General features: G+C 59.5%; 56 protein-coding genes and 1 pseudogene (2 of these 57 cut by a window edge). 41 read left to right on the top strand and 16 right to left on the bottom strand.

Annotation, left to right across the window (positions count from 1 at the left end):
* The 17 genes from CFA77_RS07600 to CFA77_RS07520 all read left to right on the top strand — a co-directional run.
* Positions 1–662, top strand: partial view of a copper resistance protein B gene (locus CFA77_RS07600; protein ID WP_034813580.1) — the 3' portion only. Its footprint begins 142 nt before the window's first position; the window shows 662 of its 804 coding nt (coding positions 143–804); its start codon lies beyond the left edge, outside the window; it ends in the stop codon at positions 660–662.
* Between the two features lie 9 nt (positions 663–671).
* Positions 672–1766 (top strand): DUF2231 domain-containing protein, encoded by a 1095-nt coding sequence (locus CFA77_RS07595; protein ID WP_034827457.1) that lies wholly within the window; start codon positions 672–674, stop codon positions 1764–1766.
* A gap of 135 nt (positions 1767–1901) precedes the next feature.
* Positions 1902–2156, top strand: a complete 255-nt coding sequence (locus tag CFA77_RS07590; protein ID WP_034798659.1) for a hypothetical protein — start codon at positions 1902–1904, stop codon at positions 2154–2156.
* Positions 2157–2209: 53 nt separating this feature from the next.
* The gene (locus tag CFA77_RS07585) at positions 2210–4435 is read left to right on the top strand and encodes a copper-translocating P-type ATPase (protein ID WP_256434968.1); all 2226 of its coding nucleotides are present in this window, start codon (positions 2210–2212) and stop codon (positions 4433–4435) included.
* Between the two features lie 17 nt (positions 4436–4452).
* The gene (locus tag CFA77_RS07580; protein ID WP_034827461.1) at positions 4453–4953 is read left to right on the top strand and encodes a DUF411 domain-containing protein; all 501 of its coding nucleotides are present in this window, start codon (positions 4453–4455) and stop codon (positions 4951–4953) included.
* Positions 4950–6293 carry an APC family permease gene (locus CFA77_RS07575; protein WP_155138029.1) on the top strand — a complete coding sequence of 448 codons (1344 nt, stop codon included), beginning with the start codon at positions 4950–4952 and terminating at the stop codon, positions 6291–6293. The genes CFA77_RS07580 and CFA77_RS07575 overlap by 4 nt, the downstream gene beginning before the upstream one ends.
* On the top strand, positions 6290–6739 hold the full coding sequence (locus CFA77_RS07570) for an ion channel (protein ID WP_155138027.1): 450 nt from the start codon (positions 6290–6292) through the stop codon (positions 6737–6739). The genes CFA77_RS07575 and CFA77_RS07570 overlap by 4 nt, the downstream gene beginning before the upstream one ends.
* Positions 6740–6802: 63 nt before the next feature.
* On the top strand, positions 6803–7372 hold the full coding sequence (locus tag CFA77_RS07565; RefSeq protein ID WP_081815021.1) for a DUF305 domain-containing protein: 570 nt from the start codon (positions 6803–6805) through the stop codon (positions 7370–7372).
* 54 nt (positions 7373–7426) lie between these two features.
* Complete coding sequence (locus CFA77_RS07560) at positions 7427–8782, top strand: rhodanese-like domain-containing protein (RefSeq protein ID WP_034827466.1); 1356 nt, start codon at positions 7427–7429, stop codon at positions 8780–8782.
* A 106-nt stretch (positions 8783–8888) separates the two neighbouring features.
* Positions 8889–9164, top strand: coding sequence for a metal-sensitive transcriptional regulator (locus CFA77_RS07555; RefSeq protein ID WP_034798806.1), 276 nt, complete (start codon positions 8889–8891; stop codon positions 9162–9164).
* A 53-nt stretch (positions 9165–9217) separates the two neighbouring features.
* Complete coding sequence (locus tag CFA77_RS07550) at positions 9218–9637, top strand: hypothetical protein (RefSeq protein WP_034827468.1); 420 nt, start codon at positions 9218–9220, stop codon at positions 9635–9637.
* Between the two features lie 90 nt (positions 9638–9727).
* The gene (locus CFA77_RS07545) at positions 9728–10924 is read left to right on the top strand and encodes a TolC family protein (protein ID WP_242517517.1); all 1197 of its coding nucleotides are present in this window, start codon (positions 9728–9730) and stop codon (positions 10922–10924) included.
* The gene (locus CFA77_RS07540) at positions 10921–12783 is read left to right on the top strand and encodes an efflux RND transporter periplasmic adaptor subunit (protein ID WP_242517516.1); all 1863 of its coding nucleotides are present in this window, start codon (positions 10921–10923) and stop codon (positions 12781–12783) included. The genes CFA77_RS07545 and CFA77_RS07540 overlap by 4 nt, the downstream gene beginning before the upstream one ends.
* Positions 12776–15991, top strand: a complete 3216-nt coding sequence (locus CFA77_RS07535; RefSeq protein WP_206992933.1) for an efflux RND transporter permease subunit — start codon at positions 12776–12778, stop codon at positions 15989–15991. The genes CFA77_RS07540 and CFA77_RS07535 overlap by 8 nt, the downstream gene beginning before the upstream one ends.
* Positions 15988–16203, top strand: a complete 216-nt coding sequence (locus CFA77_RS07530; protein WP_206992932.1) for a hypothetical protein — start codon at positions 15988–15990, stop codon at positions 16201–16203. Before CFA77_RS07535 ends, CFA77_RS07530 begins: the two co-directional genes overlap by 4 nt.
* A gap of 94 nt (positions 16204–16297) precedes the next feature.
* Positions 16298–16798 (top strand): copper-binding protein, encoded by a 501-nt coding sequence (locus CFA77_RS07525; protein ID WP_206992931.1) that lies wholly within the window; start codon positions 16298–16300, stop codon positions 16796–16798.
* Positions 16799–16897: 99 nt separating this feature from the next.
* On the top strand, positions 16898–17341 hold the full coding sequence (locus tag CFA77_RS07520; RefSeq protein WP_206992930.1) for a copper-binding protein: 444 nt from the start codon (positions 16898–16900) through the stop codon (positions 17339–17341).
* A 64-nt stretch (positions 17342–17405) separates the two neighbouring features.
* Here CFA77_RS07520 and CFA77_RS07515 read toward each other — a convergent pair whose 3' ends face one another.
* From CFA77_RS07515 to CFA77_RS07495, 5 genes are all read right to left on the bottom strand, one after another.
* On the bottom strand, positions 17406–17744 hold the full coding sequence (locus CFA77_RS07515) for a YnfA family protein (RefSeq protein WP_206992929.1): 339 nt from the start codon (positions 17742–17744) through the stop codon (positions 17406–17408).
* A gap of 60 nt (positions 17745–17804) precedes the next feature.
* Entirely contained in the window at positions 17805–19256 is a 1452-nt protein-coding gene (gene merA / locus CFA77_RS07510) for a mercury(II) reductase (RefSeq protein WP_206992928.1), read from the bottom strand.
* Positions 19213–19515 carry an FAD-dependent oxidoreductase gene (locus CFA77_RS17115; RefSeq protein WP_256434990.1) on the bottom strand — a complete coding sequence of 101 codons (303 nt, stop codon included), beginning with the start codon at positions 19513–19515 and terminating at the stop codon, positions 19213–19215. The genes merA and CFA77_RS17115 overlap by 44 nt, the downstream gene beginning before the upstream one ends.
* Positions 19516–19690: 175 nt before the next feature.
* The gene (locus CFA77_RS07500) at positions 19691–20014 is read right to left on the bottom strand and encodes a heavy-metal-associated domain-containing protein (protein ID WP_013301497.1); all 324 of its coding nucleotides are present in this window, start codon (positions 20012–20014) and stop codon (positions 19691–19693) included.
* A gap of 14 nt (positions 20015–20028) precedes the next feature.
* Positions 20029–20403: a mercuric transporter MerT family protein gene (locus CFA77_RS07495; protein ID WP_041535673.1), complete on the bottom strand. Its 375-nt coding sequence runs from the start codon at positions 20401–20403 to the stop codon at positions 20029–20031.
* Between the two features lie 80 nt (positions 20404–20483).
* Here CFA77_RS07495 and CFA77_RS07490 point away from each other — a divergent pair, with 80 nt between their 5' ends.
* Positions 20484–20900, top strand: coding sequence for a helix-turn-helix domain-containing protein (locus tag CFA77_RS07490; RefSeq protein WP_034798637.1), 417 nt, complete (start codon positions 20484–20486; stop codon positions 20898–20900).
* A 9-nt stretch (positions 20901–20909) separates the two neighbouring features.
* Here CFA77_RS07490 and CFA77_RS17280 read toward each other — a convergent pair.
* The 7 genes and pseudogenes from CFA77_RS17280 to CFA77_RS07455 all read right to left on the bottom strand — a co-directional run.
* A pseudogene (locus CFA77_RS17280) lies at positions 20910–21316 on the bottom strand (cation transporter); the annotation flags it as partial.
* 72 nt (positions 21317–21388) lie between these two features.
* Positions 21389–21637 (bottom strand): hypothetical protein, encoded by a 249-nt coding sequence (locus CFA77_RS07480; RefSeq protein ID WP_206992926.1) that lies wholly within the window; start codon positions 21635–21637, stop codon positions 21389–21391.
* The gene (locus CFA77_RS07475) at positions 21621–24734 is read right to left on the bottom strand and encodes an efflux RND transporter permease subunit (protein ID WP_206992925.1); all 3114 of its coding nucleotides are present in this window, start codon (positions 24732–24734) and stop codon (positions 21621–21623) included. The genes CFA77_RS07480 and CFA77_RS07475 overlap by 17 nt, the downstream gene beginning before the upstream one ends.
* 12 nt (positions 24735–24746) lie before the next feature.
* Positions 24747–26051 (bottom strand): efflux RND transporter periplasmic adaptor subunit, encoded by a 1305-nt coding sequence (locus CFA77_RS07470; RefSeq protein ID WP_018149441.1) that lies wholly within the window; start codon positions 26049–26051, stop codon positions 24747–24749.
* Positions 26048–27343, bottom strand: coding sequence for a TolC family protein (locus tag CFA77_RS07465; protein WP_018149442.1), 1296 nt, complete (start codon positions 27341–27343; stop codon positions 26048–26050). Before CFA77_RS07465 ends, CFA77_RS07470 begins: the two co-directional genes overlap by 4 nt.
* Before the next feature lie 506 nt (positions 27344–27849).
* Positions 27850–28314 carry a helix-turn-helix domain-containing protein gene (locus CFA77_RS07460; protein WP_084333203.1) on the bottom strand — a complete coding sequence of 155 codons (465 nt, stop codon included), beginning with the start codon at positions 28312–28314 and terminating at the stop codon, positions 27850–27852.
* 194 nt (positions 28315–28508) lie between these two features.
* Positions 28509–28715 (bottom strand): hypothetical protein, encoded by a 207-nt coding sequence (locus CFA77_RS07455; protein ID WP_206992924.1) that lies wholly within the window; start codon positions 28713–28715, stop codon positions 28509–28511.
* Between the two features lie 143 nt (positions 28716–28858).
* On the opposite strand from CFA77_RS07455, the gene CFA77_RS07450 reads away from it, so the two are divergent.
* From CFA77_RS07450 to CFA77_RS07395, 12 genes are all read left to right on the top strand, one after another.
* On the top strand, positions 28859–29458 hold the full coding sequence (locus CFA77_RS07450) for a cation transporter (RefSeq protein ID WP_013301506.1): 600 nt from the start codon (positions 28859–28861) through the stop codon (positions 29456–29458).
* Positions 29459–29643: 185 nt separating this feature from the next.
* Positions 29644–30471 carry a DNA -binding domain-containing protein gene (locus CFA77_RS07445; protein WP_084419950.1) on the top strand — a complete coding sequence of 276 codons (828 nt, stop codon included), beginning with the start codon at positions 29644–29646 and terminating at the stop codon, positions 30469–30471.
* 52 nt (positions 30472–30523) lie between these two features.
* On the top strand, positions 30524–31348 hold the full coding sequence (locus CFA77_RS07440; protein WP_013301508.1) for a DNA -binding domain-containing protein: 825 nt from the start codon (positions 30524–30526) through the stop codon (positions 31346–31348).
* Positions 31349–31875: 527 nt separating this feature from the next.
* Positions 31876–32439, top strand: coding sequence for an antirestriction protein ArdA (locus tag CFA77_RS07435; protein WP_206992923.1), 564 nt, complete (start codon positions 31876–31878; stop codon positions 32437–32439).
* 5 nt (positions 32440–32444) lie between these two features.
* Positions 32445–32639, top strand: coding sequence for a hypothetical protein (locus tag CFA77_RS07430; protein WP_013301510.1), 195 nt, complete (start codon positions 32445–32447; stop codon positions 32637–32639).
* Positions 32636–33109, top strand: coding sequence for a hypothetical protein (locus tag CFA77_RS07425; RefSeq protein WP_206992922.1), 474 nt, complete (start codon positions 32636–32638; stop codon positions 33107–33109). The genes CFA77_RS07430 and CFA77_RS07425 overlap by 4 nt, the downstream gene beginning before the upstream one ends.
* Entirely contained in the window at positions 33106–35127 is a 2022-nt protein-coding gene (locus tag CFA77_RS07420; RefSeq protein ID WP_206992921.1) for a ParB/RepB/Spo0J family partition protein, read from the top strand. The genes CFA77_RS07425 and CFA77_RS07420 overlap by 4 nt, the downstream gene beginning before the upstream one ends.
* A gap of 456 nt (positions 35128–35583) precedes the next feature.
* Positions 35584–35907: a DUF736 domain-containing protein gene (locus CFA77_RS07415; RefSeq protein ID WP_013301513.1), complete on the top strand. Its 324-nt coding sequence runs from the start codon at positions 35584–35586 to the stop codon at positions 35905–35907.
* Positions 35908–36147: 240 nt separating this feature from the next.
* Positions 36148–36402, top strand: a complete 255-nt coding sequence (locus CFA77_RS07410) for an AlpA family transcriptional regulator (protein WP_013301514.1) — start codon at positions 36148–36150, stop codon at positions 36400–36402.
* Complete coding sequence (locus tag CFA77_RS07405) at positions 36392–37087, top strand: S26 family signal peptidase (RefSeq protein WP_206992920.1); 696 nt, start codon at positions 36392–36394, stop codon at positions 37085–37087. The genes CFA77_RS07410 and CFA77_RS07405 overlap by 11 nt, the downstream gene beginning before the upstream one ends.
* Positions 37084–39021 (top strand): DUF3363 domain-containing protein, encoded by a 1938-nt coding sequence (locus tag CFA77_RS07400; protein WP_206992919.1) that lies wholly within the window; start codon positions 37084–37086, stop codon positions 39019–39021. Before CFA77_RS07405 ends, CFA77_RS07400 begins: the two co-directional genes overlap by 4 nt.
* Positions 39022–39098: 77 nt before the next feature.
* On the top strand, positions 39099–39434 hold the full coding sequence (locus CFA77_RS07395; RefSeq protein WP_206992918.1) for a hypothetical protein: 336 nt from the start codon (positions 39099–39101) through the stop codon (positions 39432–39434).
* A 53-nt stretch (positions 39435–39487) separates the two neighbouring features.
* Here CFA77_RS07395 and CFA77_RS07390 read toward each other — a convergent pair whose 3' ends face one another.
* Together CFA77_RS07390 and CFA77_RS07385 are read right to left on the bottom strand one after the other, a co-directional pair.
* Positions 39488–40921, bottom strand: a complete 1434-nt coding sequence (locus CFA77_RS07390; protein ID WP_206992917.1) for a hypothetical protein — start codon at positions 40919–40921, stop codon at positions 39488–39490.
* Positions 40918–42684, bottom strand: a complete 1767-nt coding sequence (locus tag CFA77_RS07385) for an SIR2 family protein (RefSeq protein ID WP_206992916.1) — start codon at positions 42682–42684, stop codon at positions 40918–40920. The genes CFA77_RS07390 and CFA77_RS07385 overlap by 4 nt, the downstream gene beginning before the upstream one ends.
* A gap of 281 nt (positions 42685–42965) precedes the next feature.
* Between CFA77_RS07385 and traG the strand changes: the two genes are divergently transcribed.
* Complete coding sequence (traG, locus tag CFA77_RS07380) at positions 42966–44888, top strand: IncP-type conjugal transfer protein TraG (RefSeq protein WP_206993190.1); 1923 nt, start codon at positions 42966–42968, stop codon at positions 44886–44888.
* Positions 44889–44891: 3 nt separating this feature from the next.
* Positions 44892–45269 carry a hypothetical protein gene (locus tag CFA77_RS07375; RefSeq protein WP_206992915.1) on the top strand — a complete coding sequence of 126 codons (378 nt, stop codon included), beginning with the start codon at positions 44892–44894 and terminating at the stop codon, positions 45267–45269.
* Positions 45270–45568: 299 nt separating this feature from the next.
* On the opposite strand, the gene CFA77_RS07370 is transcribed toward CFA77_RS07375, so the two are convergent.
* Entirely contained in the window at positions 45569–46435 is an 867-nt protein-coding gene (locus CFA77_RS07370) for a hypothetical protein (protein ID WP_206992914.1), read from the bottom strand.
* 2 nt (positions 46436–46437) lie between these two features.
* Complete coding sequence (locus tag CFA77_RS07365; RefSeq protein WP_206992913.1) at positions 46438–47502, bottom strand: DUF3800 domain-containing protein; 1065 nt, start codon at positions 47500–47502, stop codon at positions 46438–46440.
* Between the two features lie 294 nt (positions 47503–47796).
* Between CFA77_RS07365 and trbB the strand changes: the two genes are divergently transcribed.
* The 9 genes in view from trbB to CFA77_RS07320 are tightly spaced (at most 13 nt apart) and all read left to right on the top strand, a layout consistent with a single transcriptional unit that may run on beyond the window.
* Complete coding sequence (gene trbB / locus CFA77_RS07360; RefSeq protein ID WP_206992912.1) at positions 47797–48777, top strand: P-type conjugative transfer ATPase TrbB; 981 nt, start codon at positions 47797–47799, stop codon at positions 48775–48777.
* A 13-nt stretch (positions 48778–48790) separates the two neighbouring features.
* Entirely contained in the window at positions 48791–49123 is a 333-nt protein-coding gene (locus CFA77_RS07355) for a TrbC/VirB2 family protein (RefSeq protein WP_034828881.1), read from the top strand.
* Entirely contained in the window at positions 49123–49377 is a 255-nt protein-coding gene (locus tag CFA77_RS07350; protein WP_206992911.1) for a VirB3 family type IV secretion system protein, read from the top strand. The genes CFA77_RS07355 and CFA77_RS07350 overlap by 1 nt, the downstream gene beginning before the upstream one ends.
* The gene (trbE, locus tag CFA77_RS07345) at positions 49371–51809 is read left to right on the top strand and encodes a conjugal transfer protein TrbE (RefSeq protein ID WP_206992910.1); all 2439 of its coding nucleotides are present in this window, start codon (positions 49371–49373) and stop codon (positions 51807–51809) included. The genes CFA77_RS07350 and trbE overlap by 7 nt, the downstream gene beginning before the upstream one ends.
* An 11-nt stretch (positions 51810–51820) precedes the next feature.
* Positions 51821–52534, top strand: a complete 714-nt coding sequence (gene trbJ / locus CFA77_RS07340; protein ID WP_034828886.1) for a P-type conjugative transfer protein TrbJ — start codon at positions 51821–51823, stop codon at positions 52532–52534.
* A gap of 6 nt (positions 52535–52540) precedes the next feature.
* On the top strand, positions 52541–53860 hold the full coding sequence (trbL, locus tag CFA77_RS07335) for a P-type conjugative transfer protein TrbL (protein WP_206992909.1): 1320 nt from the start codon (positions 52541–52543) through the stop codon (positions 53858–53860).
* A gap of 5 nt (positions 53861–53865) precedes the next feature.
* Entirely contained in the window at positions 53866–54564 is a 699-nt protein-coding gene (gene trbF, locus CFA77_RS07330; protein WP_206992908.1) for a conjugal transfer protein TrbF, read from the top strand.
* The gene (gene trbG, locus CFA77_RS07325; protein ID WP_206992907.1) at positions 54561–55568 is read left to right on the top strand and encodes a P-type conjugative transfer protein TrbG; all 1008 of its coding nucleotides are present in this window, start codon (positions 54561–54563) and stop codon (positions 55566–55568) included. Before trbF ends, trbG begins: the two co-directional genes overlap by 4 nt.
* Positions 55565–56695, top strand: the 5' portion of a protein-coding gene (locus CFA77_RS07320) for a TrbI/VirB10 family protein (protein WP_206992906.1). It continues 129 nt past the right edge of the window; the window shows 1131 of its 1260 coding nt (coding positions 1–1131); the start codon lies at positions 55565–55567; the stop codon falls past the right edge of the window. Before trbG ends, CFA77_RS07320 begins: the two co-directional genes overlap by 4 nt.

Genomic DNA, 56695 nt, shown 5'->3' with positions numbered 1-56695 from the left:
CTCGCCGGGACGTTCTTGCGGAAGGCGGAGACCAGAAGAGCTTCTACATCCTCTTCAACCAGCTCGAGGCTCAGATGTCTGACGAGGGCGACAGTTTGTACTGGAACGGACAGGCTTGGTATGGGGGCGATATCAACAAGCTCTGGTTCAAGAGCGAGGGCCGCGCCTCTCTGAATGGAGAGGGCGTGGATGATGCCGAGATCCAGGCGCTCTATTCCCGCGCGGTTGCGCCTTTCTGGAATGTTCAGGCGGGCGTTCGCTACGACATCGAACCGGATAGTCTCGCGCATGGGGTCGTCGCACTGAATGGTCTGGCGCCCTACTGGTTCGAAGTCGACGCTTCCGCCTTTCTCAGTGAAAAAGGCGATGTAACGGCCCGCATCGAGGCTGAATATGAGTTGCTCCTGACCCAGCGGTTGATCTTGCAGCCTCGGATCGAAGCAAATCTTTCCGCGCAGGACATACCGGAAAGGGAAACGGGCGCGGGACTTAGCACACTCGATGCCGGCTTGCGGCTTCGTTATGAAATCAGGAGGGAGTTTGCGCCTTATGTCGGCGTCGAATGGCAAAGCGCCTTCGGTGAGACACGCGACATGATCAAAGCCGCAGGCGGTGAAGGCGACGATATCGTCTTTCTCGTGGGCCTGCGGACCTGGTATTAGGAGAACAAAATGGGCGGTTTCATAGAACCCAATATTCACCCCGTGCTGGTGCATTTTACCTATGCCCTCGGCACATCTGCAGCCTTGGCATATGTGGCTGGCCTCCTCGTACCTGCAGGCCGCTGGCGCGACAGCCTTCGACCGGCCGCCGACTGGATGCTGGCATTGGCTGCCTTGGCGGTTCTGGCCACCATCGCGGCCGGGTTTCAGGCCTATTACAGCGTTGCTCACGATGCGCCGTCCCATGAAGCGATGACAACCCATCGCAACTGGGCTGTTCCCACGGGCCTCGCATTACTGGCCCTCGCCGGTTGGCGCTGGCTGAGAAGGGCCTCGTCGCCCGGCCCGGTATTTGCGATCAGTGCCCTGGCGGTGGCAGGTCTTTTGACGGTTACAGCGTGGTGGGGAGGCACAATTGTCTACAAGTACGGACTTGGCGTGCAGACCCTTCCTGAAGCCAGCGGGCCAGGCCACGATCATGATCATGGCGGCGGAGCCGGTCATGGCGACCAAGGCACCGTAAATTCAACAGACGATCATCAAGACGCTCACGGAGCGCCTCCATCCGACACGATGGATGGATCATCGGCGAGCGGCGATGGACATGATCACGACCATACCGACGGTGCAGCTGATCGAGAAATGTCAGGCACGGTCCCCGCCGGACACGACAACTCCGACGGCCATCACGACACCAAACCGGTCTCGACTGATGAACAGGCGATCCTGGATATCATGGCCGCGATCGAAACCGGTTGGGAGACCGGCGATGGCGAACTGTTCCGACAGAACTTTCTCGACTGGTCAGGCGCCCGGTACTTTGAGTCAGGCGGCGAGAATACTGGCCTGCTCGACCTTGTCGAAAATCATGTCGAGCCCGAAAAAGATACCATTCCGGATCTCGAACTCGACTTCTCGAATATAGACGTGCAATTCGAGGGAAGTGACTTTGCATGGGCTGTCGCGGACACAGCGATCAGTGGAACGTTCAGCTCCAATGGCGAACGCCTGGAGCGTATCGGGAAACAAACGGTGCTGTTCCGCAAGGTCGCCGGCACCTGGCAGGTCATTCACACGCACTCGTCCTCCCGTGCGCCGCGATAAGGAGGAAATCCAAACTGCCGCTTGCCGGCCAAGTTGAAAAGCAACCGGCAAGCGGCGATGATATTGAATATACCCCCCAGGGGTATTATACTATGACTGTCCTACTTGCTCGTGCCTGGACCGCTGGAGGTCAGAATGAAAATTATCCCCGTCGGACACTCGCTGTCTCTGTTCCTGCTCGTCAGTTATTTGCTGTGCGTCGGCTGGGGGAGTGTGACGCCGTCCAGCCTTCACATGCATCCAGCATGGCAGGATCTACTGCCCGGATTTGAGTTTGGAACGCTGACTGGTTTCCTGATCGGCCTTGTCGAGAGCTATCTCTATGGCTGGTACATCGCCCTTCTGTTCGTTCCCTTGTTCAACTTCTTCAACCGAAACAGCAGCGCATAAAAGTGATGCATACCCTCATCCTGTGAAGCACTCCTGCTGAAAGAGTCAGAGCCATGACCAACGACACTTCTCACGCCCATTCCGGACATGCGTGCCATCACAACGATCAGGCCGCTCCAGAGAAGCCCGATGATGCCTATGACAAGGTTCCGATCGGCTATGCCGGCACCGTCTGGACCTGTCCCATGCATCCGCAGGTACGCGAAACTGCCAATACAGGCTGCCCGATCTGCGGCATGGCGCTCGAACCGGAAACGGTGACGGCCGAGCAGGATACCAGCGAACTGGATGACATGACGCGGCGCTTCTGGGTCGCCCTTGTCTTCTCGGCGCCACTGCTCGCCTTTGTCATGGGCGAAATGATTCCCGGCAGCCCGCTCAGGCACTGGATTGATCCGACATGGAGTGTCTGGCTTCAGGCCCTGATCGCGACTCCCGTTGTCGTTTGGGCCGGCTGGCCTTTCTTCGTGCGCGGCTGGCAATCCGTGAAGCGACGCAACCTCAACATGTTCACCCTGATCGCGATGGGCGTCGGCGTGGCCTATATTTATTCCCTGGTCGCAACATTCGTGCCTGGCATATTTCCCGATTCATTCCGTGGGCATGGCGGCGCGGTAGCAGTCTACTACGAGGCGGCCGCCGTCATCGTTACGCTGGTTTTACTTGGCCAGGTGCTCGAACTGCGCGCGCGCAACGCCACCTCAGGAGCCATTCGTGCACTGCTGGAGCTTGCCCCTGCTACTGCGCGCAGGATTGCTGACGATGGCAGCGAACAGGCTGTCGATCTCGCGGATGTAAAGTCTGGCGACAAGCTGCGGGTCCGGCCAGGTGAGAAGATCCCGGTCGATGGCGAGGTCGTCGACGGCCATGGGTCGGTTGACGAGTCCATGGTCACCGGCGAACCCCTGCCCGTCGAAAAAGCCGCTGGCGCCCGTGTGACCGGCGGCACGGTCAACGGAACCGGGTCGCTCGTTATGAAGGCGACACATGTGGGCGAAGACACGCTCTTGTCCCAGATTGTCCGAATGGTTGCCGCCGCTCAGCGGTCCCGAGCTCCAATCCAGCGGCTCGCTGATCTCGTCGCTGCCTGGTTCGTTCCGGCTGTTATTGGAATTGCAATCCTGACCTTTGTCGTGTGGGCCGTGTTCGGACCCGACCCGGCGATGGCTTTTGCGATCGTGAATGCCGTTGCCGTCCTGATCATCGCATGTCCCTGTGCGCTAGGTCTGGCAACCCCGATGTCGATCATGGTCGGCACGGGCAAGGGCGCGTCCAACGGCATCCTGATCAAGAATGCTGAAGCGTTGGAGACGCTTGAGAAGGTCGATACGATCGTGGTCGACAAGACCGGGACGTTGACGCTCGGACGCCCCGAACTGGTACGCGTCCAGCCAGGCGAAGGCTTCGACGAAGCCTCGTTGCTTAGTCTCGTAGCGGCGGTGGAACGTTTGAGCGAGCACCCACTTGCCGACGCGATCGTGCGTGGCGCAAAAGGCAAGGGCGCGCCTCACAAGGATGCGCACGGATTTGAATCCGTCACTGGCGAAGGTGCGCAGGCAAGCGTCGACGGCCAAACCGTCGCCATCGGCAACAGAAAGATGATGCAGCGGATCGGGGGCTGGTCTGACGACCTCGGGACACGCGCTGACCAGTACCGCACCGAAGGCCAGACGGTTATGTTCGCCGCCGTCGACGGAAAACCGGCAGGCCTTGTCTCTGTGGCGGACCCGATCAAGGAGACGACACCGGAAGCCATCAGACGTCTTCATGCCGAAGGGTTGAAGATTGTGATGTTGACAGGTGACAATGAGACGACAGCACGCGCGGTCGCCGACAAGGTCGGCATCGATGAGGTTCACGCCGACGTCTCGCCTGAAGACAAGCATCGGATCGTGTCCGAACTCCAGAAGAACGGTGCCCGCGTGGCCATGTGCGGTGACGGCATAAATGATGCGCCCGCGCTCGCTCAGGCGGATGTCGGAATCGCCATGGGAACCGGAACCGATGTGGCCATGGAGAGTGCCGGTGTAACGCTTGTGAAAGGCGATCTGATCGGGGTCGCAAAGGCCCGGGAGCTCAGCCACGCCACGATGCGCAACATCCGCCAGAACCTGTTCTTCGCGTTCTTCTACAATACGCTTGGCGTGCCGGTTGCCGCTGGCATTCTGTATCCCTTCTTCGGCTTGTTACTGAGCCCGATGATCGCGGCGGCCGCCATGAGTTTCAGCTCCGTATCTGTTATCGGCAACGCCTTGCGGCTGAGAACCCTTAAACTCTAATTTTCCGGAGCACAGACATGTCCAGACCACTTGCTATGAGCGCGCTCGGTGCGCTGATGATTGCAGCCCTGATAGCGGGCGTGATGCTCTTCTCCGCGTCACCCGCAGCCAACGCGCAAACAGTCACTGTACACAAGACGCCATGGTGCGGTTGCTGCGCCGCCTGGGTGGACCACCTGCATGACGAGGGTTTCTACGTCATCGTGAAAGAGGAAGAGGACCTGACACCCATTCGGTCACGGCTTGGTGTTCGGGATGAACTGATGAGTTGCCATACCGCAGAAGTCGACGGATATGTCGTTGAAGGTCACGTTCCCGCTCGGGAAATACGACGCTTGCTCGAAGAAAAGCCTGACGTCAACGGCGTCTCGGTGCCCGGCATGCCGCAAGGCTCTCCCGGCATGGAAACACCGAACGCGCCAGATCGGTATGATGTCATCATCTTCTCTGGAGAGGATGCCAGGACATATGCCTCCTATCGGGGAACGCAATTGGTCTCCGAACAGGCAAGACCATGAGTGAGGATGACTACAAGCAAGGGTCACTGACGCTGGCGGGCACCGTCGCCATGGGGACGGGCGTGATGATCGGTGCCGGCATCTTTGCCCTGACCGGTCAGGTCGCTGAATTTGCCGGCGACCTGTTTCCGCTCGCCTTCCTCACGGCAGCCATCATCAGCGGCTTCAGCGCCTATTCCTATATCAAGGTCTCCAACAAGTATCCTAGCGCCGGCGGCATCGCGATGATACTCCGCCGCGCTTACGGCCCGTCTACCGTGACCGGAAGCGCCGCCCTGCTGATGGCGTTCTCGATGATCATCAATGAAAGCCTGGTCGCCCGCACGTTCGGTACGTACACGCTGCAGCTGTTTGGCGTCGAGGGCGGCATATTCGTCCCCTTGCTGGCAATCGGACTGATTATCCTGGCTTTCGTGATAAATATTGCCGGTAATCAGGTGATCGGCGGCGTATCGAAGGTCACGGCTATTCTCAAGATTGGTGGCATACTGATTTTCGCGCTTATTGCGATCTGGGCTGCCGGATTCAGCTTCCAGCCAGCAGCAGATGGTTTCGCTGACAGCACATCTGCCGGTGGATTCCTGGCCGGCGTCGCGCTCGCCATCCTGGCCTATAAGGGATTCACCACCATCACGAACAGTGGCGACGAGGTGAAGGAACCGACCCGCAATGTCGGGCGGGCCATCATGATCTCGCTTGCGATCTGCACTTTCATCTATCTCCTTGTCTGTTTCGCTGTCGGATCAACCCTCACTGTCTCGGAGATTGTTGCGGCGAAGGACTATGCTCTCGCCGAAGCGGCCCGGCCAGCACTTGGAAACTATGGATTGTGGTTCACAGTAACGATTGCGATCATCGCGACAGCTTCAGGCCTGCTTGCCAGCTTGTTTGCCGTCTCCCGCATGCTCGCCATGCTGACCGACATGAACCTGATTCCGCATAGACATTTCGGCATGCCCGGAACGGTACAGCGTCATACGCTCGTCTATACGGTTGTGGCTGCCGGATTGCTCGCGGCTTTCTTCGATCTCAGTCGCATCGCTTCGCTTGGCGCAATCTTCTATCTGGTCATGGATATCATCATCCATTGGGGCGTCTTCCGGCATTTGAGACGGGATGTCGGCGCCGCACCCGCAATCCTTATCTGTGCGATGGCACTCGATGCCGTCGTCCTGATCGCCTTCATCGCCCTGAAGTGGCAAGCCGATCCAGTCATCATCATGATCGCGGCTTTCGGCATGGCTGCAGTCTTTTTATTCGAGCATTTCTTCCTGAAACGTCTTCGCGACAATCCTCCCGGAGAGGAGTCCGGAAACGACCAGCACAAAGCCCACTCATGATCATCGCAACCTTGATCGGACTGCTCACTTTTGTGCTGGCAAGCACGGTGCATTATCTCGCACTGGCGCATCTGCACCGACGCCTGAACCATGAAGCGCGTTCAGGTCTCCCGATCGTTGTTTCGGGTATCGTAGGTGCAGGCCTGGCGCACCTCGCTGAGGCAGCGCTCTATGCAACCAGCTTTACGCTACTGGATGCCTTTGACTTGGGTGGTTTCAAGGGCGGCGAAGCGGACGGGTTCATGGACATATTCTATTTCTCCCTCGTCAACTACACATCGCTTGGGCTGGGCGATATCTATCCAACCGGACATTCGCGGTTCCTGGCGGGACTGGAATCACTCAATGGTTTCCTGCTGATTTCGTGCTCGGCATCCTTCATTTTCCTCCTGATGCGAAACCAAATGGATGGTCCAACTTCGGGCGGAATTCAAAAATCGGATTAACTCGGAACCTGTTCACACACTTCTCCGTTAGTCGTGGAAATACCCCACCACTGTATAAGGAGGATGTTGAAAGTGGATATGAAGAACAGTTATTGGCGGTTTGGCGCAATGATCATCACATCGATGATCGTGATGTTTGGGCTGATGTACCTCAACACCTATGCGTGGGAGCATGTTCGCTGGAGCGAAACGCGCTTCTACATGGCCTTCATCATGGGCGCCGCGATGGCCGTCGTGATGCTGAGCTTCATGCTCAACATGTACAAGGACAGCCGGATCAATTTCGGCATTTTCATTGGCGCTGCGGTCGTGTTCGTCCTGGCCCTCTGGCTGGTGCGCAGCCAGAGCACTGTCGACGACCGGTCCTACATGAAAGCGATGATCCCCCACCACTCCATTGCCATCATGACAAGTGAACGCGCCGGCATCGAGGATGTCCGTGTGCGCGAGCTTGCCGACGAGATCATCACGGCGCAGCGCCGCGAGATCAAGGAAATGGAATGGCTGATTTCCGACATCGCGGAGAATGGCCCGGCATCGACGGAAAGGGAGGCGGCGAGCCGCCCCGTTCCCCCCTTTGAAGGCACGCTCAATCCAGACGACGCTGCCGGGGCAGCCATCGCGGAGGACTAACGCGCCTTCCACGTCCAGTCAGACCCATTCGATCCCGAAAAGGAGCGAAACAGAATGAGACTTGAAAAGATCAAGACACAGGGCCTTGCCCACCTTTCCTACTTCCTGAGCGCCGATGGCGAAGCTGCGGTCATCGATCCGCGGCGTGACATCGACATCTATCTGGACCTCGCCCGTGAGGAAGGCTCTGTCATCAAGCACGTCTTCGAAACCCACCGGAACGAGGACCTGCTCTCAGGCGCCCCTGTCCTGAAGGAAGAGACTGGCGCAAAGGTCTGGCACGGGCCGAACCCTGAAAAGCCGATCCAGTATGCAGCCGAGACGCGGGAAGGCGACACGTTCGAGATTGGCGGCGCGCTCCTGAAGGTGCTTGAAACGCCCGGGCACACCGACGACAGCCTGTCCTACGTGCTTTATGACAAGAGCTTTGAGGAAGGCCCGGTTGGCGTGTTCACGGGCGATGCCCTGTTCATTGGCGATGTCGGGCGCACGGACTTCTATCCCGACCGCAAACGCGAAGTCGCCGGCCTGCTCTATGACAGCCTGGAGAAACTGATGAGGCTCGGCGACCAGTGCCTCGTCTATCCCGCGCATGGCGCCGGTTCGGTTTGTGGCTCGGGCATGGCCGACCGGGAGTTTTCCTCCATCGGCCATGAAAAGCTCAACAATCCGAGCCTGCAGATCGATGACCGGGAGGCTTTCATCGACGCCAAGGTAGCCGAGAACCACTACATCCCGCCATACTTCCGGCGCATGGAAGAGGGCAATATGGAAGGCACCGAAGCTGCGCCGCCGGCGCCCCTGCCCGCTTCCCCGGCCAGGTTGCTCGATCCGGGCGATGCGGTCTGCCTCGATGTCCGTGGCATATTCGACTTTGCCGGCGGACACCGCACGGGCTCGCTCTGCATCCCGGATGACATGCTTGCCGCCTTCGCGGGCTGGTTGCTGCCAGGCGACAAACCGGTGCTGCTGGTAGCGCGCGATGACGACCAGGCGGTCGATGCGGCCACCACGCTTCAGCGGATCGGCTTCGACAATGTGAGCGGATTTGTCAGCGGCGCCATGCCCGTGGCGGTCCAGAACGGCCCGCTCGACACACTCGACTTCGTCGATACCGAAACCGTCGCCGCGCGCGTAGACAACCCGCCGGCTGGCTGGACCCTGCTCGATGTCCGGGCCATCGACGAATATGAGAGCGGCCATATCAAGGACAGCAAGCACGCTTATGTCGGCAAGCTGCCTGATGCGGCCAGTGACCTCGACCCGGACAAGCCCGTCACCGTCATGTGCGGAAGCGGCGCCCGGGCCACCATTGCCGCCTCGCAGCTCATGCGGAAGGGGTTCTCCGAGGTCGATGTCTATATCGGCTCGATGAAGGCGTGGACCGCAGCTGGAAATGCCATTGAGTGATGACTGTCAGTCCATCTTGGGCTGAACCTTTCGTTTCTGACGCATGAAGAGACTGGAAATTGCTTCACGAGGTCCCCATATGGATACCCTGTATGGGGTATTTGCCATGAAGACTGAAACCAAAGAGGCCGCGACCCGAAGGCTTGCCCGCATCGAGGGACAAGTGCGCGGCATCACGAAGATGGTGTCCGACGATCGGTATTGTATTGATGTCATTCGTCAGGTGCAGGCTGTGAAGGCCGCGCTTGTCGGCCTCGAGGCCGTTATCCTGGATGACCATATCGCAACGTGTGTGGATCATGCCCTGACCGGAAGCAATGTCGATGACCGGCGTGAAAAGGTCGAGGAACTTGTTGCTGTGCTTGGTGGCCGCAAGAAGTAGCGGCCTCACAGTTTGTTGAAATGAAAGTTTTAATCTTTTCACGTATTTGAACAATGATGCAGTTTGTGACCCGCCTCCTGACACTGTTTGCCGCTGCCTTCATGGCGGCTCATCCGGTCATGGCGTGTCCATTGATGGTCGGGACCTCCGAAACCGCGCCGACTGAAATGAGCAGCAATCACCCCTGTAATGACATGGCGATGGAAGCCATGGCCGACACCGGGCATACAGATCAGGCATCATCGTCTGATTGCCCCGCGGGATACGACTGTGCACCCATGCTTATCCAGGCGCACAGTGACGCCAATCCAGTTGCACCTGTTGCGAATGTAGACGCAGAATTTGCTGCGGTTCTCGCTAACCCACCAAAGGCATTCCTGCCAGAGCGCGAAACGCTAAAGACCGGGCCTCCACCTCGGCTGGATATCGTCCAGCACACGCCAATATCGCTAAAGCAGCGCTTCCTGAATTGAGAGCGATGACCTGCGGCCGCCACAGCAGCCCGTCGTCATCGCTTCTCACAATTCAGAAGAGCCCGTTTTATCATGCCCCACATTTCAAGAATGCTGCTGGTCGCAGCGTTTGCCGCTGTGCCCCTGGCGGCGGTTGCCAACGCTCAGAGCTTTGCCGAGCTTGAAGCCCGTCTCGAGGCCCATCCAAGCCTCTCCGCTCTCGGTTACGATGCCGAGGCCGACCGGGAGCGTGCAGTCGCCTCAACCGCACTCCCGGACCCGGTCGTATCCCTCGGGATCAACAACATTCCGATTTTCGATCCCTCATTCGACAGTTACTTGCCGACCAATAAAGCCGTTGGTATCCGGCAACAATTTCCGAGCTTCGCGGGCCGTGAAGCCCGCGCCGGTGAAGCCCGGGCGATGTCAGCACAGACCGAGGCGGTTCGCGATGCCCGTTATGCGGCCTTGCGCGCCGAACTCATCGCTTTTCTCGCTGACAAGACTAGACTGACCAGGCAGAGATCCCTCGCCGAAGCGCGAAACGCCAAATATGACGAGCTTGTCGACATTGTCGAGGCCGAGATCGACGCGGGCCGCCCGGCCGTCTATCGCCTTGCCGAAATTGAAAGCGAACGGGCAGAAGTTTCCCGGACGCTTGTTGATCTTGATCGGCAGGAAGCCGAGACCGATGCGCGCCTGATCGAACTCGTCGGACTGGTCCCTTCGAGCGGCCTCCCTCCCCTGACTGAAAGAGACTGGTCCGGCGCAGCGCTTGAGTTCCACACCGTACGCATTGCCGACGCGGCCGTCCGCGTTACCGATTACGGTATCGACGAGGCCCGCGCGGCCTGGAAGCCAGAATGGGGGGCCCAGCTCACCTATCAACAGCGCGATGAAGGCGCGATGTTCGCGGGGGATGACTGGGTCTCCGGTATGGTGACTTTTACGGTTCCGCTCTGGGCCGAAAGGAAGCAGGCACCGAACTTGCGCGCCGCAAAGGCTGAGCGGGCCGGCGCCGAGCAACGCTACCAGGCTGCCGCGCGGAATGCGGCGGCCCAGTATGCGTCCCGGGACGCCATTATACGCGCGGCCGATGCCAGTATCGACGTGCTGCAGGTCAAGATTGCTGCCGTCGAAGACGAAGTCGAGGCCCAGCTGATTGCTTATGAATCCGGTGTTGGCGGTTATGCGCCGATCATCGACGGCGAGATCGCCATTCTCAAACTCCGGGCGGAAATCGAAGCTGAAACGGCCCGCAAGGCCGCTGCGATCGCACGCCTGAATGCCCTCCTGGTGACACAATGAAAAAGACATTCCTGATAATGGGCACCGCATCTGCCGCCCTCTTGCTCGCCGCATGCGGCGCACCGGGCGGATCACCGGGCGGCCAGGGTGAAAAACCGAACGCCTCGAGCGAGACGCAACGATACACCTGCCCCATGCACCCGCACTATATTTCGACCGATCCGGACGGCACCTGCCCGATCTGTGGCATGGACCTGGTGCCTGCCGACAAGACCCAGGAACCGACGAGCTCAACAGGGGAAATCCTGTACTACAAGCATCCCATGGGTAAGCCGGACACCTCGCCCGTTCCGAAAAAGGATTCCATGGGCATGGATTACATCCCGGTTTATGCCGATGACACCGGATCGGGCGTGGCCGTCTCGCCGGAAATGATCCAGACCATGGGGATCCGGACAGCACCTGCCGAGACCAGGGATTTCAGCCGTGTACTGAGAGCCTTCGGCACGGTCGAGACCAATGAACGGCTCGAAAATGTTACAGTCTCGCGGCTAGAAGGCTGGATTGAGAATCTGGCGGTCAATGCCGAGGGCGACACCGTCCGCCCCGGCAGTCTCCTCTACCGGATCTACAGCCCGGACCTGATCGCCGCGCAGAAAGATTATCTGAACTCGTTCAGGATCGGCAACGAAGCGCGCATCGCGTCGGTTCGCCAGCGCCTGCGCTCCCTTGGCATGCAGAATGCGGCCATCGACCGGCTGACCGAAACCCGCCAGGTCATTGAACGTGTTCCGGTTTACGCAGAAGCCGGCGGCACGGTTGCCGAGCTCCAGGTCCGCAATGGCGACTATGTCAAACCCGGCACGCCTATATTACGCCTGCAATCCTATGCCGATGTCTGGGTCATTGCCTCGGTGCCGGAGAGCGATTTGCCTCTGGTGGAAACAGGCATGCAGGCCGAACTCGATTTTCCGAGCGCGCCCGATGCCCCCGGCAAAGGCGAGGTCGACTATATCTATCCGACAATCGACCCGAAAACCCGTACAGCCGACGTCCGGATCGAAGTGGACAATGCGTCGGGCTATCTTCGCCCGGGCGCCTATGCGGACATAAGGCTGAATATCGGCGGCCGACCGCGTCTTTCGGTTCCAAGTGAAGCCATTCTGCTTGGTAGCGAGGGCGCCCGTGTCGTCATCGCCGAAGGCAATGGCCGCTTCTCCGGACGCGCCGTGCAAACCGGGATTTCGGCCAATGGCCGGACCGAAATCCTGTCGGGTCTGGAAAGCGGCGACATGGTCGTCGCCAGCGGGCAGTTCCTGCTCGATAGCGAAGCCAACCTGAAAGAAGGCCTTGCTAAGCTGGAAGCTCCAGATGCGAGTGCGGCCAGTCCGGAAACACCGCTCTTCGATATACCGGTGGACAGTAAAGCCCTCGCCGAAATCGATCACTTCACTGACATGGCGCTCTACTTCCACGAGGCCCTGACAGACGGGTATGACATCGATCCGCTATTCGTGGATCCGGCGCTCGCCCTGGTGCCAGTGCTGCGGGACCGTTACGCGAACACGAAACTGGCACCGGTCATGGATGCTACGCAAACCGCTCTCGCCGCCGCGCAAAACGCCACGGACCGCGAAAACCTTGCCACGCAACTCTCAGACCTGGTCGAGGCCTTGAAACCCTGGCTGCTGGAAGGCGCACCTCAGCATTACAGCGAGGCTGGTCTGGTGCTCTACCGGGACATGGCAACGGGCCGGTACTGGCTGCAGGAAGAAGCCAAACCGGCCAATCCGTACAGCGCAGATGGGGCCGAACGGATTGACTGGCCCAGGCCGATGGCCGGCATGTCGATGACGACCAATGACAGCGAGACTGGCGCTGACCAGGCCCCTGGGCATTCGGGGGACGGTCATGACTGAACGAAACGACAGAGACCTCGCGGGGCAAGACCCCTCCAGATCATGGGTGGCAAAGCTGATCTCCTGGTCGGTTTCCAACCAGCTCATCGTCCTCATGCTCGCCGCTGCACTGGCTGTGACCGGGTGGATGGCGATCCAGCGCACGCCGCTCGATGCAGTGCCGGACCTGACAGATACCCAGGTCATTATTCGTACCGATTTTCCGGGCCAGAGCCCGCAGATTGTCGAGGACCTCGTCACCTATCCACTATCGACGAACCTTCTCGGTCTGCCGAAGACCAAGGATGTGCGCGGCTCCTCAATGTTCGGCACCAGTTTTGTCTATGTCATATTTGACGATGATGTTGACCTCTACTGGGCCCGCTCGCGCGTGCTCGAAGCCTTGTCCCGGCTGGGGTCTGAACTCCCGGAAGGCGCCGTACCGCAGATAGGACCGGATGCGACCGGCGTTGGCTGGGTCTATCAGTATGCCTTGGTCGACAAAACCGGCAAGACCGATCTCGCCGAGCTGCGTTCACTCCAGGACTGGTTCCTGAAACTTGAACTCGCCGGAGTGGAAGGGGTCTCTGAAGTCGCTTCGGTCGGCGGTTTTGTCCGGGAATACCAGGTGCTACTCGATCCCAATCGCCTGAGAAGTTACGACCTGTCGATCACCCGTATCCGTGACGCGGTCCGCGCCGCCTCGAGCGAGGTCGGTGGCCGCGTGCTCGAACAGGGCGAAACGGAATATGTCATCCGCTCATCAGGCTATGTCGATGAGAAGCTTGATCTCGAACAGGTCGTGGTCAAGGCAGAGGATGGCACCCCCGTCCAGCTGAGCCATGTCGCCCGGATTGTCGAAGGCCCGGCCCTCCGGCGCGGCATTGTCGAACTCAATGGCGAAGGCGAAACGGTGTCCGGCATCGTGGTGATGCGCGATGGCGAGAATGCGCTGTCGGTGATCGAACGTGTGAAGGAGAAACTTCATAGTCTCCAGCGCGGGCTGCCAGAAGGCGTCGAGATTGTCACTGTGTATGACCGCGCGCCTCTCATCGAGGGTTCGGTCGATTATCTGAAAGACAAGCTGATCGAGGAAGGCATCGCGGTTGCGCTCGTCATTCTGATCTTCCTCCTCCATGTACGGTCGTCTCTGGTTGCCATCATCACCTTGCCGCTCGGTGTGCTCGGCGCGTTCCTGATCATGTCCTGGCAGGGTGTCACAGCGAACATCATGTCACTTGGCGGGATCGCCATCGCGATCGGTGCCATGGTCGACGCCTCGATTGTGCTTGTTGAGAATGCCAGCCGGAAAATGGCGGATCTGGGACCGAAACCCGATCCGAGCGTGCGCCGCCAGGCGCTGGTCGAGTCGGCTCAGGAAGTCGGCCCCGGCATATTCTTTTCACTCCTCATCATCACGGTCTCCTTCCTGCCCGTCTTTGCCCTGACCGGTCAGAGCTTCAGGCTCTTCAGTCCTCTTGCCTATACCAAGACCTATGCGATGGCCTTCGCGGCCATTCTGTCGGTGACACTTGTCCCGGTTCTGATGCTGTACCTGATGCGGGGTCGGTTCCGGCGCGAGGAAGCCAATCCCCTGAACGCCTTCTTCGTCTGGGCCTACAAACCGCTGCTCCATCTAGCCCTGAGGTTCAAATGGATCACGGTCGCCCTTGCGCTCGCGCTGACGGCCAGTGTCATCGTGCCGGTCCAGAGGATCGGCTCCGAATTCATGCCGGCCCTTTATGAAGGCGAGCTCCTCTACATGCCGACCACCCTGCCCGGCGTGTCATCCACCAAGATGCGGGAGATTCTTGGCCAGACAAACCGCGTCATCAAGACCGTGCCAGAAGTCGATCGTGTCTTCGGCAAGGCCGGGCGCGCCGATACCGCAACCGATCCAGCGCCCATCACCATGATCGAAACATGGATCAAGCTGAAACCGAAGGAGGATTGGCGGCCAGGTGTGACGGTCGAGGACATCACCGATGAGCTCGATGCCAAGCTGCAAATGCCCGGCCTTGTGAATTCATGGGGCTATCCGATCAAGATTCGCATGGACATGGTTTCAACAGGTGTGCGCACGCCCATTGGCATCAAGGTTACGGGCGATGATCTGACAGAGATTGAGACCATTGCCCGGGACATAGAAGCGGCCATTTCGGACGTACCCGGAACGCGCTCGGCCTTCGCCGACAGGGTCATGGGCGGCAAATATCTCGAGATCACGCCGGACAGGGGCGAACTCGCCCGGCGGAATATCGACATGGCAGCCTTCCAGTCCGTGATCCAAACCGCCCTGGGCGGCATGACACTCTCCCAGTCTGTCGAGGGCCGGGAACGCTATGACATCATCCTGCGCTATGATCGGCCATTTCGTGAGAGTGCCACAGACCTGGAAGAGATACTCGTGCCTGCCCCGTCCGGCGCCCATATCCCTCTCAGCGAACTGGCGGACATTTCCTATGCGGAAGGCCCGCCAATGATCCGATCGGAAAATGCCAGGCTGACTGGCTGGGTTTTCGTCGACATCGCGGACCGGGACATGGGCAGCTATGTTGCAGACGCCAGACAGGTGATTGCCAACGCCGTCGACCTGCCTGCGGGATATGCGGTGGAGTTCTCCGGACAGTATGAACAGATGCAGGAAGCGAATGCGCGGCTGAAAATCGCCATTCCAGCTGCAATTGCACTGATCTTCCTGCTGCTGATGCTACATTTCGGCCGGCTCGACCGGACCCTGATCATCATGGCCAGCCTGCCTTTCGGTCTGGTCGGCGGAATGTGGGCCGTCTGGCTGGCAGGCTACAATCTGTCAGTTGCCGTCGCGGTCGGTTTCATCGCCCTGGGCGGCATCGCTGTCGAGACGGCCGTCGTGATGCTGCTCTATATCGACGCGGAAGTCCGAAAGGCGAACCCGTCTGACAGGAGCCAGCTTTTCGCAGCTGTCAGCAAGGGCGCGGCCATGCGCGTCAGGCCGAAGTTGATGACGGTCACGACCATTTTTGCAGGTCTTGCCCCGATCTTCCTGACCGACGGCCTCGGGTCGGACGTCATGCGCCGGATTGCCCTGCCCATGCTTGGCGGCATGGCCTCGACCCTCATCCTCTCCCTGATCGTGATCCCGGCCATCTACTACATCCGGGTCGGGCTGCAGATTCCATCAGATTTACCCCGGGCCGAACCGGATAACCGGGCCGGCTCATTCACCCCCGAAGGAGAAAAACCATGACGAGACACCTGTTGAAAATTCCGCTTTTGTTTCCACTGCTTCTGAGTGGCGCCATGCTGCCGGCGGCCGCGCAGGATCGTTCACCAGACAGGATGATGATGGACGGCGGCATGATGGGCTGCGGCCTGTTCGGCACGGTGTTCATGCTGCTTGCTGTGCTCCTCCTCCTGCTCGGGATCGCTGCCCTCATCAAATATCTGAGGTCGAAATAATAGTCCCGTGTCCATCCACCCTATTCCCCCGTCCCGGCGCGCATCGGGGGCCTCTGTTGAAAGCCGCGCCTGACAATCAAAAAGGAAGAAAACGATGAAAACCCTCGTCAGAAAGACAGCAGTCACAGGCGCAATCCTCGGACTGGCCCTGATTGGTCCGGCGCTCGCCCAGGAGGCCGGCATGAAAATGGACAGTATGAAAGACATGGACATGTCCGGCATGAGCTGCTGCGGCGACATGGCGCCCGGCTTTGGTGTCATTAACAGCGTCGATCTGGATGCCCGAACCGTCAATATTTCACACGATCCGATCAAGAAGATCGGCTGGGGTGAAATGACAATGGACTTCGAGGTCGGCGGAATGGTTGCGCTCGACAAATTCGAGAATGGCGACAACGTCCATTTCATGCTCAAGCAGGACGACAGCGACAATTATGATATCGCCATGATGATGCCGATCGGCGGCGATCCGGATGCTTTCAAGCAATCCATGATGTCGATGATGAAAGGCGACGGCATGATGGACTGCAACATGGGCGGACACGGATCCATGTCCGGCATGTCAGGCAAGGATCATGACGACACCGATCACTAGCCGGTCCTCTGTTTCAAGCAGAAAAATCTTAAATCAGGTTCCGGCCGCGTTCCGCGGCCGGAATGCCTGCGTCTCCCGATTAGTTCACCAGGAAATCCAATGACTCAAAAAATTCTGATTGCTGCCTTCTTGTTAGGTTCCATTACCCTGACAGCCTGCAGCGATCGCGAAAGCACATCGCCTTCAGCCTCCGGCCCTGCGGACCCGATCAGTCCTGAACCGCTTGAACAGGCGGATCAATCCACGCCCGGCGATACCGGACGGGCCACGGGCACGATCACATCCCTTGATCGCGACGAGGGCCGGGTCACCATCGACCATGGCCCTTTCGAAGGCATCGCCATGGGCGCGATGACCATGAGTTTCGATTTAATGGGCGACGCTGAGCTGACCGACCTCTCCGAAGGTGATGAGGTAATCTTCAAGGTCAAGCGGAGCCGGGACGGTTCTCACCGCATCATGGAAATTTGCAGCATTCCCGCGAATGGCCCCGGCTGCCCTCGCCAAGAAGCGGTTTATCCGGAGAACCCGCCGGGTCAGTAAGGCGGGATACTCCGGCCCCGTCCGCGCTAAGGGAAAGACGCTAAAGACCCGTTTCGCCATAGCGTCAAACTGGCATGCGCGGACCAAAAAGAATAACCGCAGCCCCGATCAGACAGGTTACAACCCCTATCAGATCCCAGCGGTCGGGACGAATCCCCTCAATGGTCCATAGCCAGATGAGCGAGGAAGTTATGTAAACCCCACCATAGGCGGCATAGGCGCGCCCGGCTGCAGACGCTTCCACCAGTGTCAGCAGCCAAGCGAATACAACAAGGGATATCATCCCCGGAACCAGCCAGAAAGCGGACTTTCCAAGCCGCAGCCAGGCCCAGAATGCAAAACAACCGGCGATTTCGGCGGCTGCCGCGCCAGCATAGATCAACAACGTCGCGCGAATATCCATGGCTGGGACGTTACCTGATCTGGCTGGACTGGCGAGGCCCCGTTGCGGTTAAAATTGGTTTCAGCCTGCGCAGCATGAAAGCTTCGCCACGTCCTTGTCGAACGTCTGTGCCGCCAATTTTAACCCTTCAACAGTTGTCAGGTATGGAAAAATTGTCTCGCCAAGCGCCTTGCTCGTCATGCCGAACTTCAACGCCATAGCCATCGTCTGAATCGCATCAGACCCTTCGGGCGCCGCGATCTGTCCGCCCAGGAGGCGGTCGGTCTTCGCATCCGCGACCAGCTTGATGACGCCGCGGGTATCGCGGGCGGCGGCGGCGCGTGCCACGTGGTCCAGCGTCAGCACGCTGGTCTTGACGTCATGACCGGCTGCCTTCGCCTGCACCTCGGAAAGGCCGACGCCGGCGACCTGCGGATCGGTGAACACGACCCAGGGCATGGCCACATTGTCATAGCGCAAATCCTGAAGCCCGAGCGCATTGTTGGCCGCCACCTTGGCCCCATAAGCGGCCATGTAGACGAACTGGTCGCGATCGGTGACATCACCCGCTGCCCAGACGCCAGGCCGCGTTGTGGCCATGTCGGCTCCGACCTTGATCGATCCACGCGCATCGGTCTCGATGCCGAACTCGCGCAAGCCGAGGTCTTCGGAATTGGCCACCCGGCCTGTGGTGGCCACAAGCCGCTGCGCGGAGAGGGTCACGGGCTTTCCACCCCGTTCGATTGTCAGCGTGACGCCGCCGTCACTCCGTCTCACCGATCGGTAGGACAGGCCGGTCTCGACCGCGACACCCTCAGCCTTCAACGCGTCGGTCAACGCCTTGGCCACTTCCGGTTCCACGCCGGGCAGAAGGCGCGAACGCGTGACCAGTGTAACCTTGACGCCCAGCCGCGACGCCATCTGCGCCAGTTCACAGCCAATATAGCCGCCGCCCAGGACCAGGATGCTTTCGGGCTGATCGGGCAGGCTGAGAAGGTCCCAGGAATCGAGCGCCTCCACGGTCTCGATCCCGTCAATTTCCGGCAAGAAAGGGCGCGAGCCGGTGGCGATCAGAACCTTCGGTGCAGCGATGATCCGCCCGCCGACCTCAATCCCGCCTTCGATCAGGCGTGCGGCACCTTCCTCGATATAGGTGACATTCTCATAGGAAGGCAGCAGGTCGATGTATTTTTTCTGGCGCATCTCGTCGACCAGATCGGCCGTGCCCTTGACGACCGCCGACCAGTCCACGCTCTGCGCACAGGGCTCAATGCCCGGAAACCGTGCCGCCGCTGTACCAGCATGCACCGCTTCACCGGCCCATATCATCGCCTTGGACGGCACGCAGCCGACATTGACGCAGGTGCCGCCGATGGTGCCATGCCCAACCATGGCCACGCGCCTGCCGGCCTCGGCCGCGCTAATCGAAGCCGAAAACCCGGCCGAGCCAGCACCTATGACGATGAGGTCATAGCTGTCGTCGCCGTTTTTATTGACGGAGCAGCAATCGCCTGTCTTTACGGTTTGATTCATTATTTCTTCCTTGGCTTGTGACCAGGCATGGCGACGCGGCCTCGATCAAGTATTCAAAATCACACCATCGACCCGATGTCGGAGGCGTGGCCGGGATCAGGTTGGGGCCGCTGTCGCCGCATTCGCCTGCGGCGAAGACCGCGGGATCGCTCGTACGCATCGATGTGTTCACCTGGATGCCCCGCCGAGTGCACTCGGCGCAGGCAGCTTCGAGGTTCAGCCTGTCCATTTTTGGTACCCGGCCGGGGCTGAGGCACATGCTCATTGATGCAAAACAAGAAGGTGTCGCAATGACGGTACCGGCCAGACCCGTTATCACCAGTTTTCGGTCAGTCCATTTTGACATCAAAGTGAAAGCCTTGTGTGAAAATCTGACGATGTATGCGAACATCGACTTGCAGGTGCCTCATCAGGATATTCCAGATGCTGCGTGTTCAACCGTCCGTAACGCTTGCCGGGTATCCTACATCGGTTGAAGCCGCAGCGATCAGCACAGGCGTTGTCGCCGCCGTATCGTAAACCACCTCTGCGGTCCTGGCCGCATAATCGATATCGACAGATTTAACGCCCTCGACACGCATCATCGCTTTCCTGACAGCAATCGGACATGTCGCGCAGGTCATGTTTCCGATCGTAAAACGGGCTGTCGCCTGTTCGACCTCCACCGAGGCATCCGGAGCATTCTGCGCGCCGGCGACTGCGAGCCCCCCCGCGAGTGCCAGACCTGCCAGTCCGGCGATCATCCATGTGCGTTTCATACTTGTCTCCCTGGCTAGTAAAATAACGGTGCCCATACATCGATGGTCAAGGCCGCCAGCACGACAAGCGCGCCGCTCCACAGGGCGACCTGCTTGACGACTGACGACTGCGGACGGGCGCAATAGCTACCATCCTCGCAGACACTGGTTTTTCGAAAATAGACATCCCAGAACCCAGCCGCGAGAAATCCGATCGCGACCAGAAGAAAAAGGGGCTTGTAGGGTTCCAGCGCCGTCAACTGGCCAATCCACGCTCCGGAAACACCGAGACTGATCAGCACAAGCGGCACGATGCAGCAGGATGATGCAAGGAATGCCCCCAGCATGCCACCGGCAACAAGCCACCTTGAACGACGCTCATTTGCTGGGCTGTTTTCCGTATCTGCCATGACCAGCTGTTCCCATTGCATTATTGATCATGATCACGTTACGCTCTGTAGTTGGTACAGACACAAGTGGGTATTTCATCATGGCCATCACATCGCCGCGAGCAGCACTCAAACGGGCTGAACTGGCCGGGCGGCTCGGCTGCAATCTTGAAACGATCCGTTATTATGAAAAGATCGAATTGCTGCCCGAACCAGCCCGCACGGCAAGTGGCCACCGGCTGTATTCGAATGAAGATCAGGTACGACTGCGTTTCATATTGCGAGCCCGCAGCCTCGGCTTCTCCGTGGAAGATGTACGCTCGCTACTTGGCATCAATGATGGCAGGCCGAGCTGCGCGGAGGTCAGGGCGCTGGCAGAAGCACATCGGGGCGATATCCGTAAACGCATCGCCGATCTGAAGCAGATGGATCGACGGCTCGGCGAGATCATGGCTGGTTGCACCGGCGCTGAAACACCCGATTGCGCACTCACCGACAAACTGTTCGAAGATAGCTGACAAAAGGGGCTCCTGAATCTGCCAGAGATGCAAATGGTGGACATCCACGACACCATCACCGCTCCGCATCGCCTCAATGACGGCACCGTTGTCAATTTCCGGCGGACTGCTTAGCCACAACATGTGGATCGGCCCGCCGATTTCGCGGAACGACAGGCAGAGAATGTTACCGCGATACCGATCGTCACGAACGGATCGAACAGTATTCAGTCATAGATGAGGATGAGCGCGTCGCCCGCAACCACGGCTACAGATGCGAGTGCGTCGGACAGATTGTGAAGGAGGAGCGCCCGGATATTCACGCTCCCATTCTGCACCGAATAGATCAGGAGGGCTGTAAGCTCGGCAATGACCAGCGCAACACCGCCACGAATAACGATCGTCCAGCCACCAACGGCGGGCGGATCAGTGATTCGTATGACACTCTTATTGACCAGATAGCAATGGAGACCCGACGATCATCGCTCGCGGGATCAAGATCGTCATGATCATGTGCGTGGCTCAGGATCGGCCTCCTCTTCCAGCACCTTGCGCTTGCAATCGAGATACGCGCGTCGCCGCGAGTGCACCGCGTTTTTGACACGGCTCTTTGGTGGTATCAGGCCGCATTCCTCCTGCACCTTGGCCGCCTGCTCACTCGAAAGGGCCCCCATCACGTTGTCGAGACTCTCGCAGCCGGCCAGGGCTGCGAGAGAAACGGACATGACCGCGAAGCGAAGTTCACGATGGATGAACATGCTCGGCCTCCAACAAGGAATGGTGCGCGTCGGGCTTTGGTGCGAACCAGCGGTGAAGGGCGGGTAGCACCAGCAAAGTTAGCACGGTCGAGGAGACCAGCCCGCCCATGACCACCGTGGCCAGTGGCCGCTGCACTTCAGCACCGACACCACTTGCGAAGAGCAGCGGCGCAAGGCCGAGCGCCGTCGTAAGGGCGGTCATCAGCACAGGACGTGCCCGCAAGCCTGCCGCCTCGACGGCAAGTTCATCGCGACCACGGCCCTCCCTGGCAAAATCATCCATGAAACTGACCAGCACCATGCCATTGCCGAGCGCGATACCGAACAGGGCAATAAAGCCGACCGTCGCAGGCACCGAGATCGGCAGGCCTGCAATCCAGAGCGCCATCGCCCCGCCGGTCAGCGCCAGCGGAATGTTGAGCAGGATCAGGATGGCCGATTTCATGCGCCCGAACGTCAATAGCAGGATCAGGAATACGATACCGAGCGTGATCGGGATCACGACCGCGAACCGCGCATTCGCTTCCTGCTGGAGTTCGAACTGTCCGCCCCATTCGACGCGATAACCAGCCGGCAGGTCGAGCTGGCTGGCGACCGATTGCTGCGCATCAGCGACATAGCTGCCAATATCGCGTCCTCTCACATTGAGCTGAACGGTGATGAATCGCTCACCATTCTCGCGCGTGATCTGACGTGGACCGACAATCTCCCTGATGTTTGCCACGCTTTCGAGTGGAACCCGTGCGCCGCTGGACGATTCCAGAATAATCCGTCCGATGGCCGCGGGCGTGTTGCGGTCCTCTTCGGCATAGCGCACGATGACGGGAAACTGGCGCACTCCCTCGAAAACGGCACCAGCCTCTGCCCCGCCGACGCCGGAACGCAAGGCATCGAGCGCCTCCTCCACGCTCAGTCCATACCGGCCGAGCGCAGGACGGTTGAGCGAGACCACAAGCTGCGGCGCGCCGGTGATCTGATCGGCCTGGACGTCGGTCGCCCCTGGAACCTCCTGAAGAATGGACTGCAAGTCCTGCGAGCCTTCCAGCAGGACCGCCGTATCCGGACCGAAGATCTTGACCGCCAGTTGCGCCTTTGTGCCGGTCAGGAGTTCATCCACCGACATGGCGATTGGCTGGCCAACATTGACCCTGACGCCTGGAAAGCCTCCGAGATTCTCCGAGATCGACGCCCGGAGTTCATCCGGGCTGATGCCATTGCGCCATTCGCTTCGGGGTTTGAGCGCCACGAAGGCCTCGATACTGTTGACCGGGTCGGCATGCGCGCCGACTTCCCCACGACCGATCCGGCTGACAATGGAACTGATCTCGGGGAAGGCTTCAAGCAGTCTTGCCTCGATGCGGGTCGACGTTTCCTTTGCTTCGGTTAGCGAGATGGACGGCGCCATCGTCACACGCAACAGGACATCGCCTTCCTCCAGCGCAGGCGTGAACTCCGAGCCAAGGCGTGTCGCTGAGAGGCCCCCAACCAGAAGCAGGACGCCTGCTAGCCCGACCGCCGCGAGACGTCGCCGGACGAAGAAGGCCGCAAGCGGCTTGATCAGCGAAACAAGCCGGCTGTCGCTCTCCTGGCTATTGCTCTTGGGCGGACGCATGAGGCCGAGCGCCATCGCCGGAGCGATGAGCGCGGCATAGATCAGCGACCCTGTCATGGCGAGCGCGGCAGAAGCGGCGAGCGGCCGAAACGTCTTGCCTTCAGTGCCCTGTAGCGAAAAGAGCGGCAGGAAGACGATGATCACCACGGCGACGGCAGCAATTAGCGGCGCGATCACTTCGGCGCTCGCTCGCGCGACCGTCGTGCGGCTATCTTCACCCTCGCGTCGTTCGCGCAAGCCGCGATCCACGTTCTCGGCGATGACGATGGCGCCGTCGACCATCATCCCGATGGCGATCGCTACCCCGCCCAGCGTCATCAGATTGGCCCCGATGCCGAGGGCCTTCATCGCGATGAAGGCAAAGCCGACCGAGAAGGGAATAGCCATGACGACAACAAGGCTTGGCCGCCAGCCGCCGAGGAACAGGAAGACGATGACGGCGACCAGGAGCGCGCCCTGCCAGAGCGCGGTCGTCACGGTCGCAGCCGCCTTTTTCACCAGCGTGCCCTGATCATAATACGGGACGGCTTTGACGCCATCCGGAAGCGACAGGTTGATCTCTTCGAAGCGCGCCTGAGCGTTCTCGATCACCTCAGACGTGTTGGTGCCATAAAGTTTCAGGACGAGACCGGCCACGGTCTCCCCTTCGCCATTGGCGGTCGCAAGACCTTGCCGAACGCCGCCGCCTATCGCGACTTCACCGAGGTCGCTGACGCGGACCGTTCGTCCATCCACCGTCTTGACCGGCGTTTCACGCAGATCATCGAGAGATCGAGCGAGCCCGACCCCGCGCACCGTGTACTGTTCGGCGCCAATTTCGATGAATTGCGCGCCGGCCGTCCGATTGGCGCTCTCCAGGGCGGCAATCACCTCGCCGACGCTGAGGTCATAGGATGTCAGCTGATCGGGATCGAGGCGGACCTGGTACTGCTTCTCGAAACCCCCTAGTGACAGAACCTCCGTCACCCCTTCAACCGACTGAAGCGGATACTTGATCATCCAGTCGGCAATCTCGCGCAGCTCAACCAGCGACCGCTCGCCGGTCTCATCGACGAGCCGGTAGTACATGATGATACCAAGGCCGGTCGAAATCGGCCCCATCTTGGGTGTGCCGAAGCCGTCGGGAATGGCGTCGGCGGCCTCGCCGAGGCGCTCGCCGACGACCTGGCGGGCGAAATAGACGTCCGTGCCATCCTCGAAATAGATATTGATGACGGACAGGCCAAAATTGGATGTCGAGCGGATCTCGTCGACCTTGGGGAGGCCGGACATGGCCGTCTCGATCGGATAGGTGACATAGCGTTCGACCTCTTCGGGCGACAGGCCTTCAGTTTCGGTGAAGACTTGGACCAGAGAAGGTGAGGGATCGGGAAAAGCGTCGACAGGCAGGCTGCGAAAGGCAAACAGCCCCCCGATCGACAGGGCGAGTGCGGCAATGGCGGCAAGCAGCCGGCCACCCGCAAGGCGGTGCATCAAATTGATCATTTTGCGGGTCTCCTAGTGTGCGTGGCCGTCGCCGAAAGCGTCTTTTTCAAGCTGCGCTTTCAGGGTGAAGGCGCCCTCGGCAACGAATGCTTCGTCGGCCTCGAGCCCGGAAATGATCTCGGTATAGCTGCCTGCACTCTCTCCTGTCCGGACCTCGCGCGGTTCGAACCCGTCATCCGTCGGGACGAAGACCGACATCCTGTCTTCAACACTGACAATCGCATCGGAGGGAACGCGCACGACGGGGCGCCCCTCTCCCGTGTCGATCCGCGCCGTTACGAACTGACCGGGCTTCAGCCTGTGTTCGGCATTGTCGACAATGACCCGCGCGGTCGCGGTGCGGGATGCCTCATTGATGACAGGCAGGACATTTGAAATTGTCCCTTCGGCCAGGACGCGGCCATCTTCCTGCTGGAAGGTCACGGTCTGGCCTTCGCTGACCTTGCCGAGATCTTCCTTGTAGACGGCGATGTCGGCCCAGACGACGCTATCATCGATGATGACAAAGATGGGCGCGCCGCCAGCCGATACGGTTTCTCCAAGAGAAACGCTCCGCTGAATCACCTCTCCGGCAAGGGGAGCCGTCACATAGGCTTGTGCAAGCGACCCATCCGCAGCCTCATTAAGCTTGTCCAGTGTGCCATGACCAATGCCGATCGCATGAAGCCTGTTTTCAGCAGCTTCCCGGCCGGCATTGGCTGCGGCGAATGCCGCACGCGCCGACTGCAGATCGGCCTCGGCGGTGATTTTCTGCTCCCAGAGGTTTTCCTCACGCTCAAGCTCGGCTTGCGCGAGGCGCTCGGCGCTCAGGGCATTCAGATAATCGGCCTTTAGGCCGGCGAGTTCACGACTGGTCAGCCGGGCAAGCGTGGCGCCGGCTTTCACGATATCGCCTTCGCCTGCATAAAGTTGGGCAACGGTGCCCTCGACCTGTGGCGAGACCCTTGCGACACGGTCCGCATCGAAACGGATCTCGGCCGGCAGTTCCAGCTGGCCCGAAACCGCTCCGGTCTGGGCTCGCCCGGTCCGGATACCGGCAGCTTCCGCCTCCTCGGCGGTCAGCTCGACATGATCGCCGCCTTCACCTTCGTGTTCGGTATGACCGCCTCCTTCTTCATGTCCCTCATGATCGTCGCCATCGGCCTCATCATGGCTTTCATGCTCCTCATCACTACCGTCTTCGTGGTCGTCATGGCCATCTTCGGCTTGTGGGGGCGTCCGGTTTGCACCAGACGAATCGGAGGCGTCATTGCCGCAAGCACTAAGATATAAAAGCGCTGGCGAAAGCAGCGCCGCATAGAATAAATTCAGTTTCATTGGATCTCTCCTTCGAACGGCGCGGCGCCAATCAGTGCACGCAACCGCAGCGTGTATGTCTGGAGCGCCAGCCGGGCATCGATTACGGCGGCGCGGGTTTCAATCAGACTGCGCCGCGCATCGAGCGTGGCTGTGAGGTCGAACTTGCCGACCCGGTAGCCCTCTGCCGCAGCTGTATAGGCTTCTTCTGCGAGCGGCAGCGCTTCGCCCTCGAGACGCTGCAAGCGAGACTTCGCAGCCCGCACCTGCGCGGCGAGGCTCGCTTGCTCGGCCCGCAACCTTGCCTCAACAGTCTGTGCTGATAGCTCGGCACTCTGGGTACGTAATCCCGCCGCCCGCGTTGCGTCCTGATTGCGGTCAAAGACCGGCAAAGGAACACTGACACCCGCCAGAAACGCGCTATCGCCCGTGTCCTCAAATCTTCGGACACCAGCCGATACGGTTATATCAGGCCATGCGCCGGCGCGGGCCCGGTCCGTCGCCGCGCTACGAGCCGTCGCTCCGGCCTTAGCCGCCGCAAGTGACGGATGAACGCCAGAATCTGGTTGAGCCGACCCACCCGCCGGATCTGTTACGATTTCCGCAGTGCCAGACAAGACAAAGTCGATCTCTGGACTACCCCAAACGGACGCAAGCGCTAGCCCTTTGGCTTCGACCTGGCCCCGCGCACCATCCGCAACCGCCTGAAGCGCTGCTGCTTCAGCCCGCGCGCGCAGCAACTCAGGCGGAGCCGACGCTCCAGCGTCCACGCGGCGCTGGACGACGCCAGAGAACTCGGATGCGAGATCGGCTGACGCCTGAGCGACCTCGGCCATGTCGTAAGCGGCACGAAGTTCCAGATAGAGTTCCCCTGCGAGTTTCTGAGCTTCCAGGCTTCGTACAGAACATTCGGCACTCGCCAATGCGGCTTCAGCTCTGGCGGCCCGCTCGGAAAGTCTTCGTTTATCGCCAAGCTGTAAGGTCTGCGCCACTACCAGGGTCGTCTCGTAGGCATTGAAGCCTTCAAGCGATCCGCTGCCGGCAAAGTTCTCGGTTTCGACAGACAGAGATGGATTAAGCCAACGGCTCGCCTGATCGGCGTCGGCCGATGAAGCTTTCGCCTCGAGAGCCGCCGTCAGAACTTCAGGCGAAGCATTGGCGGCGCGAGCAATAGCCGCGTCGAGCGTCAGTGGTCGGGATTGATCATAGTCAGTCGCGCTGACATAGACAGAACTACACCCTTGCGCATAGGCCGTACCGGCCATGACCGGCAGGGCGAGCGCGGTGATCGCGCTGCATATAAGAATTTTCATTTTTGCTGGTTTCCTCGTCCAGATTCAACGACAGCGAGGCCGTAGCCACGCAAAATAATCCTGTGTCGTTGGTCTAGGCACGAGGAGGACGGTAAAGACCGTCTGGGCGGAGGTTCTCGAGAAAAGAACCGCCAGGCAACAAATGTCTGGTCTGTACGGCAGACTTCGGAGCGCCGCTTAGATCGCCGCCGCCTATCAGATGGAAATGACAGCTTCCGCACTGATGCGCGGTATGGTCATGACCTTCATGCGATGGCTCCTTATCAGAGACATCTTGGGCCAGCTCACTCGCAGAACATTCCTCTGCGGCCTGATCGCCCGGATGCATGATATCCGCCGCAGCCGTCATCGGCGCAATAACAAAAGCTATCGCCATCACCATGACGAGCAACCTTCGTAAACACGTTATGACTTGGAACGGAAACATGATTGCTGGGCTAGCTACTTTCTATTGCGATCGGGTAAACAGGCTCACTCTCTTTTTAACACCTCCAGTCACTGGAGGGTCAAGCGCCTTTTGACGGAAGCCCTGCAAGCACCTCGGCGCCATCATGCTGTTCGTGCAAGCAATTCTCGTGCTGGCCAAGGGCAGCGAGCACAGAGCAGGATCCGATCTTGCCGCCTTCGCAAGCGCGGATCATGCGTTTGAGCTCGGCCTCGAGCGCCTCCAATTGGGTCAGCCTGCGGCGAACCTCGTCAAGCTGGCGACGTGCAATCTGGTCAACCAGGACGCACTCCCTGCCTGGCTCTACCTGCAGCGAAATCAGTTCCCTTACCGCTGAGACGGGAAACCCCAGATCCCTTGCATGACGAATAAAACGGAGACGCTCTACAGAGTCCCCTGCGTACAACCGCTGTCCGCTTGCGCTGCGTTGCGGCTCGTCGAGCAGACCAATGGATTCATAATAGCGGATTGTCGTGACTTTTACGGCCGTCGCCCCTGACAGTTTTCCGATCGTCATCAAGGCCATGATAGCGCCCCTTGCCCCTCTAGTTACTGTAGACTGCAGGAAATAACCCTGACGGCTGAAAACACAAGCGCAGGAGGCAACATGAGTGGTGATACGACAATCCAGATACTCGGCATTGCCACAGGTGGCGCAGTTGCTGTGATTCCTATTTGGTCTGCAGCCTTCCCCGCGCAGAGAATTTGGCTCCCGCAGCGTTATTCGCGTTTCGTGGCACCAATCATCTGGAAGGGTACGATCACGAATTTCGGAGCGGCGCTGTCGATTGGGGCTTCAGGTAGGGCAACCGCTCCCGTACCCTGCTGGGCGATATTCGGCCTCGGGTTTGCCCCTCTCATCATCGCGAATATGGTGGTTTGGCGCGCAGATTTCCGGTTCGGTTTCGACAAGACACCAAGAGCCAAGGGCACACTTGCCACCACAGGGCCCTACCGCTACTCCAGCTATCCTCAATACGCTTGCAATACCAAGCTTTCTAACGGAGACGCTTCGATAAAATTCTTACGGTGCATCTCCCCTCACAGACAACGGTTGGTAAAATCATAGGATGGGTAGCGAAGACTTGAAAATCGAGACGTCAGACGAGCGCCGAACTCTTCAAATTGTACTATGGCTAAACATACTCATAGCCATTGGCTTTTTTGTCACAGGCTGGTTCGGCGACTCCAATGCCCTCCTGGCGAACGGGCTGGATAATTCCTCGGACGCGATTGTGTATGGCTTGAGCCTGCTTGCACTTACACGTTCGCAGATCTGGAAACGCAACGCCGCTCGACTGTCAGGTGGAATGCTTCTTGTATTTGCCGTCGGCGTCGCCGGCGACGCAATCCGTCGATACTTTGAAGGATCTGAACCCCTCGGTCTCATCATGCTGGCAATGGCCGCGATTGCAGGTGTTGTAAATCTGATCTGTCTCTGGCTTTTGAAAAAAATAGAAAAGAAGGATGTAAACCTGCGAGCCGCTACAACATTTAGTTTCAATGACTTCATCTCGAATGGGGGGATCATTCTCGCGGGCGTAATCGTACTGTGGACTGGGTCCAACTGGCCAGATCTGCTTGTCGGATTGGGAGTCGCGGCGATTGCGGTATATGGTGGAATCGATATTCTGCGCGATGCGCATGCTGATAAGCATCAGTCAGGATGATGCCCCAAACCCGGAATGAAACAAGTGCGTAAAATTCTCAAAATGGTGCGCGCGCAGCGTCACTGGGCCTCGCATGATGGGTTCCCAAGCGTTACCGTAACAAATATTTACTCGATCAACTTTCTATTCCGGCATTGAATTTGCTTTCCCTGTTGAGTTGAATCTCTCTTGGGAAACGAGGACAAATGTCCCGGCTGGCAGATCATATAAGTGCTTATGACTACACATGGTTGTTGTCAGACAGCAGATGGGCCTGGGAGTTCCTGCGCCGAAACCGCCGGTTTCTTGAGGACTCGTCGCTTCCTTCCGCGAGTGAGCTTAGTTTCGCTCCCGCCTGCCATCAGATCACCCTCGTGCGCCCTAGAGCCCCTCAGGCGCTTGCTGAGCGATGGGGGCTCGCCTTCTTCCCGGATCCAGAGGATAGCGGCCTTGAAGCCGACGCGTTCTGGTCGGGAGGTCTCTATCCGAGGCGGGTTCACATGCAAGTTTCTCCGAGTGGTCCTAATGAATCCTGTGAATTCTATGATCGCACTGTTGGCATCTGCAGGATAACGCACTTCACCGACCTCGCCGGCCGCGAACAATTTCTTCTCAAGGGAAATGGCTGCGTCATTCAGGTATTCTGCACGGGCATGTCACTTCTGGCCCGCGAACCTGTCAAGCTCAGCTTCATCATCGACAGTCTCGACGAATTCCAGGCCAAGCTGAAAACGCTCCAGCGCGCCCAGCGTGTCTATGACCCGCAAGCAGAGGCGGATATCCCGGAATGGACTCGCCATTCCTTGGCCCTTCGCAATGCACTGGTCGCACTCGATTGTCATGATGCCAAACTCTCATATTTTGAGACGGCGGGGTTCATATATGGCGAAGAACGGGCCCGCGAAGCCTGGGACAGCCCAAGCCGAGCGATGAAAGACGAGATGAGACGTGCCCTTGCCCGCGGCCGGGACCTGCGGGACGGCGGTTATGCAACGCTTCTCGGACCCGTCGAAAACGCGCTTCTTTTAGCCTGAAGTAGAATTTTGGCACCTCTTTTGCAGCACCCGCTTGTGAAGGAGGCACCTGATGAGTCCCGCCGACACACCCTCGGTCCGTATTGATCTGGATGACTACGCCTATACTTGCCGACTCTCCAGAAGTCGCTGGGCTTGGGAATTTCTTCGGCGAAATAGCGAATTCAGGCAAGCCGCCCTGCGGGCTGGCGACTCACAGATATCTGAAAAGCCAGCCTGTCATGGCATCCGGCTGCTCCGGCCGCTATGCGACCAGATCGACGCTGAGAAATTCGGCTTGGTTTTCTTTCCCGACATAGACGCGAATGGCTATGAGGCCGACGTCTTCTGGATCCCTGCCCTCTATGCTCGCGCCCTGACCATGCAGGTCGTACCGCGTCATCCGAGCGAGCGCGACGATATTTTCGATCAGACGATCAATGTGTGTGAAGTCACTCACCTCACAGATCGCGTCGGCCGGGAATACCTGATGATCCGTGGGCACGGCCACAGCATCCAGGTCGCTTGTTCTGGTCTGTCACTACTCAGCGTCGAACCCGTCCGCATGAAACTGATCATCGATAATGTGTCGAGCATGGACGAAACACTTAAAGTCATCGGCAAGGCTCAGCGTATTCTTGGCAAGGACGATTCGAGTTTCAACGACACCTGGACACGCTCATCGCTTGCGTTTCGCAATGCGCTCATTGCGCTCGATGCGTATGAGACCGGTCTAACTTATTTTGAAACCGCTGCCATCATCTATGGCGAGGATCGCGCCACCGAAGCCTGGCAGAGCCCCAGCCGGGCCATGAAAGACGAAATGCGCCGCGCCCTCGTGCGAGGACGTGAACTCCGGGATGGCGGATACAGGGACCTCCTGACTGCACAGACCTGAGCAGATCCAATTTGGCATCAGACCTTGATCCGGCGATCACCCCTCGCTGACGCGAGGGGGCTGTTTCGCGGGCGGCACGCCGCCAGCGGCCCGGCTCGTCTCCGGACCTCTGGCCTGCCCTTCCGGGCAGCCCAGCGGCATGCGGGTGTCTCGCCGGTGATCGCGCCAGCCTGCGCTTCCCACTGCAATGCAGAGGGGTCACAGGCTGCGTGGCCTTTGAAAGCGGACCTATGACGTTTTCGATGATCGTCTGACGGTGAAAGCTGAAGCGCATTGCAGCCTGGTCCGCATCGGTCTTCCTGGCGTCCATGACAATCTCCCTCTCAGACGGAGGTGGGCGAACGACCGGTCTGCCCGGACCCGCCGCTTGCGCAAGGCGCCGGGACTGAAGGTGTCTGGAAGCGGTCGCAGCGTCCTACCTTTCCGCCTTGCCCAACCGGCTAATGGGTCCGGCCTGCCGGCCTTCTCGCCGCCCACCCCCGCCTGATGCGGGAGGGACATTTGGGCGGGGAGACGAGACTGACGCCATGACCACACCGCAACCTTCAGCCCCCCTTGCGGCAGACGCTGCACCCACACCTGAAACCCGCCCCCGTATCTATGTGGCCTGTCTTGCCGCCTACAATAATGGCTGCCTGCACGGGCGCTGGATCGAGGCGACGACGCCAGATGAGGTCATGTCCGAGGTTCGCGCCATGCTGGCGGACTCGCCGCTGCCCGATGCCGAAGAATGGGCAATCCATGACTATGAAGGCTTCGAAGGCGCGCACCTGTCGGAATATGCGAGCTTCGAGACGGTCTGCAATCTGGCCGACTTCATTGCCGAACATGGCAGGCTCGGCGCGCTGGTCCATCGCCATTTTGGCGACGACCTTGAGCAGGCCGAAGCGTCCTTCGACGATTATGCAGGCACCTATGCGAGCCGGGCAGACTTCGCCGAGGACCTGCACCGCGACACCGGCACCGAAATTTCCGCAGCCCTCGAATACTATATCGACTGGTCGGCGCTCGCCCGCGACATGGAGCTGGGTGGCGACATCATGGTGTTCGAGACAGGGTTCGAAGACGTTCACGTCTTCTGGACGCGATGAGCGCCATGGCGAGATTTCAGGCAAGACCGCGCGAAGATGGCCTTGGCCCCTATCGCTGGGCGCATGTCGTGAAGACCCCGCAAGGGTTCGCGCAGGGCACGATCTATCACCAGTCCGGTGACGAGTTCGACGAGGCAGAGGCGCGCGAGCTGCGCGCACTCTGCGACCGGATGGGATTCGAGCTTCGGAGGGCGTCATGAGCTTTACCGAGCACTTCGATGCCTACGCCTGCGAAGGCGATGCGATCAGTTGCGAGGCAAAGGGCTTCATTGTCACGGCCCGGATTGTTGCCGATGACTGCCTCGATGCGCCGGACCAGCGGCAGGATGGGTTCTGGCCGTCGCTCTACAAGGATGCGCCCGGCTTCATCGGGCCGGGCAACAGCTTCCGCCAGCGCTTCGCCGAGGCGCAGGCCAAGGCGGAAGCCGTCATGGAAGCATGGCGCAAGAGCGAGTGGTTCTATTGCGGGATCGTGCTTTCGGTCGAGCGCGACGGCATTGAACTGGGCCGTCATGCCGCCAGCCTCTGGGGCGTCGAATGCAACTATCCCGGCACGGATAACAGCTATCTCACCACGGTTGCGAACGAGCTGCTGCCGGAGGCGCTGGACGCAGGGCGTGCCGCAGCCTCGCGGCTTGCGGCGACCGTGACAGGCTGGGCCGCGACATGAGCGCGGCCCGCACCCTCACTGAATTGCTCGGCCCACGGCCCCGTATGACGCTTGTCGTTGCCGAGGCCCAGGTCGCCGAAATCTGGGTCGAGGGCCGCGCGCCGCTGATCACGATCCGCGATTATGACTGGGGCGAGACCGACCCCCAACCAAGCCGGGACGCGGACGGCTTTCCCTTCACCAAGATCAACTGGAGAGGCCCCGCGTGGGCGCTGGGTCTCTCGCTTTACCCGCCAGAAAAGGAGACCTCCATGGCACAGCCCGACCTCAAACACATCCCGCTCGACGAGCTTCGGATTTCCAAACTCAATATGCGGCATGGGCGCAAGAAGCCGGACGTATCCGACATTCTGCCGTCCATCCGGGAGAGCGGATTGCGTCAGACTTTGCTCGTTCGCCGCGAAGGCAAATATTATGGCGTCATCGCCGGACGCCGCCGTTTTTTTGCGCTCAAAGAAATCGCGAAGGAGACAGGCGAGGTGCCGTTCGTTCCATGCGCGATCATGACTGAAAAGGATGCGGCCTCCGCGATTGCGGCATCTGTCATCGAAAATGTCGGACGCCTTCCTGCGACAGAAATGGAGCAATATGAGGCGTTCAAGCGCCTCAACGATGAAGGCAAGGCGCTGGAGGATATCGCCAGCTTCTTCGGAGTGACTGAGCTTCTGGTGCGCCGTGTGCTCGCGCTTGCTTCGCTCGACGAACCGATACGGAAACTCTACGCCGAAGACGAACTGGACCGCGAAACGATCCGCGCGCTTACGCTTGCGACGCCAGAACAGCAGGCCGAATGGTTCCGCCTCTTCCAGAGCGAAACCGAACGCGCCCCGATGGGGCGGTCGTGCAAGGCTTGGATCACGGGCGGAACGACGATCACGACCGACAAGGCCTTGTTCGATCTTGATGCCTATGAGGGACAGGTCACTGCCGACCTCTTTGGCGAGCATGGCGTCTTTGCGGATGCGGATCAGTTCTGGAAGGCACAATACGCCGCGATTGCCGAGCGGGTCGAGGCCCACAGGGCCGACGGCTGGACTGATGTTATCTGCCTTGAGCGCGGGGCCTACTTCCACCGATGGGAGTATGTCCAGTGCGCCAAGGAAGACGGCGGCAAGGTCTTCATCGAAATCCGCCATGACGGGACGGTCCAGTTCCACGAGGGACAAGTAACCTCGGCCGAGGCCCGCAAGCGGCAACAGGGTTCGAAGGGTGAAGGCGATGCCGTTCCGGCAGCCGTTCGGCCAGAAATGTCCGGCCCGCTCGCGGAATACATCCTGCTTCATCGCCACGCGGCTGCTCAGGCGAGTTTGGCCACATCCCCCGCGATTGCCCTCCGCTTGATGGTGGCGCATGCCATGGCGGGGAGCGCGCTTTGGGATGTCCGGCCTTTCGAACTTCGCGCCCGCAAGGATGAGACGCAGGCGAGTGTGGAAAGCGGGGTATCTGTAGCTGCACTGGCCGAAGCGACGGCGCAGACCGACGCCCTGTTCAAGGCGCTCAACGTCAGTCCAGCGCTTCGCCGGAACGGCGATGACTACCGCTTGTGCGAGCTTTTCTCCGCGCTGCTCGCCATGTCGGACGGGGAAGTGTTGCAGGTGCTTGCGACGGTGATGGCCCGCACACTCGAGGCCGGAAATGGCATCGTGGAAGCCGTCCTGCATGTCTGCGGCACCGACCTTTCGGCGGCTTGGAAACCAGACGAGGCCTTCTTCGATCTCACCAAGGACAAGCGCGCCATCAATGCGATGATTGGCGATATTGCGACCCTGTCGCTCGCGGAATCGTGCCGCGCCGAGACGGGCAAGGCGCAGAAGCACGTGCTCGCAAACCGGATCAAAGGCGAGGGCTGCGAGGCCAATCCTGACTGGCGACCGGGCTGGATGCAGGTGCCACCGACCCGCCTTGTCGACGGGGCCGGATCACCGCCCGCCGATGCGTGGACACGGATTGCGAGCCTGTTCGAAGCGGGAGCGGAAAACGCGTCCGATGAGACGCCTGAGCATCAGGACGCTGCCTGAATAATCGTCTCCTGCTCAGCCAGCGTGAGGGACCGTCCGGTGGGTATCGCCGGGCGGCCTTTCGCTTTCTGGGGCTGGGGATTGTGGCTCCAAAACCTGGGCGACCCATGAAATGCCTTCACAAAAATCGCGCGTCTTGAGGTCTCGATGGACAATCGAGATGCGCATGAAGAGGGGCCTGAATTCTTCCCGCAAAGCATTTCACGGACCCCTTGCTCCCGTCTTTGCCTTGAAGACCTGGACGTGGACTGAGCGGCCATGAAACCACCCGAGGCAAAGAAATTTCCCCGCCGCTGCGCGGCTCCTCGCCCGGCAAATTTCATCGCCTCAGGCGGTGCTCCGCATACGCTTCGCCCCTATCGGGTTCTGGCCGCTCAGCCCCCGTCCGGGCGGTCCGGCGTCGACGGGGACAAGGGGTTCCCGGAGACTTAGCCAAGGAAAGAAAAGGAGACCCCCATGGCAAACGCACTCGGATATGTCAGCGAGACCAAGTCCGGCTTTGAAGGCACCCTCGCAATGATGAACCTCTCTGCCGCAATCCGCATCGAGAAGAATGCGGAAAAGACCGAAGAAGGACATCCGGACTACCGCATCTATGCCGGTGAAACCTCGACCGAAATCGGCGGCGGCTGGATGCGCAAGTCGAAGGCATCGGGACGCGATTATGTCTCGCTGACGCTGGCAGACCCGCAGATCGGACCGCGCCGGATCTTCGCGAACCTTGCCCCGGTCAAGGGCAAGAAAGGCCGGCACGTCATCCTCTGGAACGCGCGCGACTAGGGTAGATCACAGCCTTGCCAAGCCGCTCCGGAGACATCTCCGGAGCGGTCTTCTTTCATGCCGAAAGGGTCTGAAACGAAGGTGCTGATACGCCTATCAGCGCTGCATTCTAACGTGAGGTTTCTTTGGGAATTCAAGGGTGTCGCGAGCGTGTGGTGCAAGTTCGACACTCTTAATCTGAGGATGAGTTGGCAATCTGTCAGGGCTTCGAGTTGCGTAGAGGAAAGGAGAAGCAACGCTATGACAGAGACAAATAGAAGTGGAGAGGAGCTTCGACCCAAATCAAACCTCCCAACCCCGACCGAATGGATGAACACGGATGAAACCGCTGACCATCTCGGCCTCAAACCGAAGACCCTGGTCAATATGCGTTCGCTGGGAACAGGCCCGGTTTATCACAAGATCGGCGCCAAGGTCTGGTATCGCGGCAAGGACATCATCGCTTACACTAATGGACGTAGGTTCATGGGGACAGGCCTTCGCGATGAGTCGTAGAACCGCGTTGTTAGGCATGGGATGCGGGCTAGGCCTCATGGTCTCCGCCAGCATTATCAACCGGTCCGACTTCATCTGGAACCGGACGGAAAGCGTGCCCAAGGGTCTTTACTTTGTTGACCGGTCGGCGCGAATTTCGACAGGCGATCTGGTAGCGTTTGCGCCCTCAGATGAGGTTCGACATTGGCTGAACGATGAGGGAATTGTTGGCGCCGACTGGCCCTTGTTGAAGCATGTTGCGGGCCTGTCCGGTGACGAGATTTGCAGATGCGATACGCAGGTCTCCATCAACGGGATCACATCTGTTGATGCGCTCAAAGTAACCGAGTCCGGCAGCGCCCTTCCCGCCTGGCAGGGCTGTCAGACCCTCAAAGCCGGCGAAGTTTTCCTGCTCAACTCTCATCCCCTGTCAGTCGATGGACGATACTTCGGCGTTCAGGACGGCGCGCGCATCATTGGCGTCGCCAGGTCCATATGGACTTATGGCGACCGGTCGGCTGAGGATCAGGCGACCGTCAAAGCGATAGATAGCGGGACGGGAATGGATTCTGTGTCCCGGAGGGCAAGATTAAGGGAGTGTCACCCAGCGACACTTAACTCATTGTCTGCACATCCTTTTCTATGTGACCCGGCGCCGGACAGCGGGTGCACGGATCTGCAATCCGCTGCGCGCTTGGAACCGTGAGTGACGATTTCGACTTCGTTCCGCGCCTCGGAAAGATCAGGTCGCAGGGCAAGGCAAAGACCCAGCTGAAGCGGCTGAAACGCGTCGTCGCGAAGGGGCGGCTTGGCAGCCGTGGCCGCAAATCCCTGGCACCGGGCGCTGTGCGTCATGCAGGGCGTGGAAAAGTACAGGCCGCCCTTGCCCGGCACTGGTCGAACCAGCGGGCTCGGCGCGTCATCGTGAAGGTGCATGTTGCGCGGGCAGGTCCAAGCGGCGCGGCGGGCTTCTCAAAGCATATTGCTTACATCCGCCGGGAAGGTGCCGGGCGCGATCGCGAGCGCGGAAATCTCTATGACCGGAGTGTCGATGAAGCGGATGCAAAATCGTTCAATGAACGGGCCGACAAGGACAAGCGGCAGTTCCGGCTGATCGTCTCGCCGGAAGATGCCGAACAGATGAAAGATCTGACGCAGTTCACGCGGGAGTTCATGAGCCAGGTCGAGAAGGATCTCGGCCGCCGGCTCGACTGGGTAGCCGCCAATCATCACGATACGGCGCAGCCGCATGTCCATATCGTGATCCGCGGCGGAAACACGCGGAATGGTGAACTGCTGATCGACCGCAAGTACATCACGCAGGGATTTCGGGCGCGGGCACAGGAGCTGGTGACGCGCGAGCTAGGCCAGCGACGGCTCAGAGAAATGGCGGCGGCGAGATCGAACGAGGCCGAGCGCGAGGCGCTGACGGCGGTTGATCATGACATAGCGCGGTCGTTGGTCGATGGACGTTACACGCCAGAGAGTGAACGCGGCGGTTTGTTGAGGTTCGATGGTGCGGTCGTGAAACGCCGCTTGCGGTTCCTGGAAACGCTAGATCTCGCCTCACGGCAGGAAGGCGGCCGTTGGACGTTGAAAGAGGGCTGGCAGGTTACACTGAGAGCACTCGGCAGGCGTGGTGACATAATTCGAACGCTGGCCAACCTTGAAGGCCGGAAGATCGATACATCGCGTCTGCATGCCCTGCCCCGTGAATTCAACTCCACTGGCGAAATCCTGGGTCGGCTCGCCGCCAATTTGCCTGGTGATGAATTGCGGAACGGGACGACAGCACTGATTGAGGGCCTAGATGGTCGGGTCTGGTCCATCGAGATGACAGAGCAGGAAGCGGTTCAGTTGCCAAAGCCTGGCGGGATTGTTTCGGTGGGGCGAAAGGCAGTGGAGCCGAAGCCTGCGGACCGGACGATTGCAGCGATCGCTGAGCGAAATGGCGGGGTGTACTCGGAGGAGCTGCATAAGGCGGCTGATCCATCGAGTTCGCCGGCGTTTCGGCTGGCGCACAAGCGTCGGCTGGAGGCTCTGAGGCGGCTCGGCGTTGTTGAGCGGAATGCTGATGGAAGTTGGTATGTCCCAAGTAACTTCGAGGAACGCGTCCTAAACGCCGAAGCCAGAAGGCAGAGCCTCGCAATCAGTGTTCGGTCCTGGCTACCGATTGAAGCGCTCGCTGAACGACATGCTGAAACGTGGCTGGATCGGATGGACACCGAGGTGCTGGATGGCGCTACAGGCCCGTTTGCGGACGAAATGCGAAAGTCGCTCAATGTTCGAAAGGCTTGGTTGCGAAGCGAGGGCCGTATGCTGGATCCAAATGGTCAGCTGACCGCGGACGAGGCTGAGCGTCTCAAGAGAGCTGAATTTGAGAAAGCGTTGAAAGCCGAAAGCGCACGCACAGACTTACCCTTTGCACATCAGGAAAACTGGGTTGAATTTTCCGGGACCTATTCGCGGCACGTCGAGATGGCTCAAGGCCAATTTGCTGTGATTACTGGTCGAGATCGCTACACGCTTGTTCCAGTATCCGCTACGAATTTAGTCTGGCTTGGCCGCGAAGTTACGCTCAGCCGTTCGCGTAGCTCAATCCAGTGGACGTTGGGTCGGTCCAGAATTGGTGTTTCCTGAGGATCCCGATTGTACTGGCGCTGGTGGACAAACTAGTGCTTTCTGGTTGAGTTTACTCACAGGGGGCGAGACTGCAGATGCTGGATAGTGCCCAAAAGGACATGCTTTCAACAATCGCTAATGTTTGCGCAATCCTGACCTTTCTCGGAGCGCTTTTGGCTTGGTTGAATTACAAGCTGGAACGATGGTCGAAAACTTCAAAGCTCAAAGCCTATTTGAAACGCGTACGTCAAGAAGATCTAAAACTTAATAAGAGTGGACAGCGGACGGCGCTACATCTCATCCGCCATGTGGGTCTTACAGAGGATGAAATCCTGAGGGCTAGCTTCGACAGCAAGAAAATTCATCGCGTTGTTAGCGTCGACCCAGAGACAAGTAAGGCAAACCAACTCCTATTCTATTTTGAGAAATAGTAATCCGGTCTCTGGCGATCTCACTGGATCGGCCAAGTTAGACCACTCAACCCTCACATAAATAGCCGTACCGGGTAAGGCTTTGCTTCCAACTTCGGCATCCGCTTGATCACTTGGGCAAGCACATCGGCATACTCTAGCGTTACTGGAAGACGCGTGTAGGGACCGTCATTGTTCCAGTTCATTTTTGTTAGCGCCAGCGCCTCCTCGCAGACGTCGAAGAAGTCGCCCCTGCCAGCAAATCTCGTAATCAACAACGGCGAAGGAATGCCTTTTCCCTCTTTATAAAAATATCCACGGTTTCCGGCCATTTCCGGGATATTCCCTTGCGTCCATAGCAACGCTTCGTGATCACCCAACGGCAAAATTTGCCCTCGATGGCATGGATGTCTCTCTGCGGACTTCGGCTGACTAAACAGCATACCTTGCCAGCCGTGGCTTTCTTGAACCTGTAGCAGTTCAACATCCTGCACATTCCTGAACGCGGCTAAACAACCTTCAATCTCAGGCTTCCGGAATTCGGTATTTTTGAATACCACGACACGCTGTGGAAGATCGCCGGCATGACAAGACTGGTATATCGAAAGGCTACGCGCCATTAACTTCAGCATCTGCTCCTTATGCATGAACGGATTGCGCCTGAAGACAGACACATCCTCCGCCTCATAAGCTATGAAATCCAGTCCTGCGCCATCTGAATCGAAAACCTGCGCGCAACATATGGCAAAACGGGATGGCGCGTCGGTGCTCGACCGGAGAGCGTAGTCTATACCCACGTATGCTGTTTTCGGCCTGGTATTGGCCAGCGCCCAGGGAACACCTCCTGCTTTTGTGTAAGTCGCGATCGCCAACCGCCACATCACGCTGCAGCGGCAATAGTAGTCGAGGGCTCGGTCGTCTCTGATAATTTGAAGCGGCATACCTGCTGATGCCGAATATGCTTTTAGGTGGTCGTGCAGGTCGAAATCGTCTTCATCGGTTCCACCGAATCCCTGGTGCCATTTCGCGGGGACCCCCATGAAAACGACATCAAAATCGTGACGCTGAGACCTTAAGCTCGACAGTGCACCGGTAAGGGCTTCTGCAAGCACTCTGTGTGGCGCGCTTGAGGATTCAACACGGCTATCTAGAGCATCAGGTAAAATGATCGCCGCATCGTCGCGAGCTTTTGCGATTGAAACTTCAAAAATGCGATCGAAACCGGGATATTCTGGAAGATAGTTTTTGCGTTCCTTGGGCTGATGGCGGCTGTTCAATTCGTTGACCAAATGCCTCAGACGTCCAAGCATCGACTGCTGGCCGACAAAAGCAATGCGAATAGGGTTGGAAACACTGGCGAGGCGGAGCTTTCCAAAGGGACCGTTGTCCAGAAGCCCCTGCAGTGGATGCAGACCAAATGTTTCAGGATCTGCGTTGCCAAATTTTAGCAAGGGTTCAGCTAGTCTCTTGTGGCGGGGGAGATTGAACGGATTGACTGACTTGGTCATAATTGGAGCCCGCTGAACGCGGTCACTGGCAGCACTTCAAATCTCGCGCCAATTCCTGTCCCACCTTCAATGCCTAGAGTGACCGCATCCCGGGTTGTGCCAAATATCGCCTGGATCCACCCATCCAAAATTGAGTTACTCTGGAGGTTGTACCTGCGCACACGACGTTCGCGTTGAAACTCTTTTGCGTCAGCTTTCGCGTCATCTGGCGTACCATCGTCGAAATCCACGAGCACGACAGGACTTACAAGCAGCCAAAGCCGATCCATCTTATAGTCGAGCCGCAACTGGCAGGCTTCACTCCAAGGCAAGCCTGCGCTTGTAGTCCCGTTAAGCAGCTGTACTGCGGTTTGCAACGCGCTTAAGTCGAAGCTTGGCTGACCGCCGTCCGCTCGAAAGTAGTGGCGATGTCCCGCTCTGTGCAATTCAAATCCGCTGTGCATCGACAGCGATCTAAACAGTGCATCCCTCAGGAGTGAACGTTCGCCAGACTCGAACGCCAACCTCTCCGCTATAACGCTATGTGTATCTAATGAGCGAAGGTTTGCATCACCAAACACGCGCCTTATTTCCCCATCATCGCCAAATGCCAACACCCCCTTCTTGATTCGTGATGCAATTAGCGACGAGTCCAATTCATTGAGGCGCTCCTGAATTTCGCGAGCGCCGCCTATTTCGCAATCTACGAGGCGCACTGTTTTCGGGTAGTCCGTGATCGGAAGTGCATTTGTTCGAACAAATGGTACTGACGGAGATCTGCTCGACAAATCCAGTTTCCTCGGTGCGATCTTCCCCTTGTCATCGAGCTGGATCGTAAGGTCTTCGGTATCCGGCAAATAGCGGATAATGTCAGAAAAAAGCTCGTCGAAACTTTCTGCCTTTACGAAACATGCGTCGACGCCAGCAGCCTTGGCATCACTAATTAAGCCAATCAGCTCCGGATACTGATGGTCAGTCTCACGAACAAACCAAAACAACCCATTGGGAAAGCCCTTACCGCCATTTATTGCTTCCCTCAGCACAGCCATGATTGAAGAGTCGCGCCCGCTATATCCTGAAACGGCCAATCCAAGATTTCGACACGTGTCCAACAAGATGTCCCGCATTTGTTTGTCTTGGATCGCCAACTCTCCGGAAGTATTTTTCAGTTTCTCAGATTGAAAATCTCCATGAAGTTTGGCGTAGATTGGCCACCTTTGTTGAGCGTAAGCTGTCGAAATCCGTTCAGGCTCGCCCAAATCTCCAACAGTCAATTCAGTCGTAGTACCCCAAACATTCGCGACAGCATCTTCCATGACCCGGTCAAAATTGGTCGTCCAGATGACGCGCGCACGGTCTCGCTTCATCAAATGCGCAAGAGCCATATGACCATAGCTCGGCTTGGCACCTCTAATCATTCCGTCAATATAGCGACGACGATCTTGTGCATCAGGATACGTCGCTTCGAAATATTCGGCATATTCCGCCTCGTCCCAAAGTCTTGGGTATTGTCCCGTATCGTCACAAAACTTTTGCAGAATTTCCTGCGTTCGAGCATCGCTGAGATTTGAGATTGCGCTCGCAGGTATCTGCTTGGCAGACCGATACAGTCGCGACTTGAAGTCCCAAATCATGTCGTCGGCAGTTTTGATGTTGGACGCTCTCGAAGCGCCGGCACCAAGCAACCACATGACGCCCTCAGCGCGTTGCTCGAATTTTCGAAGAAATGTTGGAAGATCGAGTGTCAGGTCCGCTGACAATTCTTGTTTTTGTGTCCCAAGCATTGAGCGAATCCATTTGTCAGGCTCAACAGTACCTGAAAAAGGGTACCCACCTCAAAGTTAGATCTCGTCTTAATTCTGTAGGTTCAGCGATTCGAGGCCACGAATCAATCAGTCGAGTTAATGGCCGCACGCCCAGTCATGTATTCAATATTTGTTCTAATTCAAAATCGAGCGGCGCAACGATAGCCTCGCTTTCACTTACTTAGAACTCCCCCGAAATCTAATCACATTTCCAATACCCAATGACATCATGCGCCGCCTAGCATCGGAGGTGCCAAGATATTACGCCTACAAAATTTCTACTCGGCCAGTTCCTGCTGACGCTATTCCTGATCACTTGTTCGGTGTGGATTGCGACGCAGTGGGTGGCGGGGGTTCTTGACCATCAGCCTCGCTTGGGCGGTCCATGGTTCGAGCTTGCGGGTCAGCCGGTCTACAAGCCCTGGCGGCTGTTCCAGTGGTGGTATGCCTATGATGCTTATGCTCCGGACGTGTTTGCGCGTGCCGGCATGATTGCCTCGCTGGGCGGCATCGCCGGGATTGTGATGGCGATCATCGCGTCGCTCTGGCGGGCAAGACGCGAGAAGAATGCAACGACTTATGGATCGGCGCGCTGGTCCTCGGTCCGGGATGTTCGCCGGTCTGGTTTGCTTGGTGCGTCAGGTGTTGTATTGGGGCGCCTCAAAGGACGGTATCTCCGGCACGCTGGCGCCGAGCATGTCATGGCCTTCGCGCCGACCCGATCCGGCAAGGGTGTGGGGCTGGTGATACCTACCCTTCTTTCCTGGACCGGCAATGCGATCATTCATGACATCAAGGGAGAAAATTGGGCACTGACGTCGAAATGGCGATCGGACTTCTCTCGATGCGTACGCTTCGATCCTACAGATTTGTCGAGTTCCCGGTTTAATCCATTGCTGGAAGTTCGGCTTGGCGCGCATGAGGTCCGTGATGCGCAGAATGTCGCCGACATCCTCGTCGATCCGGATGGGTCTCTGGAGCGACGTAGCCATTGGGACAAGACGGCGCATTCGCTGCTGGTTGGCGCCATTCTGCATGTTCTCTACGCCGAAGATGACAAGTCGCTCGCGGGCGTGGCGACGCTTCTCTCTGATCCGGCCCGGCCGATCGATGACACGCTGGAGCGCATGCTGGAGGCGAACCATCTGGGGAGCCGTGACCGCCCATTGACGCATCCGGTTGTAGCGGAAGCGGCACGGGAGCTACTGAACAAGTCTGAGAATGAAAAATCGTCGGTCGTATCGACGGCAATCTCGTTCTTGGGACTGTACCGCGACCCGGTCGTCCAGAGAGCGACATCCGGTTCAGATTGGCGGATCGAGGATCTGTTTCGGGGTGAGATGCCAGCGTCCCTCTATCTGGTTGTTCCACCGTCTGACCTGTCACGGACCAAGCCCTTGATGCGGTTGATCCTCAATCAGATTGCACGGCGGTTGTGCGAAGAGCTGCCGGATGGGCAGGACCGTAGGCAGACCCTGTTGATGCTAGACGAATTCCCAGCGCTAGGACGTCTCGACTTCTTCGAGAGTTCGCTCGCCTTCATGGCGGGCTATGGGATCCGAGTCTTCCTGATTGCTCAGTCTCTGAACCAGGTCGAGAAGGCATATGGTCAGAACAATTCCATTCTCGACAATTGCCATGTCCGGATCGCATTCGCGACGAATGACGAGCGCACCGCCAAGCGCATCTCCGACATGCTCGGCACCACGACAGAACAGCGAAACCAGAAGAACTATACCGGGCACCGGCTCGCGCCCTGGCTCAGTCATGTCATGGTCTCGCAACAGGAAACCCAACGGCCGCTGCTCACACCCGGTGAGGTCATGCAGATGCCGGCCGACGACGCGCTGATCTTTCTGGCGAGCCATCCGCCGATTCGCGCGAAGAAACTTCGCTACTACGAAGATCGTAATTTCACGGAGCGGGTCGGCGCTCTGCCGATTGCCGCTGCCGGTGCGAATACATCGCGATTTGGCGGTTATCACCGATCTGGACCATCGCCCTCTGACGGTAAATCCGGGGGGCTGGCGCGAGCGGTGGGACCGGACATCAGCGATGACGATGAGGTCTCACAGGACATTGCCACGGAGGATGAGCGCGCACCGCAGCAGCGCGGCGGCATTCAGGACCAGATCGCGCGCTACTACCTTCAAGTCCAGGAATATGGCGGATGGGAGCTTTAGGACATGGCGCGCAATCCAAGGCTTCATATCCGCGTCTCCGAGGCGAACCACCACAAGGTAAAGCAGTTTTCCGCCGAGCATGGTGTCCATGTCGGCACGTTGATCGATGAGGCGCTGACCCTGCTGTTTACACCGCCTGAAGGTCGGCCCGATGCGGCGATCATCCAGCGGCTGGAACGTGTCGAAGACCAGATCGAGAAGCTTGAGACCGGAACAGCGTTCCAGACGGACCTCTTGATCGAATTCATCTTCGAATGGCTGAGGCAGCGCCCCGGCAAGAGCCCGTTCGAGACGCCGGCAGATGCGGCGCGCGCACGAATTGAGTTGGAAGCGCTGACCAAGCGCGTCGTCGAGCGCTCTAACCCGCATATCTGGAACTGATCGTTCAGGCAGCTGCGTCGAGCTGGCAGGTTTAAGCTCAAAAAGAACTCTCCACTTTCCCGATGCAAGTACATCAATTGATAGTGTCGTCGAGGTAGTTGCCCTGCCGACAGAGATTCTCGCACACCTTACCAAGCAACATAATGCGTTGTCATAACCGCCGGTCGTACGCCATTGTGCGTTTCGCTTCCGCTCGGGCTTGCTTGAATTGAGGGCGGCGCCCGAATGACAATTTGCAGCCGCGAGATTCAAAAGCCGACGCTCTCTGCATCGATCAGTGCCATGTCCGATCGCGGCATTCAGCCATGTGTGAGGTCCCATGGATAGTTATCCTGCAGGTGCTCCTGCACGAGTGGAAGCTGATCCTCAAACCTAACCGCCCAGTATCCGTCGCCGTCGCGTGGATTTGTGATCTCGTAGCTCTTGCCGCCAATCGCGACTAGGCGGGTTCCGAAGAAGTCTGACAAATAGCGGCTTGCGCGGCGCGCATAAGCACCGGCCTCTGCGCGAACGTCGATCGGCGTCTCGCCGAAGTCTTCAGCCTCGTGCTTAGCCTCGTTGAGATCGCGGTAGAGCGACTGGAAATCGTAAAGGAATGGAGTGGTGATGCGGTCGGCGACTTCAACTTCGCCGCAAGCGCTGCAGATGTTGACCAAAAGCTGGTCGTTCGACCACTGGCTGTCGCCGTGCCTATTGTGATTTTCCTCCAACAGTACGGCAGTCGGCAGGATACGACCGCTCTTGCAATGCTCGCAAAATGGAAAGTTAATATCCACCAGGTCGAAGCGACCCTGATCAAACACAGCGACCTTATAGAGTGCACCTTTCAATTGTAGGGGCTCGTAGGAAGCCAGTCGCTTAAAAGCGACATTGGTCGTGACGTCGATCCGGTGCATGGCGCCGTCCACGACGCCGACAAAGTCGGTCGCATCGCCGATGTCGGCCGCGACGACTAAATTGAGGTCCTTATGGTACTGTTCGAAGAAGGCGACCTCCGCCTTCAGGCCCGCATAACCCGCCGGACCGAGCGTATCGCGATAGCCCTCGAGCCAAGTCTTCGCGACCGCTGGGTCCTTCTGAATCTGGGCGAAGATGATCCGCCTCTTCTCATTGTAGACCTCGGCTGGGTTGCGGGACTTGGATGCCTTCCACATCTTTGCGGCCATAATCAGGACACTCTGCCTTTGGAGGCGAAGTTTGCAGCGAAGTAATCGATTACCTCCGACGCCTGGGTGCCTCTGCGGAATTGCTTCTGCGCTTCAAAATCGAGGTCCGGGAGCATGTGGATCAATTGATCATCCTTGAAGAGGGGCAGGAGAGCATCTGGATCAAGCCCTTCCGTTCGTTGGCCGGTCATGATGTTGCCCGCCTCGATCACGGCACCGATCAACACGTCTGCCAACTGGATGGCCGGACTGGTCTTGGAGTTTACCTGGGCCACTTCCGTCAGTTTCAGGGGAAATTTGAAGCTTGCGATCGCCGTCTGCCGCAGTTCGATTTCATCAGTATGATCGATAAAAGCCTGTATCAAATCGTGGTAGGTGGCTAGATTCTTCGATTCGTCGTGCTCAACGCGATAGGGGCCGTCAGCCATGACTTCCATTCGGCTGATCAACGCCTGCATCACCACCATGGCAATGTCGGTCGAGATACCCGGCGTGGCGATAGCTCGCAGGCATTGCGGGCACGCATCTCTCGCCAGAGGCCCAATCGCCTCGGGAAATGCCTGCCATTTGGTACGGCGCGCCGCGGCGACGAGAGTCCTGAGACTCTCGGGAGTCTTCTCTTTCATCGCGCTCTGGAAAGCCGCCAGCATGGCCTCGAATGGCTCAGCCCCAAGCAGCGTCGGTCCCACGACGCTCAGCAGCGATCCCATCGCGTAGTTCTGGCCGTCGGCGTAGAAATTGACTCCGCGCTCATAATACCATGGTTCCACGGCGTAGTCGCAGAACATCAGAGTCAGCATGAAGCGCTTGTCCAAGACGTGGGTGACGCACTTGTAGCTCTGTAATACGTCGCGCAGCAGCGCCAGTAGATGGGGCCGGCTGCTGGGACGTCGTGACAGGGCGCGATACTTCAACTCTATGGCTTGGCGGCGCGGAAAGTGTTCCTCGATCAGACGGGCGGCGTCATCGTCGCTAATCGCGATCGCTGCCGCACCTTGGAGACGCTGCTGAGGATTGAGCAGATCGAACCCTGCGTAGCCGCTTTCATCAATCCGGAAACACTCCATGCCCATTCCTCCCGTTCGCCCTCAGTATATAGGGCCATTTCGCGCTCGGCATCGGGTCATCGTCACGGGCCCCGAAGCCGAATGGCTATCTCCCCGCAGCTACTCTAGCGACAATGTCAACTTTCGCGACTTTGGAGATGCTGATCAAAGCTGCGGCGATGCGCTTTTCCGTAAGTTGCCCCTCTGCATCCTCTGACTTCCCACTAGCGCCTTTCGTGTCCTCCGGCCCCAACTGTGCGGCGGCATTTGATGCCCTGATGCTGGTCCCATCACTGATGAGGACCACGCCTAACCATGTCTGCCCTGCCCCAGCCCAGCGAGACCGAGACCCGCCGTACGGCGATGCTCCGCACGGCCTTTGACGGGCCGGTTGGGGCAGCGCTGGCGGCTCCCGATACGATCGAAATCCTCGCCAATCCCGATGGCTCGGTCTGGGTCGAGAAAGCGGGCTTCGGCCTGCAGCGCGCGGCCGAGACGCTGGGCCGCGCCGAGCGCGAGCGGATCATCCGGCTGGTGGCGTCCTCTGTCGGCGAAGCCTGCGACCGGGCCTCACCCATTGTGTCGGCCGAACTGCCAGGCTCCGGCGAACGGTTCGAAGGTATTCTGCCGCCGGTGTCCGAAGCCCCTTGCTTTGCGATCCGCAAACCGGCAGGCCATCCCATCGCACTCGACACCTATGTCGAGACAGGCGCGCTGACGCCGGCGCTCTGTGTGGGGCTCCGGCAGGCGCTGGAAGACCGACTCAATATTGTCGTTGCCGGCGGGACATCCTCCGGCAAGACGACCTTTGCCAATGCCTTGCTGTCTGAACCGGCCTTGGCTGAAGACCGGATCGTCATCCTGGAAGATACGCGCGAGCTTCGCTGCTCCGCCGAGGATGTGACTCAACTGCGGACGCACCGGTCCGGCATCACACTCCGCGATCTTGTGCGCTCGACCATGCGGCTCCGGCCTGACCGGATCATTGTCGGCGAAGTTCGCGGCGGCGAAGCGCTTGACCTCCTCAAGGCCTGGAATACCGGCCATCCGGGCGGGATCACCACGCTGCATGCGAACTCGGCTTCCGGGGCGCTCACGCGGCTTGAACAGCTTGTCGAGGAAGCGACGACCGCCCTTCCCCACGCCCTGATCGGCGAGGCAGTCGACGTGATCATCTTCATGTCCCGCGCAAGCGGCGCGCGCCGCGTCGAGCAGGCGCTCCGGATTACCGGCTTTGACGGCACCGAATACCGGACCGAGCCGCTTGCTACCCCCTTTCTCAACATCGTCAACTAAGGAGACCCGACGCATGTTCTACGACCAGATCAAGGCCCTCAACCGATCGCTTCAGGTCGGCGTGCTGCTCGCCTCGGTGAGTGTGGTGTCATTGCCTGCCCATGCCGCCGGCACCGGCATGCCCTGGGAAGGCCCGCTCGATCAGATCCTGCAATCGATCGAAGGCCCGGTCGCCCGGATCGTGGCGGTGATCATTATCACGCTCACCGGGCTGACGCTCGCTTTCGGGGAAACGTCCGGCGGGTTCCGCAAGCTGATCCAGATCGTGTTCGGCCTGTCGATCGCCTTTGCGGCCACGTCCTTCTTCCTGACCTTCTTCAGCTTCGGCGGCGGCGCGGTGCTCTGATGCTCGACGGCTACGAGATCCCCCTCCACCGTTCGCTCGCCGAACCTATCCTGATGGCGGGCGCGCCGCGTTCGGCTGCCATTGCCATCGGGACGATCGCGGCAGCATTGGCGCTCGGCCTCAGGCTCTGGATACCGGGGCTTGTGGTCTGGGTGGCGGGACATTCGCTGGCCGTCCTCGTGGCCCGGTCTGACCCCGACTTTCTCGCCGTCACAATCCGGTCTGCCCGCCAAAAGGAACATCTTTCATGCTAAACCTTTCCGAATACGCGGCGAAACCGGCACACCTCGCAGACTACCTCCCCTGGGCGTGCCTCGTCGCGCCGGGCGTCGTCCTCAACAAGGACGGCGCCTTCCAGACAAGCTTCCGCTATCGTGGCCCCGACCTTGAAAGCTCGACGGAAGCCGAACTCGTTGCGGTCACCGCACGGGTCAACAATGTGCTTCGCCGGTTCGGGTCCGGCTGGGCACTCTTTTTCGAGGCGGTACGGGCGGAAGCGGTCTCGCTGGAAGAGAGTGAGTTTGCATGCGCTGCCGCCTGGCTGATCGAGCAGGAGCGGCGCGCCGCCGCCGAGGAGACCGGTGCCCGGTTCGAGAGCGCCTATTATCTCACCCTCCTCTGGCTTCCGCCCGCCGATGCGACGGGCCGGGCTGAGAAGGCGCTGATCGAGCGGCCGGAGAAACGGGATGGCGAGGACTGGCGTCAGCGGCTTGAACATTTCCAGACCCGCGCGGCGCAGACGCAGGACCTGCTCTCAACCGCCATGGATGAAATCCATCCGCTCTCGGATGAAGAGACGCTCACCTATCTCCATGCCTGTATCTCGTCGAAGCGTCATACGGTGTCGGTTCCGGAACTGCCGGTCTTTCTCGATGCGGTGCTCGCCGATGAGTCCTTTGCAGGCGGTCTGGAGCCGCGCATCGGCGAGGCACACCTTGCAACGCTGACTTTGCTTGGCTTTCCGGCCTCGACCCTGCCCGGCATGCTGGATGAGCTCAACCGGCTCGGCTTCTCCTATCGCTGGACGACCCGCTACATCGCGATGGACAAGGCCGAGGCCGAGAAACTCCTCGCCAAGAAGCGACGGCACTGGTTTGCCAAGCGCAAATCCGTTGGCGCGGTCCTGCGGGAGACACTGTTCAACGAGCAGGCTGCACTACTCGACAATGATGCCGACAACAAAGCTGCCGATGCCGATGCGGCCTTGCAGGAACTCGGCTCCGATCTGGTCTCCTATGGCTATGTCACCACGACGCTGACACTGATGGGCGCTACCCGCGAAGAGGTCGAGGAGCGGACCCGCGCGGTCGAGCGGGTTATCAATGGTCGCGGGTTCACGACCATCCGCGAAACACTGAACGCCGTCGAGGCCTGGCTCGGCTCGCTGCCGGGACATGTCTATGCCAATGTCCGCCAGCCGATCCTGCACACGCTGAACCTTGCCCATCTTGTGCCGATCTCGTCGGTCTGGGCAGGCGATGCGTGGAACGACCATCTCTCCGATCGCGCGCTGATCGAGGCACAGACCGAAGGCACGACACCATTCCGGCTCAACCTGCATGTCGGCGATGTCGGTCACACGCTGATCATCGGGCCAACTGGGTCCGGCAAGTCGGTCCTCCTGTCACTGCTCGCGGCGCAATGGCAGCGCTATGAAGACGCGCAGGCTTTCCTCTTCGATAAGGGGCGATCGGCACGCGCGGTGACGCTGGCCATGGACGGCACCTGGCTGCCGCTCGCCGGCGATGAGCGTCCGGCCCTACAGCCGCTTCGGGACATCGATACCGACCGCGGCGCGAGCTTTGCCGCAGACTGGCTGCTCGGCCTGATCGAAGCCGAAGGCGTGATCGTCACGCCAGACCTGAAGTCCGTCTTGTGGGACGCGGTACGGTCACTGGCTTCAGCGCCTGTTGCCGAGCGCACACTGACGGGGCTGAGCCTCGTCCTGCAATCCGATACGCTGAAAGCGGCGCTTCATCCCTACACGCTGGAAGGGGCTTACGGGCATCTGCTCGACAGCGATGCCGAAGCGCTCGACCTCTCCTCGATTGCCTGCTTTGAGATGGACGAGCTGATGCAGACACCGTCCGCGGTGGCGCCCGTCATCACCTATCTCTTCCACCGGCTGGAAGATCGCTTCGATGGCAGGCCAACCCTGCTTATTCTCGATGAGGCCTGGCTGTTCCTCGATCATCCGGTCTTTGCCGCACGCCTCCGCGACTGGCTGAAGACGCTCCGTAAGAAGAATGTAGCCGTTGTGTTTGCGACCCAGTCGCTTGCCGACATTGAAGGGGCCTCGATTGCGCCTGCCCTGATTGAATCCTGCCCGACGCGGATCTTCCTGCCGAATGAGCGGGCGCTGGAACCGACTGCCCAGGCGATCTATCGCCAGTTCGGGCTCAATGACCGCCAGATCGACATCCTCGCCAAGGCCATCCCGAAGCGGGACTATTACTACACCTCGCCCCTTGGCTACCGGCTGTTCGAGCTCGGCCTTGGCGATGTCGCGCTTGCCTTCTGTGGGGCGGCGTCCCCCGCCGACCAGAAACTCATGGACGGGCTTCTCGAAGCCGGTGCCGAAGCGGGCTTCGCCCGGAGCTGGCTGGAGCTGAAACAGCTTGGCTGGGCAGCAGACCTACTGGCCGAGAAGCCAGACGCACCCCTCTCCCAAATTGCCGCTGAATAGGAGCCCCTCACATGAAAGCCCTTCTCTCTTCTGTCGCCCTCGCCGCCATTCCGCTCTCGGGCCTGATGGCCCCGCCGGCCTCCGCGCAGCTCTTCGGCGGCGGCATAGTCTACGACCCGACCAACCATGCCGAGAACATCCTCCAGGCGGTGCGGGCCCTGCAGCAGATCGACAACCAGATCCGTCAGCTCACCCATGAAATCGACATGATCGAGAAGATGGCTCGGGATCTGGAGACACTGCCCGTCGAGGTTGCCCGTGCCATCATCGCCGACCGTATCCGCCGGATCGGCGAACTGATGGAGGAAGCAGACGGCATTGGATACGGCGTCGAGGAGGTCGAACGAGACTACGAAGACCTCTATCCCGAAACCTATGGTGAGACGCCGCCTGCCAATGCCGTCCTTGTCGAGGATGCGCGGGCGCGCTGGCAGCAATCCCGCTCGGCGCACAAGCACACGCTCCTCATGGTCGCCGAGACGGTCCGGGACAATGCGCGCGATGCCGAGGCGCTGACGGGTCTTGTCGAAGAGAGCCAGACCGCAATCGGCAATCTCCAGGTGCTGCAGGCCGGCAACCAGATCGAAGCCATGTCGGCTCAACAGCTCATGCAGATGGAAGCCATGATGGCCGCCCATTACCGCGCTGAGGCGCTCGACCGGGCGCGCGAGCTGGAAGAGGCCGAACGCGGCCGGGCGCGCCTTCAAAGCTTTTTCGGGAACTAGACCGCCATGGAAGAAATGGGCGTCATCGACCGGTTCCTCGAAACCTTCATTGCCTATATCGACTCAGGCTTCGGCCTGCTCGCAGGCGATGTCGCTTATCTGACGACCACATTGATCGTGATCGACATCACGCTGGCGGGGCTATTCTGGGCCCTGTCGCAGAATGCCGATGTGATTTCGGGGCTCCTCAAGAAGGTGCTCTATGTCGGCTTCTTCGCCTTCATACTCGGCAATTTCTCCATCCTGGCGAACATCCTCTTTGCGAGCTTTGCCGATCTCGGCGTGAAGGCAGGATCATCTACGCTGACGGCGGATGATTTGATGCGGCCCGGCTATATTGCAGGGGTCGGGTTCGAGGCAGCGCAGCCGCTTCTCGAAGAGATCGGCGACATGCTGGGCCCGATCCGCTTCTTTCACAACTTCATCCTGATCGCGGTCATGCTGATTGCCTGGGCGATCATTCTCGTCGCTTTCTTTGTGCTGTCGGTCCAGCTCTTCGTCGCGATCCTGGAGTTCAAGCTCACGACGCTGGCGGGCTTCGTGCTCGTGCCCTTCGCGCTCTGGAACAAGACCTCGTTCCTGGCTGAACGCGTCCTCGGCCACGTCGTCACGTCCGGCATCAAGCTGATGGTGCTCGCCATTGTGATCGGGATTGGATCGACGCTGTTTACCTCGATCACGGACGCCTTCGGCGGTCCCGGTGATGTGACCCTCGCTGAAGTGATGGGCACCGTTCTCGCTTCCATCGTCTTTCTCTGGATGGGCGTGTTTGCGCCCGGCATCGCCTCCGGCCTTGTGACCGGCGCGCCTCAACTTGGCGCGGGGTCTGTGGTCGGCACAACCGCCGCAGTCGGTGCAGGCGCTGTGCTGGCGACGACGGGAACAGTCGCGGCAGGCCGCGCAGCGCTCGGCGGCGTATCCGGCGCTGTTAAGGCGGGCGCGTCGATGAGCGGCGGCGCCCGCACCTCCTATGACCTTGGCCGCATGGCCTCTGGCCGGACAGGCTGGCGCGAGGCGGCAGCAGGTGTCGCAGGCGTCGCGCAGGCTGGAGGCGATACGCTCCGCCGGATGGCAGGACGGCCCTTTGCTTCTGTCGACAATGCCTATCGGCGCGGCAGCGAAGCCGCCTTTGCCGCGACCGGCGGCACGATGGCAGCAGGTTCCGGCGACGTGCCGTCTAGCAGCTCGGCCAGTCCCGCCTGGGCGCGCCGGCTTCGCACAGAACAGCGCCTGCAGCATGCCGGTGCGATCACGGTCCATGCCCTGAAGGACGGTGATCGCGGCATGGCGGGCGACAATCCGAAACTCCGAAACGAAGAGGACTGATCGACATGGCCTTCCGGCGCACCTCCACCCATTACGGGCAAAGCCCCCATCCCGAAACGCCCTACCAGAAGGCGGGCCAGGTCTGGGACGAGCGGATCGGTTCGGCCCGCGTCCAGGCGAAGAACTGGCGGCTGATGGCGCTGGGCCTGCTCGGACTGCTGGCGGCATCCTCTGTGGCTCTTGTCTGGCGCAGCCTGCAATCAACCGTCACGCCCTATGTGGTCGAAGTTGATGATACGGGGGCTGTGAAGGCGGTCGGGCCTGCGCTTGCGCGTTATGAACCGACAGACGCGCAGATCGCGCATCATCTTGCAAACTTCATTTCCGATGTCCGCAGCCTGTCGATTGATCCTGTTATCGTCCGGCAGAACTGGCTCGCCGCTTATGACTATGTCACCGACAAGGCGGCGATCACGCTCAGCGACTATGCCCGCGACAATGATCCTTTCGCCGAGATCGGCCGGCGCTCGCGCAGTGTCGATGTCGTGAGCGTCGTGAGGGTCTCAGACGAGTCCTTCCAGGCACGCTGGCTCGAGAAGACCTATGAGAATGGCGCGCTGACCGGCGTCAAACGGTTCACCGGTCTTTTTACCATTGTGAATTCCCCGCCCCGCGATGCGGAAACCCTCCGCGCCAATCCCCTCGGCCTCTACATCCACAGCCTCAATTGGGGCGAAGACCTTGTCACAGGAGACACAAAATGATCCGTACAATGAGCCTTGTATCTGTTCTCGCCCTGACCACGGCCTGCGCGAGCGTTCCGCCGGAGTCCGTCATCGAGGATACCGCCTTTGTCGAAGCGGCATTCGTCGAAGACGTGCCGGAGCGCCCTGTCGAGATTGTCGAGACACCGACGGTGCTGGCGCTGCCCGGCCAGATGAAGCCCGTCGAAGGCACCAAGCGCACAGTGACGCGCATCTACACGTCTCCGACCGAGACCATCCGCAAGGGCACGACCGAGGCCCGGATCGAGCCCTCCGTCGATGGCTATGTGAACGCGATCCAGGTCTATCCCTATACAGAAGGGGCGCTCTACCGGCTCTATGCCGCGCCGGGCCAGGTGTCCGACATTGCGCTGCAGCCAGGGGAGACGCTGGTCTCGGTCTCGGCAGGCGATACGGTGCGCTGGATTGTCGGGGATACCTCCTCCGGGTCCGGCGGCGCGGCTCGCGCGCACGTATTGGTCAAACCGATCGCGGCTGGTCTTTCGACCAATCTCATGATCGCGACGGACCGGCGGACTTATCATCTAGAACTCGAGAGCGTTGATGGGACCTATATGGCGGCCCTCTCCTGGCGCTATCCGGCGGACGAACTCGCTGAATTGGTTTCCCGCAACAAGATTGCCTCCGTGCGCGAGGATGCGTCCATTGCGCCGGGCGTTGCGGTCGACCGGCTGGACTTCGATTATGTCATTGAGGGTGACAAGCCGATTTGGCGGCCTGTGCGTGTGTTCGATGACGGACGTCAGGTCTTCATCCAGATGCCCGCCAGGCTTGCCACAATGGATGCCCCGCCACTCTTCATCCTTGGCGCGTCGGGCGACGCCGAACTCGTCAATTATCGCCTGCGCGGCAATTACTACATCGTCGATCATCTCTTCCGCGCCGCCGAGCTGCGGATCGGTGAGAAGGAGCAGACCGTCGTGCGAATCCGCAAGCGGGTCCAACGCTCCGGCCTTGCCAGCCTGTTCGGAGGCGAGGGATGAGCGAGCCGGCCCCCTTTCCGAAACAGGCCGACGAGCTAAAGCTGCGCGCGCGGCCGCGGCCGGTGACGCGGATCAACCGCAAGGTCCTGATGGCGGGCGCCTGTCTGGGCGTGCTGGGCCTCTTTGCCGCCGCCTCCATCGCGCTCGATCCGCCAAAGGCGGTCGATCCGGCAGACCGGCAGGAACTCTACAATACGGCGACCAAGCGCGCGCCGGATGGGCTCGCTGACCTGCCAAACTCCTACCTCAATTGGCAACCAGCGGGTGACACGCCAAGACTCGGTGCGCCCATGGCGGGTGACCTTGGCGGCACTGTCGTAGCGGAAGAGGAAGAATGGGGTCTTGAGCCTGACTGGAATGTCGTGCCGTCAGATGACTTCCGGCCCTCTGCCGAGGATGAGGCCATCCGCGCGCAGAGGCTGGCCGATGCAAAACTCGCCGATGCAGCCGGCAAGGCGGGCGTCTTCTTCGACGTCGGCAACCGGCAGTCACTGGCTGGGTCAGTGTCTGCACCGGGAGGCCTGCCGAACAGTCTCGGCTCGGAATTGCTGGCGCTTGCCGCCCAAGGCGCAGGCGCGCCGGGTTTTGCAAGCTCGCCCGACCAGAACCTCCAGGCAGAGAAGATCGCGTTCGCGGCAGAGCGCCGGAACGGCGACATCTACAACCCGCATGATGTCGAGACCCCGGTCTCGCCCTATCAGGTGATGGCGGGCACGCTGATCCCGGCCTCGCTTGTCACCGGGCTGAATTCTGACCTGCCGGGAAAGGTCATCGCGCAGGTGACCCAACCCGTCTATGACACAGTGAGCGGCGCGCATGTTCTGATCCCACAGGGCGCGCGGCTGATCGGGCGCTACCAGTCAGAAGTCTCTTTCGGCCAGGAGCGCGCGCTGCTCATCTGGGACCGGATCATCCTGCCAGATGGCAGCTCGCTGCAGATTTCGGAGCCCGCCGCCGATGCGCAGGGCTATGCGGGCGTCTCCGACAGGACCGACCATCACTGGGACCGCGTCTTTGCGGGCGCCGGGCTCGCGACACTGCTTGGCATCGGCTCAGAACTTGGCTCTGACGATGATGATGTCGAACGAGCAATCCGGCGCGGGTTCGGGGACAGCGTTTCCGAAGCC

Source organism: Hyphomonas sp. KY3 (assembly GCF_017309975.1).
In the GTDB taxonomy this organism is placed as follows: domain Bacteria; phylum Pseudomonadota; class Alphaproteobacteria; order Caulobacterales; family Hyphomonadaceae; genus Hyphomonas.
This window is presented reverse-complemented; position numbering and strand designations above follow the sequence as displayed.

Excerpts from the sequence above, each read along its gene's own strand:
- trbF (WP_206992908.1), top strand. The coding sequence starts at position 53,866 with ATGGCCTTCCGGCGCACCTCCACCCATTACGGGCAAAGCCCCCATCCC.
- CFA77_RS07465 (WP_018149442.1), bottom strand. The coding sequence starts at position 27,343 with ATGAAAATTCTTATATGCAGCGCGATCACCGCGCTCGCCCTGCCGGTC.
- CFA77_RS07370 (WP_206992914.1), bottom strand. The coding sequence starts at position 46,435 with ATGGCCGCAAAGATGTGGAAGGCATCCAAGTCCCGCAACCCAGCCGAG.
- CFA77_RS07440 (WP_013301508.1), top strand. The coding sequence starts at position 30,524 with ATGAGTCCCGCCGACACACCCTCGGTCCGTATTGATCTGGATGACTAC.
- CFA77_RS07560 (WP_034827466.1), top strand. The coding sequence starts at position 7,427 with ATGAGACTTGAAAAGATCAAGACACAGGGCCTTGCCCACCTTTCCTAC.
- CFA77_RS07585 (WP_256434968.1), top strand. The coding sequence starts at position 2,210 with ATGACCAACGACACTTCTCACGCCCATTCCGGACATGCGTGCCATCAC.
- CFA77_RS07555 (WP_034798806.1), top strand. The coding sequence starts at position 8,889 with ATGAAGACTGAAACCAAAGAGGCCGCGACCCGAAGGCTTGCCCGCATC.
- CFA77_RS07445 (WP_084419950.1), top strand. The coding sequence starts at position 29,644 with ATGTCCCGGCTGGCAGATCATATAAGTGCTTATGACTACACATGGTTG.
- CFA77_RS07490 (WP_034798637.1), top strand. The coding sequence starts at position 20,484 with ATGGCCATCACATCGCCGCGAGCAGCACTCAAACGGGCTGAACTGGCC.
- CFA77_RS07470 (WP_018149441.1), bottom strand. The coding sequence starts at position 26,051 with ATGAAACTGAATTTATTCTATGCGGCGCTGCTTTCGCCAGCGCTTTTA.
- CFA77_RS07595 (WP_034827457.1), top strand. The coding sequence starts at position 672 with ATGGGCGGTTTCATAGAACCCAATATTCACCCCGTGCTGGTGCATTTT.
- CFA77_RS07390 (WP_206992917.1), bottom strand. The coding sequence starts at position 40,921 with ATGACCAAGTCAGTCAATCCGTTCAATCTCCCCCGCCACAAGAGACTA.
- trbL (WP_206992909.1), top strand. The coding sequence starts at position 52,541 with ATGGAAGAAATGGGCGTCATCGACCGGTTCCTCGAAACCTTCATTGCC.
- CFA77_RS07535 (WP_206992933.1), top strand. The coding sequence starts at position 12,776 with ATGACTGAACGAAACGACAGAGACCTCGCGGGGCAAGACCCCTCCAGA.
- CFA77_RS07385 (WP_206992916.1), bottom strand. The coding sequence starts at position 42,684 with ATGCTTGGGACACAAAAACAAGAATTGTCAGCGGACCTGACACTCGAT.
- CFA77_RS07575 (WP_155138029.1), top strand. The coding sequence starts at position 4,950 with ATGAGTGAGGATGACTACAAGCAAGGGTCACTGACGCTGGCGGGCACC.
- CFA77_RS07395 (WP_206992918.1), top strand. The coding sequence starts at position 39,099 with ATGCTGGATAGTGCCCAAAAGGACATGCTTTCAACAATCGCTAATGTT.
- CFA77_RS07500 (WP_013301497.1), bottom strand. The coding sequence starts at position 20,014 with ATGAAACGCACATGGATGATCGCCGGACTGGCAGGTCTGGCACTCGCG.
- CFA77_RS07410 (WP_013301514.1), top strand. The coding sequence starts at position 36,148 with ATGACAGAGACAAATAGAAGTGGAGAGGAGCTTCGACCCAAATCAAAC.
- CFA77_RS07520 (WP_206992930.1), top strand. The coding sequence starts at position 16,898 with ATGACTCAAAAAATTCTGATTGCTGCCTTCTTGTTAGGTTCCATTACC.
- CFA77_RS07565 (WP_081815021.1), top strand. The coding sequence starts at position 6,803 with ATGTTGAAAGTGGATATGAAGAACAGTTATTGGCGGTTTGGCGCAATG.
- CFA77_RS07525 (WP_206992931.1), top strand. The coding sequence starts at position 16,298 with ATGAAAACCCTCGTCAGAAAGACAGCAGTCACAGGCGCAATCCTCGGA.
- CFA77_RS07530 (WP_206992932.1), top strand. The coding sequence starts at position 15,988 with ATGACGAGACACCTGTTGAAAATTCCGCTTTTGTTTCCACTGCTTCTG.
- trbB (WP_206992912.1), top strand. The coding sequence starts at position 47,797 with ATGTCTGCCCTGCCCCAGCCCAGCGAGACCGAGACCCGCCGTACGGCG.
- CFA77_RS07495 (WP_041535673.1), bottom strand. The coding sequence starts at position 20,403 with ATGGCAGATACGGAAAACAGCCCAGCAAATGAGCGTCGTTCAAGGTGG.
- CFA77_RS07545 (WP_242517517.1), top strand. The coding sequence starts at position 9,728 with ATGCTGCTGGTCGCAGCGTTTGCCGCTGTGCCCCTGGCGGCGGTTGCC.
- CFA77_RS07365 (WP_206992913.1), bottom strand. The coding sequence starts at position 47,502 with ATGGAGTGTTTCCGGATTGATGAAAGCGGCTACGCAGGGTTCGATCTG.
- CFA77_RS07515 (WP_206992929.1), bottom strand. The coding sequence starts at position 17,744 with ATGGATATTCGCGCGACGTTGTTGATCTATGCTGGCGCGGCAGCCGCC.
- CFA77_RS07480 (WP_206992926.1), bottom strand. The coding sequence starts at position 21,637 with ATGTTCATCCATCGTGAACTTCGCTTCGCGGTCATGTCCGTTTCTCTC.
- CFA77_RS07460 (WP_084333203.1), bottom strand. The coding sequence starts at position 28,314 with ATGGCCTTGATGACGATCGGAAAACTGTCAGGGGCGACGGCCGTAAAA.
- CFA77_RS07355 (WP_034828881.1), top strand. The coding sequence starts at position 48,791 with ATGTTCTACGACCAGATCAAGGCCCTCAACCGATCGCTTCAGGTCGGC.
- trbJ (WP_034828886.1), top strand. The coding sequence starts at position 51,821 with ATGAAAGCCCTTCTCTCTTCTGTCGCCCTCGCCGCCATTCCGCTCTCG.
- CFA77_RS07425 (WP_206992922.1), top strand. The coding sequence starts at position 32,636 with ATGAGCTTTACCGAGCACTTCGATGCCTACGCCTGCGAAGGCGATGCG.
- CFA77_RS07375 (WP_206992915.1), top strand. The coding sequence starts at position 44,892 with ATGGCGCGCAATCCAAGGCTTCATATCCGCGTCTCCGAGGCGAACCAC.
- merA (WP_206992928.1), bottom strand. The coding sequence starts at position 19,256 with ATGAATCAAACCGTAAAGACAGGCGATTGCTGCTCCGTCAATAAAAAC.
- CFA77_RS07570 (WP_155138027.1), top strand. The coding sequence starts at position 6,290 with ATGATCATCGCAACCTTGATCGGACTGCTCACTTTTGTGCTGGCAAGC.
- CFA77_RS17115 (WP_256434990.1), bottom strand. The coding sequence starts at position 19,515 with ATGTGCCTCAGCCCCGGCCGGGTACCAAAAATGGACAGGCTGAACCTC.
- CFA77_RS07550 (WP_034827468.1), top strand. The coding sequence starts at position 9,218 with ATGATGCAGTTTGTGACCCGCCTCCTGACACTGTTTGCCGCTGCCTTC.
- CFA77_RS07540 (WP_242517516.1), top strand. The coding sequence starts at position 10,921 with ATGAAAAAGACATTCCTGATAATGGGCACCGCATCTGCCGCCCTCTTG.
- CFA77_RS07430 (WP_013301510.1), top strand. The coding sequence starts at position 32,445 with ATGGCGAGATTTCAGGCAAGACCGCGCGAAGATGGCCTTGGCCCCTAT.
- CFA77_RS07405 (WP_206992920.1), top strand. The coding sequence starts at position 36,392 with ATGAGTCGTAGAACCGCGTTGTTAGGCATGGGATGCGGGCTAGGCCTC.
- trbG (WP_206992907.1), top strand. The coding sequence starts at position 54,561 with ATGATCCGTACAATGAGCCTTGTATCTGTTCTCGCCCTGACCACGGCC.
- CFA77_RS07415 (WP_013301513.1), top strand. The coding sequence starts at position 35,584 with ATGGCAAACGCACTCGGATATGTCAGCGAGACCAAGTCCGGCTTTGAA.
- CFA77_RS07580 (WP_034827461.1), top strand. The coding sequence starts at position 4,453 with ATGTCCAGACCACTTGCTATGAGCGCGCTCGGTGCGCTGATGATTGCA.
- CFA77_RS07435 (WP_206992923.1), top strand. The coding sequence starts at position 31,876 with ATGACCACACCGCAACCTTCAGCCCCCCTTGCGGCAGACGCTGCACCC.
- CFA77_RS07450 (WP_013301506.1), top strand. The coding sequence starts at position 28,859 with ATGGGTAGCGAAGACTTGAAAATCGAGACGTCAGACGAGCGCCGAACT.
- CFA77_RS07420 (WP_206992921.1), top strand. The coding sequence starts at position 33,106 with ATGAGCGCGGCCCGCACCCTCACTGAATTGCTCGGCCCACGGCCCCGT.
- trbE (WP_206992910.1), top strand. The coding sequence starts at position 49,371 with ATGCTAAACCTTTCCGAATACGCGGCGAAACCGGCACACCTCGCAGAC.
- CFA77_RS07475 (WP_206992925.1), bottom strand. The coding sequence starts at position 24,734 with ATGATCAATTTGATGCACCGCCTTGCGGGTGGCCGGCTGCTTGCCGCC.
- CFA77_RS07590 (WP_034798659.1), top strand. The coding sequence starts at position 1,902 with ATGAAAATTATCCCCGTCGGACACTCGCTGTCTCTGTTCCTGCTCGTC.
- CFA77_RS07350 (WP_206992911.1), top strand. The coding sequence starts at position 49,123 with ATGCTCGACGGCTACGAGATCCCCCTCCACCGTTCGCTCGCCGAACCT.